Raw genomic sequence first — 57,671 nt, 5'->3', positions numbered from 1 at the left:
CATGTCCAAGCCATATCGTGATTTTGAACCCAAATGGTACCACGGCGAGGTACCACCCACATCCTACCGCTCCATTTTCAAATGGGGCGCGCCGGATCAGATCAAACCGCCCAAGGAATCGCTTTATAAACTCGTGAAGGAAAAATTTGGCCTGACGGACGCGGACTTTGGCCACTATACGGAAAATTTAGGCCTGGACGCAGTGCGGTTCGATCTGCCCTGCACCATGGAACAACGTCGCCTGGATGCGTTTCGGGACATCGTGGGTGCGGAATATGTGCGCACGGACGATTACGCGCGCCTTTCCGTTGCATACGGCAAGACCATGTACGACATCCTGCGCCTGCGCAATCAAGTGGTGGAAAACGTACCGGACGCCGTGCTTTATCCGGATACAAAGGAACAGATCGAGCGAATTGTGGCTTACTGCGCGCAGGAAAAGATACCGGTTTATGTCTATGGCGGCGGCTCGTCCGTCACACGGGGCGTGGAGTGCATGAAAGGCGGTATTTCGCTGGATATGCGCCTGCGCTTCAACAAAGTGGTCGCCTTCAATGAAGTGGACCAGACCATCACCGTAGAAGCGGGTATGAGCGGCCCGAAGCTGGAGGACACGCTCAACAACGCTCCCCGGACGCTGGGCGCAAAGCGGGCGTACACCTGCGGCCATTTTCCGCAGAGCTTTGAGCATTCCTCCGTGGGCGGCTGGGTCGTCACGCGGGGCGCGGGGCAGAACAGCACCTACTACGGCTGCATCAGCGATATTGTGATGGGACAGGAGTATGCCACGCCCATCGGACACGTCAAAACGGATACTTACCCGCGCAAGGCCACCGGGCCGGACCTGGGGCAGATCATGATGGGCGGCGAGGGCGCGTTCGGCGTGCTGACGCATGTGACACTTAAGGTGTTCCGCCATATGCCGGAGACGGTTAAGCGCTTTTCCTATATGTTCCGGGATTGGGAGACGGCCCAGGCGGCCGCGCGGGAGATCATGCAGAGCGAGGCGGGTTTTCCTTCGGTGTTCCGTCTGTCGGACCCGGAAGAGACGGAGATCATGATGCGCATGTACGGTGTGGACGAAAGCCCGCTGCGGCACCTGTTTGATATGAGGGGCTTCAAAACGGGTGAGATGTGCCTGTATCTGGGCTTCACCAACGGAGAGAAGGGGTTTTCCAAAAACTGCGCGCAGAACGTAGCGCGAGTGTGCCGCAAATTCGGCGGTATGAGCCTGACGGGCTTTGTGACGAAAAGCTGGGAGCACGGCCGTTTCAGCGACCCATACCTGCGGGACACGCTGCAGGATTTCGGCCTTGTCATCGAGACCATGGAATGCAGCGTCAACTGGAGCAATATGAGCAGCGTACATGCGGATGTGCGCGCCTATTGCCATTCTCGCCCCAACACGATCTGCATGACGCATATGTCCCATGTTTACCCCCAGGGAGCGAACCTGTATTTTATTTTTCTGGCAAAGATGAGCAGCCTGGAGGAATTTAAGGCCTACCATGCGGGAATTCTGGACGCCATTCAGAAGAGCGGCGCGGCTATGAGCCACCACCACGGCATCGGCAAAATGTTCGGTCCGTGGCTGGAAGGGGCAGTGGGGCGGAATGAATATGGAGTCATCCGCGCGCTCAAACAGTACTTTGACCCTGACAATATCATGAATCCGGGCGGCACACTGGGACTGGATGTGCCGCAGGAGGAAAAGCGTTTTCTGAAGGCGCTGTGAAAGTGGTCCGGCAACTGTTTTAAATGGTCAAAAAAGACAAGAAAGAGCCTCTCAAAATTACTTTTGAGAGGCTCTTTTCCCGGAAACAGTTGAATATTGTGAAGATGCGTTGTATACTGTTTTTTATATGAAAGAGGAGAAAAGCCCGGGCACCGGGATGGAAGAGGAGACGCATCAATGGGCCAGCAGGAAGAAACAAGAAGCATCGCGGCACATGATTCCCTGACCAAGATTTATAATTTTACCGCATTTTGCGAGTCGTCCCGCAAGTATCTTCTGAGCGCAGGTGCGGGCCGCAGCATGGGCGTGATCTATGCAAACATTATTGATTTCAAGTCTGTAAATGAACTGTATGGTCTGCCGGAGGGAGACCGTATGCTGGGCGCCTTTGCAGATTTTTTGAAGCATCTGCCGCGGACCCGTGTCTGCGGCCGTATTTTTTCGGATAATTTCCTGTGCCTGTTTGAGCGGACGCCCGGCGTGGACCTGTACGATGAAGCGTTGGGCTTCGCAGGAGCGGTAGAGCGGTTTCTTGTGGGCCAGCAGCCGTTCCATCCGCGTTCAAAGCCGCAGATCGTCAGTGGCATCAGTGCGCTGGAGGGCGGCGGAGAGGGGCTTTCCGCGGCCATTGACGGTGCGAATATCGCGCACAAGGAGGCAAAAAAGAAGTATCGCACTGCCTGCGCTGTGTTTGATGAAGCACTCAAAGACGAGATGGCGCGCGCCATCCGTTTGCAGGCGGACCTGCAGGCGGCGCTGGAACGGGAGCAGTTCACTTTTTATTTGCAGCCCAAGGTAAACCTGCGTACGGGGCGTGTAGCGGGGGCGGAGGCTCTGGCCCGCTGGAAAAAACCGGACGGCACTGTAGCAGGCCCAGCGGAGTTTGTGCCGCTTTTGGAGCGCACGGGAAATGTGGAACAGCTGGATTTCATGATTTACGAGCAGGTATGCCGTTATCTGTGCGGGAGGCAGGCGGGAGACAGCATCGTTGTCCCCGTGTCTGTAAATGTGTCCCGCGCCCATCTGAAGGACACGGATTTCGTCCAAAAGGTAAAACAGCTGCTGATACGGTATGGCGTGCATCCGTCCTTAATGGAATTCGAGCTGACAGAGACCATGCTGGCGGAATCCATGGAAGAGGCGGCGGCTGTAATCCGCGGCCTGCGCGCACTGGGCTGCAAGGTATCCATTGACGATTTCGGCACAGGCTATTCCGCGCTCAATCTGCTCAAGGAACTGGAGTTTGATATCTTGAAGCTGGACGGCAGCTTTGTTTCGGGCGCTGCAGCGGAAGGCTATAAAAGCGATGTAATCCTGCGCAATATCATCCGCATGGCGGATGAGCTGTACATGACGGTGCTCTGCGAAGGGCTGGAGACGGCCGGGCAGGTGGAACGGCTGAATACGTTCGGCTGTACGCTGGCACAGGGCTACTATTTTGCACAGCCGATGCCTGCGGAAGCGTTCGAAGCGTTCGTACAGCAGGCGGGCGGCTATTGTGCGCTGCCGTGGGGCGGCGCAGATGGCGCGCAGCGGCTGCCTGACTACTGTGAAGCGTCCGCCCTGACGGACAGCGCCGTGCGTTCCATCACTCATTCGCTGTTTGACGCAGTGCCCTGTGCCGTGGCCGGAGTGGACCCTTCCAGCAGGCAGCTGCTGTTTGCAAACGAGCAGCTGTTCTCGCTGTGCGGGTATCCGCGCGGACAGATGGCGGAAATGGAGAAAGCATTTTTTGTCCATATTGCCACAGAGCCGGAGAAGGCCCGCCTTTATGCGGAAATGCGCCGTCAGTTCGGTACGGCGGGCCGGTGCGACACCAAGCTCCCTGTTCGCCGGGCAGATGGCAGCGTGATATGGGTACGCATGACGGCAACATATGCGGGCAGTCCGGAATGGGGCCGCTATCTGCTGTGCTTTTTCTACGATATCACCCGGGAGCAGACGGGAACGGCCGCAAAGTCACGCGAGATCAAGCAGCTTTCTGAGGAGCGGGATTTTTATGCGGGGATGCTCAGCAGCATCCCGTGTGCCGTCGCACAGTTCCGGGCCGAGGCGGACGGACGGTACCATGCCATTCATACGAATCTGGCCGGGGCACGGATACTGGGATACGAAAGCCTGGAGGACTTCTGGAGCCAGCCGGACCCGAATGTCCTCTCGTGCGTTCATCCGGACGACAGGCGCGGTGCGTTGGGCAATCTGTCCCGGCTGCGCCGCCCGGGCGACGCGCGCAGCTTCGAGTGCCGGCTGGTGCGCCGCGATGGTTCGGTGTGCTGGGTATCCGGGACACTTCAGATGCTGTCCGGCCCGGAGGGGTCCGTTATTCAAGTCGTGTTTTTGAATTTTACCAACAGACATGCGCTTCAAACACGGTTCGTGCATCACTACAAGCGCTTGGCGCGTGTGCTGGGGCAGGTTCTGTTTGAATATGAATACGGTACGGACATGCTTACCTTTGCCGGCGCTTCAGAATCGGGCTTGGAACTGCCGGAGCGCGCGCCGGCTTTCCTCGCCGAGGTCCATGCCGGGCGCTTTTCCCAGCCGTTCGCATCTTATGCGGCCTGTATCGCACAGGCGCTGGAGGAGGACGGCGATGATGTGTGCGGTGCGGAACGCCGGATTGAACTGCCCGGCGGCGGGATATGGGTGCGCGTTTCACTGGTGGCAGTGCGCGGCAGCAGCGGCGCAAGAGAGAGTGCTGTGGGCTGTATCATGGATGTCACGCCTCAGCACGAGGATCGGGCACGCCTGCTGCGCCTGACGCAGACGGACAGCCTGACGGGCGTTTTGAACAAGCGCACGACAGAGCAGCGCTGCCGTACGCTTTTGGAGAACACCCCCGGTGAAAAACCATTTGCACTGCTTTTGCTGGATGTGGACAACTTTAAGCAGACGAACGACCGTTACGGCCATCCAAAGGGAGACGCGGTGCTGCGCTGTTTGGGCGAAAATCTGTCCGGGCTGTTTCGCCGGGATGATGTGGTGGGCCGCGTCGGCGGGGATGAATTTTTGATGATGATGCCGGGCGCGGGCGGCGAACAGGCAGTGGGACGCGCGCGGAAGATCGCGCAGGAAATGTGCCGCTCCGTAAGCGTGCAATGCGGCGTGGACGTCTCCGGCAGCATCGGTGTTGTTTTGTCGAAGCCGGGAGCCTGCGCTTATGAAGAACTGCTGCGAAGAGCAGATTCCGCGCTGTATGCCGCAAAGGCGGCGGGCAAGGGATGCTACCGCGTATACGGCGGCGCGTGATGCGTGCGCGTCAGTTTCCGCCGGCTATCAGCATATCGATATATGCGCCGATCTCCTGTGCGCTATACAGCCCAGCTGCACGCACCTTTTCCCGCAGCATGCCCGGCAGGCTCTCATAATAGGCCCGCACGGAAGAATCCTCACGCAGGGCTGCTTCAAACACAGAGTCATTGTCTCCAAGATAAATGAACATAAAAAATCACCTCGGCCTATTATAGGCCGGGGTGATTTCATTCATGCGTGTCCCGCGCGCCGGCGGGCGTTTTTTATTACGGGGCAAAGCAAACACGGGGGACACTGGTGAAAAATTTACAGCATTTCACAGATGGTACCGCCGCCGCGCACCAGTTCTCCGTCGTACAGTACGGCGGCCTGGCCAGGGGCGGGGGCACGCTGCGGCTCGTCAAAGCGCAGCGTCACGCTGCCGTTTTCTGCGGCTTCCACAGTGCAGGACGCCGCCGCTGCGCGGCTGCGCACCTTTACGCCGTAGCGCTCCCCAGGCAGGATGGGTCTGCCGTCCGCGCGTGCGGCGTCTGTCAGTACTATGCCGGAAAAAAATTCATCGCCGCCGCGGGCAAGCTCCACGTCGCCGTTCGGGCGGATGCGCCGCACGAACAGAGGAGTGCCGTAGGCGATATTCAGGCCCTTGCGCTGCCCTACGGTGTAATGCCACACGCCCTTATGGGGGCCGAGGTCTTCGCCGTCGGGACCGATGAAGCGGCCCTGCAGAGGAACGAGGCCGCGTGCGGCGATATAGGCGGCATAGTCGCCGTCCGGAATGAAGCAGATCTCCTGGCTGTCCGGCGCATCCGCGCTGGCAAGCTGCGCGGACGCGGCCATCTCGCGGATATCAGACTTTTCAAACTCGCCGACAGGCAGGCACAGGCGGGCCAGAATATTCTGGGGCAGCCCATACAGCATGTAACTCTGGTCGCGCTCCGGGCTGACGGCGGCGCGTACATAGTAAAGGCCGTTCTCCTCCGTTACGCGGGCGTAATGCCCTGTTGCGATATAGCGGATGCCCAGACGGTCGGCCACACGGGCCAGCGCTGCAAATTTGACGCGGGGATTGCACAGCACGCAGGGACTGGGCGTGCGCCCGGCGCAGTATTGCGCGCAGAACGGTTCCACCACCTGCTGTTCGAACTCTTCTGTACAGTCCTCCTCGATAAGCGGTACGCCCAGCTGGCGCGCCACTGTCTGAGCGGCACGCACAGCCGCATCGTGAGCAGGAGAAAAGCGGATGACCACCGCCTGCACGTCAAAGCCTTGGTCGCGCAGGATCTGGATGCATACCGAGGAATCCACGCCGCCAGAAAGCGCGACAAGGACCTTGTCCTGCTCTTCAAAGGTGCCGAAGCTGCTGCCGCAGCAGATTTCATCCGTCATGAGGAAAACTCCTTTTATGCTTTTTCAAAGATATCGAAAAAAACCGGCTGCCCGGCCGCGCGCGAAAGCGCACGGCCGGGCTGCGGTCCATTCGTTTTTACGGCGGGGAAAGGGGAACTATGCCTCACAGGCACAGGCGTGGCAATCCTCCTCCAGCTTGCCTACAATCGGCTCGGGGTCCACGCCCTGGCGGCGGTAGTAATCGGCCAGAGCGGCCTTCACCGCCTGCTCGGCCAGCACACTGCAATGCAGCTTCACGGGGGGCAGGCCGTCCAGCGCTTCCACAACGGCCTTGTTTGTCAGCTTCAGCGCCTCGTCGATGGTCTTGCCTTTGATCATCTCGGTGGCGATGCTGGAAGTGGCGATGGCTGCGCCGCAGCCGAACGTCTTGAATTTTACGTCGGTGATGACGTTGTTGTCGATCTTCAAAAACATCTTCATGATGTCGCCGCACTTGGGATTGCCGACTTCTCCCACGCCGTCCGCGTTCTCAATCTCGCCCACATTGCGCGGGTTCGCAAAATGGTCCATCACTTTTGCACTATACATAATCCTTTGTCCTTCTTTCCGGAAATTCACATCTTAAAATCATGCGCGCCACAGCGGGCTGCGCTGGCGCACGGCGGGCACGACCTCATCCAGCGCGTCGCACACGGCCTTCGCGTCGTCCATCGTGTTCTGCACGCCGAAGCTGATGCGCAGGCTGCAATGAGCGATCTCGTGGGGCAGGCCGATGGAAAGCAGCACGTGGCTGGGGTCCAAGCTGCCGGAGGCGCATGCCGAGCCGGAGGAGGCACAGACGCCGCGCATGTCCAGCATGAGCAGCAGGCTTTCGCCCTCGGCCGCGGTGAAGCTGGCGTTCACATTGTTGGGCAGGCGTTTGCTGCCGTCCAATGGGCCGTTCACTTTTACCTGGGGCATCTTCTGGATATGCTCCAGCACATAGTCGCGCATCCGGGCAAGCCGTGCGCGCTTTTCGTCAAGGCTGTTCACTGCGGCTTCCAGCGCTGTGGCCAAGCCGACGATGCCCGCGAGGTTTTCAGTACCCGCGCGGCGTCCGCGCTCCTGCGCGCCGCCGTCCAGAAAATTCAGCGGCATCACGCCGCGGCGGATATACAGCGCCCCCACGCCCTTCGGTCCGTTGAACTTGTGGGCTGAAAGGCTCAGCATATCGACAGGCAGCGCATGGCAGTCAATGGGCACAGCACCCACAGCCTGCACCGCGTCGGTGTGGAACCACACGCCGTGCTTGCGGCATACTGCGCCGATTTCCTCGATGGGCTCGATGGTGCCGATCTCGTTGTTTGCAAACATGATGGTCACAAGCGCTGTGTCCGGCCGGATGGCGGCTTCCACATCGGCGGGGGAGACAAAGCCCTCCGCGTCTACGGGCAGGTAAGTCACCTCAAAGCCTTCGCGTTCCAGCGCCTGCATGGAGTGCAGCACGGCGTGATGCTCGATACAGCTTGTGATCAGGTGCTTTTTGCCCTGCTTTGCAAATTTGTGCGCCGTGCCCTTGATGGCCCAGTTGTCGGCCTCGGAGCCGCAGCTCGTGAAAAATACCTCGCCGGTATCGCAGCCCAGCGCGCGGGCCACCTTTTCGCGCGCGGCGGCCAGTGCGTCGCCCGCCGCTGCGCCGACGGAATAAAAGATGCTGGACGGGTTGCCGTATTGTTCGCAGAAATAGGGCGCCATGGCGTCGAAAACAGGCTTCGACACAGGCGTGGTGGCGGCGTTGTCCACATAGATGATATTGCTCAAAGTTTTCACCTTGCCTTGTTTTTGAATGGCCGCTGCCCGCAGACGGTCAGGAGCAGTGTGTCCGGCCTTTCTATAATATATACTATTTTGGTGTGGTTTGCAACAGGCAATTGGAAAAAATTATATATTCCGGCAGCTTTTTTGCCGATATTACTTGTACTGGGCCGCCGCCTGCACGGCAAGCTCGTCGCACCGTTCATTTTCCGGGTGCCCGGCGTGGCCCTTTACCCAATTGTAATGAAAGGTGTGGCCTTCGCACAGGTCCAGCAGGTGCGCCCACAGGTCGCTGTTCAGCGCGGGCTTTTTGTCGCTTTTTACCCAGCCGCGGGCGCGCCAGCCCTTGGCCCAGCCTTTGGAAAGGCCGTCCATCACATATTTGGAATCACTGCAGAAGGTGATGTCGCAAGGCTCTTTGAGCTGTTCCAGCGCGCGGATGATACCCATCAGCTCCATGCGGTTATTGGTGGTCTCCGCCTCGCCGCCGGAGATCTCCTTGCGCACGCCTTTGTATTCCAGAATTGCGCCCCAGCCGCCCGGCCCCGGGTTACCGCTGCACGCGCCGTCGGTGTATATCGTGATCTTTTTCATAAAAACGCTCCGTATTCTCATAAACTCATAACAGACTCTATCATTATAGAGAAAACCAGGCGGCCATGCAAGTGGCAGCAGAGCGGCCCGTGCCGGAACGCTGGCGATAAAAACGAAGCACTCTGTGCGAATAATGCGGTATTTTTTATCCAATACTCACAAAGCACGATGGCAAAACTTGACAATACTACCCAAAAACGGTATTATTTAGAATAACAATAACCGCATTCAGGCGACGTTTTATAAAGCCGTCCGGCGGGCCGTTTTATGCATGGGGCATCCCATTGTCCGGCCGGGCCGTTTTATTTTTAAATATTTGCGGGGTATCCCGCTGATAAAAAACGAAAATAAAAAAGAATTCCCGCAGATGCGCGGCGAAAAGCGGCCTGCCCGTGAACAACGGCAGGGCTTCTTTGCAGCGCGCGGGAAATGGAGGAACGAATGGAAAATAATCAAAAAGCATCCCGGCCGCGCGCGCCCAGAGCGCCCAAGGCGGCAACCCCCGGCGTATCCGACACGCGCCAGAACACTGCGGCTCCGGCGGCGAAGCCGGCAGCTTCCCAGACGGGCGCGGTCCCTGCGGCTGCGCCGAAGCCCGCGCGCAGGCCGTACCACCCGCGCCGCCGCAGGCCCGCCGCTGCAAGCGCCGGCACCCCGGCTGTCCCGGTCAAGATCATGCCGTTGGGCGGTCTGGGCGAGGTTGGCAAGAACATCACTCTGTACGAGTGTCAGGGCGATATGATCCTCGTGGACTGCGGCATCGTGTTCCCGGACAGCGACATGTTCGGGGTGGACCTTGTCATTCCGGATTTCACCTATGTTGTCCAGAATAAGGACCGCATCAAGGGCGTTGTTATCACGCACGGCCATGAAGACCACATCGGCGGCCTGCCCTACCTGCTCAAAGAGGTCAATCTGCCCATTTATGCCACGCGCCTTACCATCGGGCTCATCACCAACAAGCTGGAAGAACACGGGCTGGTGCGCAGCACGAAAATGGTGGAGATCGCTCCGCACCAGAAGTTCAAGCTGGGCTGTTTCACCGTGGAGCCCATCCACGTGAACCACTCCATCCCCGACGCGGTGGCCCTGGCCATCACATGCCCTGCGGGAACCATCATCCAGACGGGCGATTTTAAAATCGACTACACGCCTATTTCCGGCGGCCCGACGGATCTTGTCACCATTGCCGAATACGGCGAGCACGGCGTTTTGGCCCTATTGTCGGATTCCACCAACGCCGAGCGTCCGGGCTTCACGGCCACCGAACAGAAGGTGGGCGCCAGCATGGAGGCCCTGTTCAGCCGCGCGGGCAAAAAGCGCATCATCATCGCCACGTTCGCCTCGAACCTGTACCGCGTGCAGCAGCTCATCGACCTTGCCGTAAAGGCAGGCCGAAAGGTGGCCGTGTCGGGCCGCAGCATGGTGAACAACACTCAGATGGCGCTGGAGCTGGGCTATCTGCACGCTCCGGAGACTGTTCTCATCGATATTGAGGACATCAACAAATATCCGCCGGAGAAGATCGTGCTCATCACCACAGGCAGCCAGGGGGAACCGCTCAGCGCGCTGTCCCGCATGGCTGCTGCCAGTCACCGCAACGTGCGTGTGGGCGAGGGCGATTTTATCATCATCTCGGCAAACCCTATTCCGGGCAACGAGAAAATGGTGACGAAGGTCGTCAACGGCCTTTTGAAGCTGGGGGCCGAGGTCATCTACGAATCCATGTATGACGTGCATGTTTCGGGCCACGCCTGCCAAGAGGAGCAGAAGCTGATGCTCACGCTGGCAAAGCCCCAGTTCTTCCTGCCTGTGCACGGCGAATACAAGCATCTGAAAAAGCACGCCCAGACGGCTGCTGCCGTCGGCATTCCGGAAAAGAATATTTATATCGGTGAGAACGGCGACTGTGTGGTACTCTCCGCCGACGGCCTTACCGTGGGCGAGCCGGTGCCCGCAGGTGCGGTGATGGTGGACGGCCTGGGCGTGGGCGACGTAGGCAACGTGGTCCTGCGGGACCGCCGCCACCTCTCTGAGGACGGCCTTGTTATCGTTGTGGCTACCATTGACGCCCGCACGGGCGAAGTATTGGCCGGACCGGACCTTGTGTCCCGCGGGTTCGTCTATGTGCGTGAGAGCGAAAAGCTGCTGGACGACGCCCGCGACCAGGTGCGCGATGTGCTGGGCCGCATGAGTGCGGCGGACAAGCGCGATTTCGGCAGCGTCAAAACGCGTATCCGCGAGACGGTGTCCGCCTTTTTGTACCGCAAGACAAAGCGCAGCCCCATGATTCTGCCCATTTTGATGGAGGTATGAGGCGCTCCGCAGCGGCGGCGCCTGAGAAAAGAGGAGGCACGGCATGAAAAAACGATTTGCGGCGCTTGACGCGACCGTCATCATCTTGTCCGCGGCCTGCATCGCGCTGTGCGTTGCGCTGGCGCTGGTGAAGCCCACTTACCTTGTTTTTGTCGTGGGCGTGCTGCTCGTTGTGGGCATCGTGGTCGGGCTGAACATCCGCTGGTTCCGGCACAGGCTGGCGCGTCTGCTGCACGGCGCTTCGGATGCATCCAGCGCGGCGCAGGGAAGTTTTGCCGCCATGAGCGTCCCGGTCGTTATCCTCACAGGCGGCAGCGTGGCGTGGTACAACGATGCGTTCCGTGACGATGTAATGGGCGGCAGGGACGTGTGCCTGCTGCCCATGTCGAAGGTGGTACCGGCGTTCATGCCGGCGCTGGCGAAAGAAAAGACGGGCCAGAACATCGAGTTCGGCGGCCAGCGTTATTCCGTGTACGGCAGCGGCGTGGAGGCGGGCGACGGCCTGTTCGTGGCCTATTTTGTCAACAATACCACGCTCAAGCGGCAGGCGGGAGAGTATCTTGCCACACGCCCCGCGGTGATGCTCATTGCCGTGGATACCTACGACGAGATCCTCAAGGAAATGAAAGAGAGCGACCGCGCCCGCGTAGCGGGTGAGATCGATCTGGCGCTGGAACAGTTCATCGGGGCCACCACAGGCTTTCTGCGGCGCATCAGCGCCTCGCGGTATATCGCTGTGGTGGAAGAGCGCCATATGCAGGAGATCGTTAAAAACCGCTTTTCCATCCTGGATAAAGTGCGCGAGATCGGCGAAGAGGCGGGCACCGTGACGCTCTCCATCGGCGTAGGGCGGCTGGCCGCCACACTGCGCGAGGGCGAGGCCATGGCTGTGCAGGCGCTGGATATGGCGCTGGGACGCGGCGGCGACCAGGCCGCTGTCAAAAGTGCCGAGGGCTTTGAGTTCTACGGCGGTGTGTCCCGCAGTGTGGAAAAGCGCAGCAAGGTGAAAAGCCGCATCATCGCCTCCGCCATCAAGGATCTGATGGCACAGAGCGAAAGCGTGCTGATCATGGGCCACCGCGCGTCCGATTTGGACGCTTTGGGTTCCGCCGTCGGTATGCTGCGCTTTGCGAAGCTGTGCAGCAAACCCGCCGCCGTGGTGGTCAACGAGCGCCAGAGCCTCGGGGCAAACCTCATTGAGGAATTCCGCCGCGCTGGCTGCGGGGATGATTTTATCGAACCGGACGAAGCGGAAAAATGCATTGATAAAAACACGCTGCTGGTGATCGTGGATACGCATCTGAAGGCCATTTTGGAAAGTCCGGAACTGTACAGGGCGGCAAAAACCGTAGTCGTTATCGACCACCACCGAAAATGTGTGGGCCACATTGACGACAGTGTAGTATTCTATCACGAACCTTATGCTTCCAGCGCATCCGAGCTGGTGAGCGAGCTGCTCCAGTACATCGACATGACCAAGGAGAACCGCCTTACACCGCTGGAAGCGCAGGCACTGCTGGCAGGCATCATGCTGGACACGCGCAATTTCTCGCTGCACACGGGCGTGCGCACGTTCGAGGCAGCCGCTTACTTACGGCGCATGGGCGCGCAGACGCAGGCAGTGAAGAAACTGTTCAATTCGTCGTTTGAAAGTTATGCCTACAAGGCGCAGCTTGTCACGGACGCGGAAATCTATATGGGCTGTGCCGTCGTGTTTTCCGACAGCGTGCCCGCGGAGCTCAGCGTCGTAGTGCCCCAGGCCGCCAACGACCTGCTTACCATCAACGGTGTGGAGGCCAGCTTTGTGGCGGTGGATAACGGCGCGCAGGTGTCGGTGTCCGCCCGTAGTATGGGCGATGTGAACGTGCAGGTCATTATGGAAAAGCTGGGCGGCGGAGGCCATTTGACAATGGCGGGCGCGCAGCTGCGAAATACATCGCTGGAAGAGGCAAAGCGCCGGCTGCTGGACGCAATCTCTGAATACCGCGAAAGCCAGCGGACGGAGAAGCAGAAGAACAGCTGAATGCAAAACGGTATGCCCGGCGCGCGGTTTCTCCGTGCGCCGGATGTATTTTCCGGGCAAACCGCTTGCCTTTCCCGCACAAAATTGGTATAGTTGTTTCGGTTGCAAAAATATCCGGCCCGCGTTTTCTCCGCCGTGAGCAGAGGGGGCGCGGGGCCTGCAATACACACAGGGAGGTCTGCACCATGAAGGTAGTGCTCAAACAGGACGTAAAGTCCATCGGCAAGAAAGATGAGCTGCACGAGGTATCGGACGGCTACGCCCGCAATTATCTGCTGCCCCGCGGCCTTGCCGTGGCCGCCGACGCGGCGGCCGTCAACGAGGTAAGGACAAAAGCGGCGGCCAGCGAGCATCATGCAGCGGAGGAGCTGGCCAACGCGCAGGCGCTGGCCAAAAAGCTGAATGGGCAAATCGTCGCCATCAAGGCCAAGGCGGGCCAGGGCGGGCGCCTGTTCGGCTCCGTCACCTCCAAGGACATCGCCGCCGCGCTCACACAGAAAGTGGGCGAGCCGGTGGATAAGCGCAAGATCGTATTGGACGGCGACATCAAAAACTTCGGTTCCTATGAGGTCGAGGTAAAGGTATATCCCAAGGTGACGGCGAAGCTGACCGTCAAGGTGGAGGAATAAGCGGCCGCGCGGCCGCAGGAGATTTTCGGAATACGGAAAGGAGGGCCCGCAATGCCCGCGAATAACCGCAGCGCTGTTTCCGGCGGGCTCAACCTGTCGCTGGAATCACTCGGCGTAAACCTGCCGTACAGCATGGAGGCCGAACAGGCTGTGCTGGGCGCGGCGATCCTGGACGCAGACATCATTCCCAAAATGGTGGAGACGCTGCGCCCGGAGATGTTTTATGCCCGCCAGAACGGCGAGATATTCTCCGAGATCGTGCGCCTGTTTACAGGCAGCGCGCCTGTGGATTTTGTCACGCTTCTGGCAGCGGTGCAGGATGCCGCTGTTTTTGAGACCGAGGACGCGGCCAAGGTCTACCTGACCCAGCTGGCTGAAACGGTGCCCTCGCTTTCGCATACGGACACCTATGTGAAGATCATCGCGGAAAAATACCGTGTGCGTCAGCTGATGAATGCGGCCAAGACCATTCTGGAGCAGACAGGAGAGGAAACAGACGCCGACCTGCTGCTGGAGAGCGCGGAACAGAAAATTTATGAAATTCGCTCGGGACGCGATTCCACGGCGCTCACGCCCATCAGCAGCGTCATCATCGACACCTATGCTCATCTGCAGGAGATCTCCGGTCCCAATAAAGATAAATATCTGGGCATTCCCACAGGCTTTAATTATCTGGACACCATGCTCACGGGCTTGGGCCGTTCGGACCTGATCATCCTCGCGGCCCGTCCCGGTATGGGCAAAACCTCTTTTGCTCTGAACATCGCGACCAACGTGGCGAAAAAGCAGAATGTGCCCGTGGCCGTGTTCAGCCTTGAAATGACAAAGGACCAGCTCGTCAGCCGCATCCTCTCCAGCGAGGCGGCCATCGACAGCCAGGCCTTCCGCACCGGCGGGCTTTCCACGGCGGACTGGGAGGACCTGGCCCGCGCGTCCGAGGTGCTGGCCAAGACCCATATTTATCTGGACGATACGTCGAACATCACCATCCCGGAGATGAAGGCGAAGATCCGCCGCATCAATCAGGACCCGGCGCGCCCGGACATCGGGCTGCTCATCATCGACTATCTGCAGCTTATGAGCACGGGCAAGCGCACGGAGAACCGCGTGCAGGAGATCAGTGAGATCACCCGTAACCTGAAAATCATGGCAAAAGAGCTGAATGTGCCGGTTATTGCACTGAGCCAGCTTTCCCGAAGCGCGGAGAAGAACCGCACAGACCACCGCCCGGTGCTGAGCGACCTTCGAGATTCCGGTTCCATCGAGCAGGACGCGGACGTGGTGCTGTTTTTGTACCGCGACGCCTATTACGACAACGGCGAGGAAGCCGACGCCACCACAGCCGAATGCATCGTAGCCAAAAACCGCCACGGCGAGGTGGGGAAGGTGGACCTAGGCTGGGACGGCGCGCACACCCGATTCACCAACGTGGACTATGCCCATGGATGAGTTTGAAGCCCGCGCCGGGGCCTATATTTCCCAACATCAAATGCTGCAAAAAGGGGATACTGTTATCGTGGCGCTCTCCGGCGGGGCGGATTCGATGGCATTATTCCATTTTTTGTTTTCCGTGCAGAATGTGTGGGGGCTGCGTCTGCGCGCGGCTCATGTGAACCACGGTCTGCGCGGCGCTGCTGCAGACGGGGACGCCGCCTTTGTGCGCGCCCAGTGTGCGGCGCGGGGTGTTCCGCTGGATGAGACGCTGCTCTCGCCGCCTGAAAACGCGGGCGAGGAGTGGGGCCGGCAGGAACGGTACGCTTTTTTTGCACGGTTGGCACAGGCGCACGGCGCGAAGGTCGCAACGGCGCACACCTGCTCCGACAATGCCGAAACGGTGCTGTTCAATCTGGCCCGCGGCAGCGCGGCCCGCGGAGCCGCGGGCATCCCGCCTGTGCGCGGGCCGTATGTGCGCCCGTTGCTGTGGGCGCAGCGGGCGGATGTCCTGGCTTATCTGGCGCGCTGCGGCGTGCCGCATGTGACGGACGCCACCAATGATACGGACGCATACGCCCGCAACCGCATCCGCCACGGCGTGCTGCCCGCTCTGGAGCGCGCGCACCCGGGCGCTGCGCGCAGCATAACGCGTTTTGCCGCCGAGATGTCCGCGGTGGCGGATTATCTGGAGGAACAGGCTGGAGCGCTGCTGGAACAGGCGTGCGTGCCCCGAGCTGTGTATTTGCCGGGAAATATCCCGGACGCTTACTGTGCGCAGACGCTGGCTGCGGCGCCCGCGGCCGTGCGGCATACGGCGCTGGCCCGGCTCATCGCGGCCGCAGCGCCGCAGCAGAAAATGAGCCTTGTTCCCAAGGCGGACGCGGTTTTGGCAAAAGGCGAGGGTGCGGTGCAGCTCTGTGAGGGCGTATGGCTTTCCATACGGCAGGGCCTGCTGGCCGTAGGTCCCCGGCCGGAACCGCCGCGCGGAGAGGCCGGAAGCTGGCGGCAGCCGTTTGCGCCGGGTGTTTTTGCCGCGCCGGGCGGGCTTTTGGTAGAGGTTCAGCTGGTCAATTATGAAAAAATGGTTAATTCTGAGAAAGATGTGAGAAACCTCTTAAAATTTTGCGCGGATTATGGTAAAATACAGGATAATCCGTGTTTCCGTACACGCCGCCCGGGCGATATGTTCCGCCCCGCGGGACGCGGTGTGACAAAACCGTTGAAAAAGCTGTTTTCGGAACAAAGGGTGCCTTCCGCGGCGCGTGACGCCCTGCCGGTGCTCGCCAGCGGAGGCACAGTCTTATGGGCGGCGGGCTTCGGTTTTGCCGAAGGCCTGGCCCCGGATGAATTTACAAAAACCGCTGTGACGGTCACGGCACGGCAGATGGAGGAAGTAACATGAACGATAATATGAAAGAGGACGTCCTGCGCGTCCTGCTCAGCGAGGATGAGATCCGCGAAAAGGTGCGGGAGCTGGGCGGTAAGATTACGGCGGATTACAAAAACAGCAACCTGATGCTGGTGACGGTGCTGAAGGGCGCCGTGGTGTTTCTGGCGGATCTGATGCGTCAGATCGACGTGCCTGCCGAGATCGATTTCATGGTTGTGTCCAGCTATGGCTCCGGGGTCAAATCCAGCGGCGTCGTGAAGATCGTAAAGGATCTGGACGTCCCCCTTGCAGGCAAGGATATTCTGATCGTTGAGGATATCCTGGACTCCGGCCTCACGCTCAGCTATATCAAGGAGCTGCTGGAGAGCAGGGGGCCGCGCTCCATCCGCATCGCCACGCTGCTGGATAAACCCAGCCGCCGCAAGGTTGACCTGCAGGCGGATTACATCGGCTTCTCGGTGCCGGACGAGTTCGTCATCGGCTACGGGCTGGATTACGATGAAAAATACCGCAATCTGCCGTACATCGGCATTCTGAAACCCGAGGTCTATTCCGTATAAGCGAACGGCCCGGCGCACCGCGGCGGTGCGAGCGTATTTAAGGCAGGCGCGCCGAAGAAGCCTCCTTCAGGAGTGAAACTGATTTGAATAAAAACCGGAAAAGCACAAGCGGGCTGATGATCATCGCCCTGCTGGGCCTCATCATCATGGCGTTCATCCTGTTCAGCACAGGCGGCGATACCCAGACGATGAAATATTCAGAGGTCATTGATTATTTTGAACAGGGCAAAGTGTCCGAGTTCGTGCTCAATATGAAAAACGGGGCCATGCAGCTTACGCTGACGGAGGAGGCCACGCAGGAGCTGCTGGAGCAGCAGCCGGGCATGACTCTCGGCGGCCAGCAAACGGGCGCTCTGGGCGGCCTGTGGGGCGGTTCGTCATCGGGCGCCGCTTCGGACACGGCAAAACAGGCTGTGCTCACCTATACGCTGCCGTATGCGGGCGAACTGCTGGACAAGGATAATTTGCAGCGCTACCGCGAGATCTATGCCGAAAAGAATGGCGGTGCGGAACTGAAGATGGACCTGCTGCCCGCCACGGAAACGCCGGTCTGGCTGACGATGCTGCCGATGCTGCTGATCTCCGTTCTGCTGATGGCAGGCTTCTACTATTTCATGTACAAGCAGTCCGGCGGGGGCGGCGCGATGAATGTAGGCCGGGCCAAGGTAAAGGACCAGGCCGAGCAGGGCCGTAAGGCCACATTTAAGGACGTGGCCGGTGCAGACGAGGAAAAAGAAGAGCTGCAGGAGATTGTCGAGTTCCTCAAAAATCAGACGAAATTCAACACGCTGGGCGCGCGCATCCCGCACGGCGTGCTGCTGGTGGGCCCTCCGGGCACTGGTAAAACACTTCTGGCCCGCGCCTGTGCGGGCGAGGCGGGCGTGCCGTTCTATTCCATCTCCGGCTCTGACTTTGTGGAGATGTATGTGGGCGTGGGCGCGTCCCGTGTGCGTGACCTTTTCGATAAGGCGAAAAAGACTGCGCCCTGTATCGTGTTCATTGATGAGATCGACGCAGTGGGCCGCCAGCGCGGCGCAGGGTTGGGCGGCGGACACGACGAGCGTGAGCAGACGCTGAACCAGCTGCTGGTGGAGATGGACGGCTTCGGTGCAAACGAGGGCGTTATCGTTATCGCGGCCACAAACCGCGCGGATATCCTGGATAAGGCGCTGCTGCGCCCGGGCCGGTTTGACCGCCAGGTATATGTGGGCCTGCCTGACATTAAAGGCCGTGAGGAGATCCTCAAGGTGCACACGCGCAACAAGCCGCTCGCGCCGGATGTGGTGCTCAAAACCATTGCGAAATCAACAGCCGGGTTCACAGGCGCAGACCTGGAGAACCTTGTCAACGAGGCGGCGCTGCTTGCAGCGAAGCGCGGGCGCAAAGCCATCACGGAGCAGGACATCGAGGAAGCCAGCATCAAGGTGGTGGCCGGCCCCGAAAAAAAGAGCCGCGTCGTTACCGAGCGGGAAAAGCGCCTGACATCCTACCACGAAGCAGGGCATGCCATCACGCATTATTACTGCGAGACGGCAGACCCCGTGCATGAAATTTCCATTATTCCCCGCGGTGCGGCGGGCGGCTATACCATGAGCCTGCCTGAAGAGGATAAGAACTACGTTACCAAAAAGCAGATGGAAGACAATATCGTTACGCTGCTGGGCGGACGCGTGGCCGAGAAGCTGGTTCTGGACGATATCTCCACAGGCGCGTCCAACGATTTGGAGCGCGCCACGGCCATTGCGCGCAGCATGGTGATGCGTTATGGCTTTTCAGAGCGGCTGGGACCCGTCGTATATGGGAACGAGCCGAGCGAGACGTTCCTGGGCCGAGACCTGAGTGCAGGCCGCGGTTATTCCGAAACAGTTGCTTCTGAGATAGACGCCGAGATCCGCGAGATGCTGGACGAGGCCTATGAGGCGGCGCGTGTGATGCTCAGCGAGCACATCGATAAGCTGCACACCGTGGCCAAAGCGCTGATGGAGCGTGAGAAGCTTTCCGGTGAGGAATTCCGCATACTGATGGAAGGCGGCACACTGCCGCCCTTGGACAAGGACGACGCGCCCCGCGCAGACGCCGAAAAGGCGGAGGACGAAAAAAGCTCCGCACCGCGCCGCAGGGTTTCTGTGCACGTGAAGGAACCGGCTGTGCAGGAGCCTGCCTCTGTGCAGAGCGAAACGCCTTCTGCCGAAGAAGCGCCGAAAGAATAAGTATCCGGTCTGTCCGGTGGAAAAGCAGAGAAAAGCCCGGCCCCGCTGAACACGGGGCCGGGCTTTTCTCTGCGGGGAAGGAACGGGCGAAAGCCGGGGCGCGCAATGAGGCTCACAGCGCTGCAAAGATTTTTATGATCTCAGGCTCCTCCAGTGCGATGGTTCGCCCGGCAAGGTAAGAGAGCGTATTTTCCGCAGGAATGTCGCGGAACGTCACGCTGGCCGCGCACAGCGCCTGGGTTTTAAAGCCGCAGCGGTCGTTCATCCTGCGGTTGCCGTATTTGACGTCGCCCAGAATGGGTGCGCCCAAAAAAGCGAGGTGTGCGCGGATCTGGTGCGTGCGCCCTGTCACGAGCCCGATGCGGCACAGCGCACACGGCCCTTTTGTCTGCAATATGGCGACGTCGGTAATGATCTCTTTGTAACCCGGCGCGGTTTCGGCACGCACGTCCACCTTATTGTTTTTTTCAAAGTGACGCAGATAAGCTGTGTGGCGGCCCTTGGGCGGCACGCCTGCGGTGATGCAGTAATATTCCTTTTGAAGGAGGTCGCGCCGGATGAGCTCGTTCATATCCCGCAGCGCGGCGTGGTTTTTGGCGGCCAGAACGAGGCCCTCGGTGCCGCGGTCGATGCGATTGCACAGCGCGGGAGAAAAGGCGGCTTCCGCCGCGGCGTCGTATTCACCTTTTTGCGCCAGATAGTCGGTGAACAGCTCCACAAGGCTCACGTCACCCGTGCGGTCGGAATGGCACAGCAGATGGGCGGGCTTGTAGAGCGCGGCGATGTTTTCGTCCTCGTACACCATGCGCAGCGGTGGGCGTTTTTTATAGGGAAGGGGCCTGGCCGTGGGCGGCGCTGCGGAAAAAAATTCATCGTTGATGTAAAGCTCCACCAAGTCGCCCGGACAAAGGCGCGTGTCCGGCGCGCCTTTTTTGCCGTTGACCTTGATGCGTTTGTTGCGGAACGCTTTGTAGAGCAGCGATTTCGGCATGCCGGAGGTGACGTTTTCGACAAACCGCGAGAGCCGTGCTCCGTCCTCGTTTTTTCCGGCTGTGAAACTTTTCATGCGCCTTTTCCTCCCGTGCTTTCAAAATTCGTCCTTTTAGTATATAATAATCTCAACCGTTCGTAAAGGAGGAACTGCTTTGGGCGTACATGACGACCACCGCCGGCGTGTATACGAGCGTTTCCTGCGGGAGGGACTGGCCGGGTTTGAGGAGCATAACGCCATGGAGTTTTTACTCTTTCTTGCGCGCCCCCGGGGCGATACGAATCCGTTGGCGCATGCGCTGATCGACCGGTTCGGCAGCCTTTCGGCTGTGTTGGACGCGCCCATCGAAGAACTGGAGCGTGTGCCCGGCGTGGGGCATTCCAGCGCCGTCGTGCTCAAATTTATCCCGCAGATGTGCGCATATTATCTGGAGAACAAGACGTCCCACAAAGTGCCGCTTACAAGCGTAGAAGAAGCCAGCGCATTTTTCATGCCGAAATTCTTCGCCCGCACGCAGGAAGCTTTTTATATGGCGGCTGTGGATGACCGCCGCGTGCTGCTGCGCTGCGTGCTCATCTCCGAGGGCAGCGCCAACGCCACGGCGGTTTCCGTGGCGAAAGTGGTCTCCGAAGCACTCAAATGCGGGGCGACGGGCGTGATGCTGGCTCACAACCATCCGCGCGGCATCACACTGCCTTCCAGCAGTGATATGGCTGTCACAAGGGAGATCTACCGTGCGCTCCGGCTGGTGAATATTCAGCTTTTGGAGCATCTGATCTTTGCGGACAATGAATTTCTTTCCTTCGTGCAGAGTAATTATATGGACAGTATCCGTCAGAGCGTGCAGGACTGAGCGCCTGTGCTCCGGTATTCGGATAAAAATGAACCGCGCCCCGGGTTTGCTGCCCGGGGCGCGGTTTTGGCATGCAGGGGGCGGACCGTCAGCGCGCAGGCAGACCGTCCAGAAAAGCGTCGATGTTGCGCACGGTGCGCACGTCTATGTAATGCTCGATGCGTTCGGTTTGTTCCAGCTCATCCGCGCTGCCGTTGATGCGGCGCAGCAGGCGGTTGAGCACGTCGTGCCGGTATAAAAGGTATGCGCCCGCCTGAGAGCCCTTTTCCGTCAGGCGCAGGCAGCCGTACCGCTCGTTGGTCAGATAGCCTCCGGAACGTAGCAGCGCGGCCATTTTGGAGGCCGACGAAGGCTGGACATGCAGCTCACGCGCCAGCGCGGAGATGCGCGTATAGCCGCCGGACCGCGTCAGACGGCAGATCATTTCAAGATAATCCTCCATGGCTGTCGTCAGCGGACCGGTGTCCGCGCGGTCATACCCGTTCTGCGTATAAAACAGCTGTTCTGTATCCATGCTACGCCCCCCTTGTAACGCCTTCGGAAGAAATGCCATATATTGTCAACAGGGAAACAAAGTTTCCCCGGCCTAACGGCTACAGTATATGTTTATGAAAAGAGGCGTCTGGATATGACACAGGAAGGAACGCTCACCGCGCTGCGGGAGGGCGAACGCGCGCGGGTGGCCGCGCTGCTGACAGAGGGCGGCATGCGCCGCCGTATGCAGGACATCGGCCTGATCGAGGGCACGGAGGTGGAATGCGTGCAAAAGAGCCCCGCAGGAGACCCGGTTGCCTACCGCATCCGCGGCGCGCTTATCGCGCTGCGGGCCGAGGACTCCGCACGCGTGCTGGTCACGGGCTGCTGAAGGGATGGTGGGAGAGAGGATGGGACTGACAAACCGTTCCACGGGCGCGCACGCGGCGGACGGCATGCTGGCCGTCGTCAAGCGGCGGGAGACGGATTCCGTCGTCGCGCTGGCAGGCAATCCGAATGTGGGCAAATCAACGGTGTTCAACGAGTTGACGGGTATGAACCAGCACACGGGCAACTGGCCCGGCAAAACGGTGGCCAGCGCGCAGGGATACTGCGAGAGGGGCGGTTGGGGCTGCGTGCTGGTGGATATCCCGGGCTGCTATTCTCTGATGGCGCATTCCGCGGAGGAAGCGGTGGCGCGGGATTTCATCTGCTTTGGCGGTGCAAACGCCGTTGTGGTGGTGTGCGACGCCTCCTGCCTGGAACGCAATTTGAATTTGGCGTTGCAGGCAATGGAAATTACGGATAATGTGGTACTGTGTGTGAACCTGATGGACGAGGCGCGGCGCAAAGGCGTGGAAGTGGATGCGGCCCTGCTGGAGCAAAGGCTGGGCGTACCGGTCGTCCCGGCGGCAGCCCGCAGCGGCGAAGGCCTGCCGGAGTTGATGTATGCCGTGGAGCGCGTGATTCGGGGAGAATGCGCGGCGCGCGTGTGCCGGGTGCGCTACGCACAGCCTTTGGAGGCTGCGCTGGCGTTGCTGACACCCGCCGTGGCCAACGCCGTGGGAACAGGCGGCCCGGCTCCGCGGTGGCTGACGCTGCGCCTTTTGGAAGGAGATACGGAGCTGAATGCCGGAATTGTGCGGTATCTGGGCTTTTCGCTTGCGCAGCATCCGGATGTGGCGGAAATACTGGCGCGGGCAAGGCGTCTTCTTGCGGAAGGGGGCGTCACGCAGCAGGCGCTGCACGATGAAGTCGTGCGCAGTCTTGTGCGCACAGCGGAGACCGTGTGCATCGGTGCGGTACGCCACACGCCCACGCCGCAGGAGCTGCGTGACCGGAAGCTGGACCGGATTCTAACGAGCCGCCGCACGGGTTTTCCGCTCATGCTCCTGCTGCTTCTGGGGGTGTTCTGGCTGACGATCACCGGCGCGAACGTGCCGTCCCAGCTTTTGGCGGACGGTTTGTTTTGGGTGGGAGACCGGCTGGGCGGAGCGATGGCTTGGGCCGGCGCGCCTGTGTGGGTGAAAGGCCTGCTGGTGGATGGCGTATACCGCGTGCTGGCGTGGGTGGTATCTGTAATGCTTCCGCCCATGGCTATCTTTTTTCCTCTGTTTACGCTGCTGGAGGATCTGGGATATCTGCCGCGGGTGGCATTCAACCTGGATCGCACCTTCAAAAAATGCCGGGCCTGCGGCAAGCAGGCTCTCACCATGGCAATGGGCTTCGGCTGCAACGCGGCAGGGGTGGTGGGCTGCCGCATCATTGATTCCCCGCGGGAACGGCTCATTGCTATGCTCACCAACAATTTTGTGCCCTGCAACGGTCGGTTCCCCACGCTGATCGCGATCCTGACGATGTTTTTTGTGGGCGCCTCCGGCGGATTCGGCGCTTCGCTGGCTTCGGCGGCGCTGCTCACGGGGCTGGTGCTGCTGGGCGTGGGGGCCACTTTTCTTGCATCACGGCTGTTGTCCGGCACGGTGCTCAAAGGTGTGCCGTCCTCATTTACACTGGAGCTGCCGCCCTACCGCAGGCCGCAGATAGGTAAGGTGATCGTGCGTTCCATTTTCGACCGCACGCTGTTTGTTCTGGGCCGCGCGGCAATGGTGGCCGCGCCCGCGGGCATGCTTATATGGGTCATGGCGAATCTCACGCTGGACGGCCAAACGCTCCTGACGCGCAGCGCGGCGTTTTTGGACCCGGCGGCCCGTTTTTTCGGCCTGGACGGCGTAATCCTGCTGGCGTTTATTCTGGGCTTCCCAGCCAACGAGATCGTCGTGCCCATCATCATCATGGCGTATCTTTCAACAGGCAGTCTGGTGGAGATGAACGATCTTTCGGCGCTGCATACGCTGTTGGTACAGAACGGCTGGACATGGGTGACGGCGGTGTGCACGATGCTGTTTTCGCTGATGCACTGGCCGTGTTCGACAACATGTCTCACCATTCGCAAGGAATCGCAGAGCTGGAAGTGGACGGCAGCCGCGTTTGCGCTTCCCACCGCCGCCGGTCTTGCGTCCTGTGCTCTGGTGGCGAACGGCGCGCGGCTGGTTGGGCGGCTGTTGGGCGGATAGCACGTCCGCGCAAGCATGCTCCGGCGTTTCGAAAGGCAGGGCGCCGGACGGGTATGACCTGCACGTGCGGGGCAAAATAACCAAAAGAGCGGATGGCGTACGAGGGAAAATAGGAGGGTATAAGATTGCAGTTTTCTACCAAAATTGGTATAATAGAACCTCTGGGAAGATTCTCTGGAGAATGACGTTTTACCCGCGGCTGCATTGTATTTTGAGGGATGGAAATGGAAGAAGAACACAAGGACAGATTTATTCTCAAGGCGCCTTACAAGCCCACGGGCGACCAGCCTGAGGCCATCGCACAGCTGACGGACGGGCTGCTGAAGGGCGATAAATGTCAGACACTCCTGGGTGTGACAGGCAGCGGCAAAACGTTTACGATGGCAAACGTCATTGCGAACCTCAACCGCCCCACGCTGGTGCTGGCGCACAACAAAACGCTGGCTGCGCAGCTTTGTACAGAGTTCAAGGAGTTTTTTCCGGACAACGCGGTGGAGTATTTCGTAAGCTACTACGATTACTACCAGCCGGAGGCGTATATACCAAGCACTGACACCTATATTGAGAAGGACAGCGCCATCAATGAGGAGATCGACCGTCTGCGCCATTCGGCCACAGCCGCGCTGTCGGAACGGCGCGACGTTATCATCGTGGCCAGCGTGTCGTGTATTTACTCTTTGGGCGACCCCATTGATTACCGCAGCATGGTCATCAGCGTGCGGCAGGGCATGCACATGAGCCGCGATGAGCTGATGCACCGCCTGGTGGCGCTGCAGTACGAGCGCAACGACCTCAACTTCGTGCGAAACAAATTCCGCGTGCGGGGCGACATTGTTGAGATCAACCTCGCCTATATGAACGATGTGGCCATCCGTATCGAATTTTTCGGCGACGAGGTCGACCGCATCAGCGAAGTGAACGCGCTGACGGGCGAGCGCCACGCGGTGATTCGGCATATTGCCATTTTCCCGGCCAGCCATTACATCGTTTCAGGTGATAAAATGCGCGCGGGCCTTGCAAATATCCGCGACGAGCTGGACCGGCAGGTGAAGGCTTTCACCGGGGAGGGGAAGCTGCTGGAGGCCCAGCGCATTGCCCAGCGCACCAATTACGACATTGAGATGCTTACCGAAGTGGGCACCTGCAAGGGCATCGAGAACTACTCCGCTGTTTTGTCGGGCCGTGCGCCCGGTTCCACGCCGACAACATTGCTGGATTATTTCCCCGAGGATTTCCTGTTGTTTGTGGACGAGAGCCATGTGATGCTGCCCCAGCTGCGCGCCATGTACGGCGGCGATTACGCCCGCAAAAAAAGCCTTGTGGACTTCGGCTTCCGCCTGCCGTCGGCATTTGACAACCGCCCGCTCAAATTCGAGGAGTTTGAGTCGAAGCTGAACCAAACGGTGTTCGTTTCGGCCACGCCCGGCGATTTTGAACGCGCACAGTCCACACAGATCGTGGAACAGGTCATCCGCCCCACGGGCCTGCTGGACCCGCGTGTCATCGTCAAGCCTGTGGAAGGGCAGATCGAGGACCTGCTGGGCGAGATCAACACCCGCAGTGGCCGGGGCGAGCGCGTGCTGGTCACAACGCTGACGAAGAAGATGGCCGAGGACCTGACGGATTATCTCTCCGACCATGGCGTTAAGGTAAAATATATGCATCACGAGGTGGATACCTTCGAGCGTGTGGAGCTGATGCGTGATCTGCGCAAGGGCACCATTGATGTGATCGTGGGCATCAACCTGCTGCGCGAAGGGCTGGATCTGCCCGAGGTATCCCTTGTCGCCATCCTGGACGCGGACAAAGAAGGCTTTCTGCGCAGTGAAACGAGCCTCGTGCAGACCATTGGACGTGCCGCGCGCAATGCGGACGGCGTCGTTATCATGTATGCGGATTCCATCACGCCCTCAATGGAGCGTGCTATTATGGAGACTGAGCGCCGCCGCGGCATCCAGGAGGCCTACAACGCCGCCAACGGCATCACACCCAAGACCATCGTCAAGGAAATCAGCGGTATGGGCGTGCTGGAGATATCCTCCAAAGACGACAGTGCGGACAAGCCCGCCAAACGCATGAGCCGCGCTGAGATCGAGCAGAAGATCAATCAGCTGACGCGGGAGATGCGGGAAGCGGCTAAAATACTGGAATTTGAACACGCGGCGTTTCTGCGCGACCGCATTGAAAAGCTGCGCAAGCAGGCGGAAAGGAAAACCAAGCTTTGAGTACAGACAAAATCGTGATAAAAGGCGCGCGGGAGCACAACCTCAAAAACGTGGACGTGACCATCCCCCGCGACAAACTCATCGTCATGACGGGCCTTTCGGGCAGCGGCAAATCTTCGCTGGCGTTTGATACCATCTACGCAGACGGACAGCGCCGGTACATGGAAAGCCTGTCCAGCTATGCCCGCCAGTTTTTGGGCCAGATGGAGAAGCCTGATGTGGACGAGATACAGGGCCTGTCGCCGGCCATATCCATCGACCAGAAAACGACCTCCCGCAACCCGCGCTCCACAGTGGGCACGGTGACGGAAATCTACGATTACCTGCGCCTGATGTATGCGCGTATCGGGATTCCGCACTGCCCGGTGTGCGGCCGCGTCATCAGCCAGCAGACGGTGGACCAGATGGTGGACGAGGTGCTGCGCCTGCCCGAGGGCACGCGGTTCCAGGTGCTGGCCCCCGTTGTGCGCGGGCGCAAGGGCACCCAGCAGAAGGAGTTCGAGGCCGCGCGCCGTTCCGGCTTTGCCCGTGTGCGCGTGGATGGCAATATGTATGAGCTGGACGAGGAGATCGCCCTTGAAAAGAACAAGAAGCACACGGTGGAGATCGTGGTGGACCGCCTCGTCGTCAATGATGAGGTGCGCAGCCGCCTGGCGGATTCCATCGAGACGGCCATCGGTTTGACGGGCGGCCTTGTGGGCATCGACGTCATCGGAGGCGATGAGATGCTGTTCAGCCAGAGCTATGCCTGCCCGGAGCACGGCATTTCCATCGACGAGCTTGCGCCGCGCATGTTCTCGTTCAACAATCCCTTCGGCGCGTGCGAGACATGCACGGGCCTCGGTACCTTTATGAAGGTGGACCCGGCGCTCGTTATTCCGAACCGCAGCCTTTCCATCCGCGAGGGCGCGATCAAGGCAAGCGGCTGGTATTATGCGGACGGTTCTGTGAGCGAGATGTACTACAAGGGCCTGGGCAAAAAATACGGTTTTACGCTGGACACCAAAATCAAGGACATGCCGCCTGAAGGCGTGCATGCGCTTTTGTACGGTACCGGCGGCGAAAAGCTGGAGATGACCCGCGAGACGGACCGGGGCACCGGGACATACAGCACCGAGTTTGAAGGCATCATCAACAATCTGGAGCGCCGCTTCCGCGAAACAAATTCCGAGTGGATGAAAGAGGAGATACAAGGCGTGATGACGGGTGTGGAATGCCCGGACTGCCACGGAGACCGCCTGAAGCCGACCAGCCTGGCTGTTACGGTGGGCGGCGTCAACATCAGTAAATTTACACAGATGAGCGTACGCGAGGAGCTGGATTTCATCAACGGCCTTCAGCTCACCGAGCGGGAGCATATGATCGCGGATGGGATTTTAAAAGAGATCCGCGAGCGGCTGGGCTTTTTGCAGAACGTGGGCTTGGACTACCTGACGCTGGCGCGCAACGCGGCCACGCTGTCCGGCGGCGAAAGCCAGCGCATCCGCCTCGCTACACAGATCGGTTCGGCGCTGACGGGTGTTTTGTATGTGCTGGACGAGCCGAGCATCGGTCTGCACCAGAGGGACAACTCAAAGCTCATCGCTACGCTCAAGCGCCTGCGCGACCTGGGCAATACGCTCATCGTGGTGGAGCACGACGAAGAGACCATGCGTGAGGCGGACTGGATCGTGGACATCGGCCCGGGCGCGGGCATACACGGCGGCGAGCTGGTGGCGGAAGGTACGGTGGAGGATATCTGCAAGGCGCCACGCAGCATTACGGGGAAGTATCTCTCCGGCCGAAAAAAATCGAGGTGCCGGAACACCGCCGCGAGGGCAACGGCCATTTCATCGAGATCAAAGGCGCCACGCAGAACAATCTGCGGGATGTGGACGTAAAAATACCGCTGGGCGTAATGACATGCATCACGGGTATCTCGGGCAGCGGAAAATCGTCGCTGATCAACGAAATTCTGTACAAACGCCTGGCGGCGGACCTGAACGGCGCGCGCATCAAGCCGGGCGCGCACAAAGACATGCTTGGCCTTGAATATGTGGATAAGGTCATCGGCATTGACCAGTCGCCCATCGGGCGCACACCGCGCTCGAACCCGGCCACCTACACAGGTGTATTCACGGATATCCGCACGGTGTTTTCACAGACGCAGGAGGCGAAGATGCGCGGCTACGGGCCGGGCCGCTTCAGCTTCAATGTCAAGGGCGGCCGCTGCGAGGCCTGCGAGGGCGACGGCATTATCCAGATCGCCATGCACTTTCTGCCGGACATCTATGTGCCCTGCGAGGTGTGCAAGGGCGCGCGCTACAACCGCGAAACGCTTGAGGTAAAGTATAAGGGGAAGACCATCACCGATGTTCTGAACATGACAGTGGAGGAGGCCTGCACCTTTTTCGAAAACATCCCCAAGATCCACCGTAAGATCAAGACGCTTGTGGATGTAGGCCTGGGCTACATCCAGATGGGCCAGAGCGCAACGACGCTTTCCGGCGGTGAAGCGCAGCGGGTGAAGCTGGCGCTGGAACTGGCCAAGCCCGGCACGGGCAAGACTGTCTATATTATGGACGAGCCTACCACAGGCCTGCATGTGGATGATGTGCATAAACTGGTAAAGGTCATCGACCGGTTGGTGGAGGCGGGCAACACTGTCATCATCATCGAGCATAACCTGGACGTCATCAAACGGGCGGACCACATCATCGACCTTGGGCCGGAGGGCGGCAATGCGGGCGGCATGATCGTAGCGCAAGGCACGCCGGAGGAGGTGGCGCTGTGCGAGGCCTCGTATACGGGTCAGTATCTGCGGCCCATGCTGCCAAGACCGGAAAGCGGCGCGGCGGCTCCTGTGGAAAAAAAACGGACACGGCGCAAAAAGACGGAATGACACGGCAGGCGTCCCCGATATAAAAATGCGGACAGGCCGCGCCCGGAAGGGCGCGGCCTGTTTTGCGTTTGAAAACGGATGTTATTCCTCGCAGCCGCAGTGGTGGCAGCCCGCTTCGATGAGGCAGGCGAGGAAGCAGTACAGGCTGAAGAAAGTATACGTGATCAGCGTGTAGAGGATGAACGTAAGGATGGGATAAGTTATAAATGTGGCGATGCAGAGCGTGAGGAAGATAAAGGCGATCATTGCGGCTGCAAGCAGCAGCAGAGCCGGGATCAACAGCCTTTTTCCGGTGGCGCAGATACAGTCGTTCAGACGTTTATCCTGGCGCAGCAGACTGGACGCGGTGATCGTCAGAAGGAACAGCGCGGCGATGCTGAGCAGGAACCCGAACAGGATACCCAGGAAAAACAGGGAGGGAAAGCAGAAAACGAGGATCGCAAAGATGACACCAAGCACAAGGCTGACGATGATCGAGATCGTGTCATAACATTTCGAGTTGCACATAATATAGCTCCTTTATCATGATGGGTGAATGCGCGCTTACAGCCCCGCGGTAGCGGAGTTGAAATCAATGTAATGCGCAACGACCCTGGCGGTGAAATGGCGGCGGTTGCCGCAGGAATCGGACGTTCCGCTCACGCTGATATCCTCCGGAAGGATAAAACGCATGGCTTCCACGGGAATATCCGCGCAGTAGCTGTGATGGTGGGCGGGTACGGTGAAGGTTTTCATGCCGCGGGGATATTCGTTGCCGCGGGGGTCCAGCTCGCTCAGTGCGATGCCGACAGCCACGCGCTTGCCGGGACAAACATTCTTCAGGCACATGGTAAGGTCCAGAATGCGGCCCTGTCCCTCCATGACGGTGTCTCCAATGTGACAGACCTTGTGGTCCTCGCATTTTTCGAAATAGATGTCGTCGTTGCAGGGACGGGAAGCGCCGCATTCTTCGCAGTATTCTTCGGTAGGGCGGGTGCGGGGCGTTTCCCGGGAAACCGGTTCGCGGGCAGTCGGCGCAGAACAGGCGGGTTCACGTACAGCGGGCTCGCGGATGACTGGCGCGGGCGGTGCGACGGGGGCGGCGGGACGCGATGCCTCCCGCGTGGGGAACGGGGAACGGGGAGCCTGCGTGGGTTCCGGGCGTTTGGGCGCCCCCAGATCTTCCCCGCCGATGGAAATGGTTCCAAGATCGATGGTCTGCATAATATGCCTCCTAAACTTCGGGAGCGCGGGCCATTCCCCGCACGATACCCGGTGCCATATGATGAGAAGGATCCTTCGCGTGCACACTCCATTCTATGTGATGAGCGGCTGTTGTGACACCGGGTGGGAAAATTTGTTTTTTACAAAATGTAAAAACAGTTGACAACCGCTTGGCGGGGCGTGTATTATAGTATTAACGACATGTTGTAAAAAATGATTTGGAAAGGACTTTCTGCAATGAAGCTTTCTGCTGCCGAATATGAGATCATGGAGTGTGTGTGGGCGCTGGGACGTACCGTTTCCGGCATGGACATTATGCGGGCGCTGGGACAGGAAAAAGGCTGGAAACAACCCACAGTGCTCACATTTTTGTCACGCCTGGTGGAAAAAGGCCTGCTGGAGACCGAAAAGCGCGGCAAGCTGCGCAGCTATACTGCCGCAATGACGCGGGAGGCATACAAAAACAGCGAGACACGGGATTTTCTGGCACAGCTCTACGGCGGCAGCATACAAAATATGGTTGCGTGCATGGCGGACGGCGGCGGTATCTCGCCTGAAGAACTGGAGGCCCTGCGCGCGTGGCTGAAAGAGAGGGACCCCCAATGATGCGTTTTTTCTGGATGACCTTTTTGCCTTTGAGCGCGGCGGGCGGGGCGGCAGCTTTGCTGCTGTGGCTGGCACGTCCGGCGCTGCGGCGCTTTGCTCATATTCAATGGAGCGTGCCCGTTTTAACGGCGGCACTGTGTCTGTTTGTGCTGCCGCTTCCCGTGTTTGCGATGCCCGGCGCGTGGAATGCTCCCGCGCAGGCGGTGCAAAGCTCTGTGGGGACGGTTCTGCCCGCCGAGGCGGCTGCATCGGAACCGCTGTTCGTTATGACGGAACTGCCCACGGCGGCGGACAAGCTGCTTCGCGCTGCGCCGCAGGAACATATATCCATGCTGTGGGGGCTGGTCCCGGCGTTTTGGCTGGCAGGAGTATTGTGTGTGACGCTGGCTTTGTGGGCGGAATACAGGCGTTTCACACGTCATCTGGCGCGTGAAGCGCGCCCGGTGGAGGACGCCGCAGTGCGGCGGTGCATGGCACATGCCGCAAAGGCGGGTGGCTTTTCCCGGCGCGTGGGGCTGTATGTATGCGGCGCGTTGGCAACGCCTGTTGCGGTGGGAGTGCTGCGCCCGCGCATTTACCTGCCCGAGGACTGGGCAGCGGACGAAACGCTGGAGTATGCTCTGCGACATGAATGCATGCATCTGCGCCGGGGGCATCTTGTGTACAAGCTGGCGGCGCAGGCTGTGTGTGTTGTACATTGGTTCAATCCGGCCGCGTGGCTGCTGCGGCGTATGATGAGCGAGGCCTGCGAGTTCGGCTGTGACCGTGCGGTGGCGCGGATGCTGGACGGCGCACAGCGCAAGGAATATTGCGCTGCAATGCTGTGCGCCGCCGCCGATGTGCGCGCCGCCGGGTTGGCCAGTGCTTTTGCAAGCCCGGCCGGGCTGCTGCGCAGCCGGATGGAAGCGGTGCTGGCGCCGCAGAAGCGCACGGCGCGGCAATTTACGGCTGTGGCGCTGTGCACGGCGGCGGCTGTTTTGGCGGCGGGCCTGACGGCATGCGCGGCAGATGAAGCGGCGGAGCGAGTGAGCGGCAGCTTGCCGAAGCCGCAAACGGCGGAGCCAGCCGGAACAGGTGAGGAAGCTTTAAAAATGCGGAATGCGCTGCCTGAAAACAGCGCGCCGGGATTGTCCGAAAGCGTATTGACGCTTGAGACGTCGCGGCCGCCGGTCTGGCCCGTGCCGGAGTATGAATACATCGGCACACAGTTCGGTGCGGGCCACCGCGGAACAGACATTGCTGCGCGGGAGGGCGCGGAGATTCTGGCCGTTTGGGACGGCACGGTGTTGGAAGCGGAGTATCATGAAAATTGGGGCGACTATGTGCTGTTGGATCACGGCGGCGGCATCATCACGCGCTATGCCCATTGCAGCGAGCTTTTGGTGCAGCCCGGCGACACGGTGAAAGCAGGTGAAGCGGTTGCCCGGGTAGGAAACACCGGCGTTGCCAGCGGCAACCACTGCCATTTGGAGCTGGAGCGAAACGGCGTGCTGCTGGACCCCATGCAGAAGCTTTCTGCCCCGCGCGATGAAACGCCCCGGACACAGGCCCGGCAGCCTGAGCCGCAAAACACGGAAACCTGGCTTCCGCCGGACAACGAATTGATAAAAGAGCGGCTGGCGGGTACAACAGGCGTGTGGCCCGTGCCGGAGTATACATTTGTTTCCCGTTCGGTGGGCAGATATCACCGGGGAGTGGATATTGCGGCCAAGAAAGGTGCGGATATTGTCGCTCCGTTCAGCGGCACGGTAACACGCGCGGAGGACGGCGAGGAAACGCAGTACTGGGTATATGGGAAATATGTGGAGATCGCGCTGGACGGCGACCCCGGCGTGCGCGTGCGCCTGACGCATTGCAGCGAGCTGCTGGTGCAGCCGGGCGATACGGTGCGGGCAGGGCAGCTTGTGGCGCGTGTGGGCAGCACAGGCAATTCCACCGGGAACCACTGTCATCTGGAGCTGCTGGCAGATGAATATTACACCGATCCGGAGCTGATTCTGACGCGTCCGGAGCCGTGATTAAAACGGAAAAAACACACAGCAGAGGGCCGTCCCGGAAGGGGCGGCCCTCTGCTGTGTGTTCCAGAGAATTTTTCTCTCCGGCGGGGATGCTTTTGTTATTGTAATAATGTATAAAAAGTAGTATACTAAATTAGTATGTTAGCATAAAGCCGCCCGGCGGGGCGCGCGGGCGGTTTGCCGCTCCGGGTGCTTTTACCGCGGCTAAAATAATATTTGAGGTGACTCATGGAGACCATCCGCTTTACCAAAAACGAGGCGGCGGCGCGCACGATCGCGGCGTATTACGATACGCCCCCCATGCTGTATGTACATTCGTTCGGATGTCAGCAAAATGTGAACGACGGCGAAAAAATCAAGGGCGTTTTAACGGATATCGGCTTCGGCCTGGCCGCACGGCCCGAGGACGCGGACCTGATCGTGTTCAACACCTGCGCGGTGCGCGAGCACGCCGAGCAGCGCGTTTTCGGCAACGTCGGCGCGCTTAAGGGCCTGAAAGAGGCGAACCCCAAGCTGTTGATCGCGGTATCCGGATGCATGGCCCAGCAGAAGGAGATCGTGGAAAAATTCAAAAAGCACTATCCGTTCGTGGACATTGTGTTCGGCGTCAACGGCATCGATACGCTGCCCGACATCCTGTGTGAAAAGCTGGCCACGCGCAAACGCGTGCTGCGCATGCCGGCCGAGCGCGGCGAGATCATAGAGGATATGCCCATCCGGCGGGATTCCACGTTCCGCGCCTGGCTTCCCATCATGTACGGCTGCGATAATTTCTGTTCTTACTGTATTGTGCCATATGTGCGCGGACGAGAGCGCAGCCGTGCCAGCGCGGATATTTTGCGGGAGTTCCGGCAGCTTGTGGCCGAGGGCTACAAGGACATCACTCTGCTGGGCCAGAATGTGAACTCCTACGGCAAGGGCCTGCCGGAAGACATCACCTTTGCCGCGCTGCTGCGCATGCTGGACGCTGTTCCCGGCGATTACCGCATCCGGTTTATGACGAGCCATCCCAAGGACGCTACGCGCGAGCTCATCGACACCATTGCAAACAGCGCGCACATCAGCCGCCATTTGCATTTGCCGGTGCAATCCGGCTCGAACAGCATTTTGGCGCAGATGAACCGCAAATACACAGTGGAGGACTACCTCTCGCTTATCGCTTACGCCAAACGCCGCATGCCGGAGATGACGTATTCCAGCGATATCATCGTCGGCTTTCCCGGCGAGACGGAAGAGGACTTCTGCGCCACAGAGACGCTCATCCGCGAGGTCGAGTACATGCAGCTGTTTACGTTCATCTACTCCAAACGCACGGGTACGGCAGCGGCAAGCATGCCGGACCCCACACCCCACAAGGAAAAAACGCAGCGCATTGCCCGGGTGCTTGCCATTCAGGAACAGGTGGTGGCAAAACTGGGCGGCGCAATGGTGGGCAAGACCGTCCGCGCCCTGGTGGAAGGCCCGGGCAGGGAGGAGGGAACTCTTACCGCCCGTCTGGACAACAATATGACTGTGGATTTTGCAGGCGGCGCGCCTGTGGGCGAGTTCGCCGATGTCCGCGTGACAGGCGTGCGCGGCGCGATGCTGAAAGGCGAGCTTGCATGAACCCGCCCGCCGCAGGGCAAAATAATGCGACCCCATCGGAAATGCTTCAAAAATAAAGGGAATAAAAGGAGAATTTTATCATGGCGAAAGACGCGATCACGATGTTTAAGGAGGCTGCCGCACAGCTGCAGCGGGAAGAGGCTTATCTGGCGCTGGAGGGCACCCGCAAAAAAAATGACGAGGATGAGGCGCTTCAGCAGCTGATCGGAGACTTTAATCTTGCCCGCATCGACCTGAACAGCGAGCTTTCCAAAAGCGCGGACAAGGACCAGGATAAGGTCAACGAACTGAATGTGAAGGTGAACCAGCTGTACAACGACATCATGGCAAACCAGAGCATGGCCGCCTACAACGAGGCAAAGGCTGAACTGGAGTCTGTGATGAATTATGTGAACGCCATCATCAACACGGCTGTCAACGGCGGCGACCCGATGACGGTGGAGGAGCCGCAGCAGGGCGGATGCTCGGGCAGCTGCGCTTCTTGTTCGGGCTGCCACTGATGGCGGCCCCGCGCTCCGCGCGTTTTGAATCTTAATAGGACGGTGCAGAATATGGCAGCGCTTTCCCCCATGATGCAGCAGTATTTCGACATCAAAAAACAGCATCCCGACAAGATATTGTTTTTCCGTCTTGGGGATTTTTACGAGATGTTTTACGACGACGCCATTCTTGCGTCAAAGGAGCTGGAGCTCACCCTGACGGGCCGGGACTGCGGCCAGGAGGAGCGCGCGCCCATGTGCGGTGTGCCGTTCCATTCCTATGAAAACTATGTGGCAAGGCTCATTGCCAAAGGTTATAAGGTCGCCATCTGTGAACAGATGGAGGACCCCGCTCTGGCGAAAGGCCTCGTCAAGCGGGATATCATCCGTGTGGTGACACCCGGCACTGTGATCGAAAGCAGTATGCTGCAGGATGATAAAAACAACTACATCGCCAGCATTTATATCACGGAGAAAAAAGCGGGCGTATGCTTTGCAGACGTCTCCACAGGCACGGCTCACGCCACGGTGCTCACGGGCGAAAAGCTGGGGCCGGAGATCATCTCCGAATTGTGCCGCTATTCTCCCAGCGAGGTGCTGTTCAACGCAGCTATTCTGGACTACAAGGAAGTAACGGCGTATATCAAGCAGCAGCTTGCCTGCAGTGTGGAGCTGCTGGATGAAGCGGCTTTCGCGCCCGACGCCTGCATGGAAGAGATGCGCGCCCAGTTTGGGGATGCCCCGGAAAAAACGGCCGGCCTTGCGCCGGAAAGTCCGGCGTTCACGGCCCTGGCCGTGCTGCTGGGATACTTAAAGGAAACACAGAAAAAGGGCGTGGAGCGGTTAAAGACCGTACACAATTACGCCGAAGCGCAGTATATGCAGCTTTCGCCCGTCACGCGCGCCAACCTGGAGCTGACGGAAACGATGCGCGGGCGCGAGAAAAAAGGTACGCTGCTGTGGGTGCTGGATAAAACGCAGACGGCTATGGGAAAGCGGCTGATGCGCGCGTGGATCGAGCAGCCTCTGGTGAACGTGGCGGCCATCAATGCGCGTCTGGACGGCGTGGAGGAGCTGGTGGGCGATTCCGTAGCCCGCGCCGATATCGCGGCCGCGCTCTCAAAGATATTTGACATCGAGCGCCTGATGACGCGCACGGTGTACGGTTCGGCCTCTCCGCGGGAAATCTACGCGCTTGCCGCCACCTGTGAGCAGCTGCCCCGCTTGAAGGCGCTGGCCCGGCCCTTCGGCAGCGCCGAGATCACCGCGCTGCTGGCTGATATCGACGAATTGTCCGATATCAAGGAGCTGATCTTCGCAGCGGTCGACGAGAATGCGCCTGCCATGCTCAAGGACGGAGGCGTCATTCACCCGGGCTACAACACCGAGGTGGACGAGCTGCGGGACATCGTCCACGGCGGCAAAGGTTACCTTGCCACGCTGGAGGCAAAGCTCAAGGAGGAAACGGGCATCCGCACGCTGAAGATCGGCTACAACCGGGTGTTCGGTTATTACATCGAGGTGAGCCGTTCCTTTTCGAACCAGGTGCCTGCAAATTTTGTCCGCAAGCAGACGCTGGCCAACGCGGAGCGGTACATCACCGAGGACCTGAAGGTACTGGAGAACAAGATCCTGGGCGCAAACGAGCGTCTGGCTGTCCTGGAACGCCAGCTCTTTGACGATCTGCTGCATAAAATTTCGGCCGAACTGCCGCGTTTCCAGAAAACCGCGTCCGGCGTGGCCCGTCTGGACGTCCTGACGGCGCTGGCGGAGGTGGCTGTGAAAAACGGCTATACAAAGCCGGTTGTGGATGAAGGCGACGAGCTCATCATCGAGGAGGGCCGCCATCCTGTCATCGAGCAGATGCTCAAGGGTGCGCTGTTCGTGCCCAACGACACTGTGCTGGACTGCGGCGATAACCGTATGCTCATCATCACCGGCCCGAATATGGCCGGCAAATCCACCTATATGCGCCAGACGGCGCTCATTGCGCTGATGGCGCAGATCGGCAGCTTCGTGCCGGCCCGGGCGTGCCGCATGGGCGTTGTGGATGCTATTTTCACCCGCGTGGGCGCTTCAGACGATTTGGCTGCGGGGCAATCCACCTTTATGGTGGAGATGACCGAGGTGGCCGAAATCCTCCAGTACGCAACGGCAAAAAGCCTTGTGATTTTAGATGAAATCGGCCGGGGGACTTCCACGTTCGACGGCATGAGCATCGCCCGCGCCGTAGTGGAACACATTGCGGACAAGGATGGCGGCATGGGCTGCAAAACGCTGTTTGCCACCCATTATCACGAGCTGACGGATTTGGAAAACGCCATTGACGGCGTGAAGAATTATAACATCGCTGTAAAAAAGCGCGGCGACGACATTACGTTTCTGCGGCGCATCGTGCGCGGCCCGGCGGACGACAGCTACGGCATTGAGGTTGCAAAGCTGGCGGGTCTGCCCGGCGAGGTGACAAAGCGCGCGAAGGAAGTGCTCAAGGTGCTGGAGGCCACCGCGCCCAACGCCGATAAGGTGACGCAGCTGGACTTCGGCAATTTTGAAAAATTCGCGGCAGCGCCCGTGCCCAGCGAGCTGGTGGACAAGCTGACAGCGGTGGATGTGGAAACGCTCACGCCGCTGGAAGCGTTGAATTTTTTGTATGAACTGAAACAGACACTGGTAAAATAAGCGCGCCCGGCGCGCAGGAAAGGGCGGTGCTGCGCATTGGCAGTTATTCATGTGTTGGACAAGCATACCGCGGAACTCATCGCGGCAGGCGAGGTGGTGGAGCGCCCCGCCTCGGTTGTAAAGGAGCTGACGGAGAACGCCATTGACGCGGGCGCCACCGCGGTTTCCGTTTCCGTTGAACGCGGCGGCATCGCAATGATCCAAATCGCGGACAATGGCTGCGGCATCGAGGCCGAGTACATCCCGACGGCGTTTATCCGCCACGCAACGAGCAAGCTCGAGAAAGAGGAAGACCTGGAGAGCATTCATACCCTGGGCTTCCGCGGCGAAGCGTTGGCCTCCGTGGCCAGTGTGTCCCGCATTGAGCTTCTCACAAAGACGGATGCGGACGAGTATGCGTATCTGTACCGCATCAGCGGGGGAGAAGAACAGGGCATTGAGCCGGCCGCACGTCCTGTCGGAACAACGATCACTGTGCGGGACCTGTTTTACAACACGCCCGCACGTATGAAGTTTTTGAAAAAGGATACCAGTGAAGGCAACTATGTGGCAGATGTTGTCACACAGCTTGCGCTCTCCCACCCGGAGGTTTCGTTCAAGTTCGTGCGGGACGGAAAACCGCAGTTCCAGACGCCCGGCGACGGAAAACTGCTGGGGGCGGCGTATGCCGTGCTTTCCCGTGACTTTGCAAAGGACCTTGTGCCTGTGGAGCACACGGCGGGCAGCTACACGGTGCGCGGCCTTGTTACGCCGCCGAAAAGCGCCCGTGCAAGCCGCGCCATGCAGTATTTTTTTATCAATGGACGCTTTGTCAAGAACCGCACGATGATGGCGGCGCTGGAGGCCGCCTATAAAGGCGTGATGATGCAGGGAAAATTCCCGGGCTGCGTGCTTTCCATCGAGATGCCGCCGCAGCTGGTGGATGTGAACGTCCACCCGGCCAAAACAGAGGTGCGTTTCGCCCGGGAAAAAGATGTGTTCGATGCGGTATATCAAAGCGTTAAATGCGTACTCATCACGCCGCAGAGCACGGAAAAGGTGTTTTCTTTCGGCGGTGCGGAAAGGGCGTTCCCGGCGGATGAAAAGGCGCCGGATGCAGCTGCGAAGAAGGAGCCGTCCGAGAGCGCCCCGGCCGAAGAGCCCGCGCGCGGCCCGGCCGCATTGCGTCCGGCGTCCCGTGCCGTTCCGGACGCACCGGTGAGGCCGGTCCCGGCACGTCCGGAGCCGGCCGCCGTACCGCTGCCCGGCCAGGTGAAAGCGTACAGTGAAATGATCACTGCTCTCTCAAGTGAATCTGCTGTTCCGTACCGTTCGGCAAAGGCGCCGGATATATGGGCTGATGAGGACGCGGCGGAGGATGTCGGCTTTATGCCGCACACTGTCTGCCGGCGGCAGGAGGGAACGCCGGGCGTGCAGACCCTGCCGGAGGACCGGGCCCTGAACAGCTTTGCGGCGGGAGAAACAGCCGGGACGGAAAATACCGCCGCGCCGCAGATGGAGGCTGAAACGCCCCATCAGACTGCTTTTGCGCCTGTGGAAGAAGAACAGCGGCGCGATTCGCTTCGTTTTGTGGGCGAGGTGTTTGACACGTACATTGTCACCCAACGGGGAAACGACATGTGCCTTTTGGATAAGCACGCCGCCCACGAGCGCATTATCTATGAATCTTTGGCGGCATCGTATGGGAAGGTGAGCAGCCAGATGCTGCTGGTGCCCGTAACGGTGCAGCTTTCCGCGGAAGAAAAGGATGCACTGGTGCAAAGTGAAATGCTTTTACAGGACAGTGGTCTGGAAGTGGAGGACTTCGGCGGCAATTCTGTCGTGGTGCGCGCCGTCCCGGCAGACGTCGTGCTCGAGGATGTGGAGGACCTTGTGGTGGAGCTGGCCAGCAGGCTGGTCTCCAACCCGCGGTATACCACCAGCGAAAAAACAGAATGGGTGCTGCACTCCATCGCGTGCCGCGCGGCCATCAAGGCGGGAGATAAAACGCACGCTGCACAGCTGCTGCGCTTGGCGGAGGATGTGCTGGACGGCAGAGTGCCTCCGTTCTGTCCCCACGGACGGCCCATCGTGCTGAAGATCACCAAAAAGGAGCTGGAAAAGCAGTTTGGCAGACAAGGCTGATATCATCGTGATCTGCGGTCCCACGGCTACGGGGAAAACAGCGCTCTCTGTTGCGCTGGCAAAGCTGCTGGACGGCGAGGTCGTTTCGGCGGATTCGATGCAGATCTATAAAGGGCTTCGTGTGGGAACTGCACAGGCGACGCCGGAGGAGATGAAAGGTGTGCCGCACCATCTGGTGGGATTTCTTCCGCCGGAAGAACGGTTCTCTGTTGCGGACTATGTCAGGCACGCAGGCGAGTGTATCGCGCAGATCACGGCGCGCGGACGCGTTCCAATCGTGGCCGGCGGCACCGGATTGTATATTTCCAGTCTTGTAAATGGAATAGACTTTACACCGGATAAGGCGGACCCGGCCGTGCGGGCACGGCTGGAAACCGAGCTGATAGAGCAGGGCATCGGCCCGCTTTATGCGCGGCTGCAGCAGGTGGACCCGGAGTGTGCGGCGAAGCTGCACCCCAACAACCATGGGCGTGTGCTGCGTGCGCTGGAGCTGTATGAGCAAACGGGCGAGACGATGTCCTGCCGGCTCGCGCGCTCCCGTCCGGCGCAGCAGCCGTACCGCGCTTTGCTGATAGGGCTGAATATGCCGGAGCGTGCACAGCTTTATGCACGCATTGATGCGCGAGTAGACGCGATGCTTGCACATGGGCTGCTGGAAGAGGCGCGCCTGGTGTATGCCAACAGAGATGCCTACCATACCGCGGCGCAGGCCATTGGCTACAAAGAATTTTTTCCTTATTTTGAAGGAAAGGAACCGTTGGAAGTATGCACGGCGGCGCTCAAGCAGGCGTCCCGTAATTACGCCAAACGGCAGCTTACCTGGTTCCGGCGGATGGACGGCCTGGTTTGGCTGCCCGCAGGGGAGCCGGAAGCGGCGGAGGCGGCCGCCCGGCTTTGGGCGGGGCATGTGAAGAAAAATTGCGGCGATCAAATATAAGGAATAACGGATATATGGAAAACTGGCCGGTAAGAAAAAGAAAAACGGTACAGAGGACTGATTTTGGCTCTGCTGATGCTCGTGCCCGCCGGATATATCGGCGTTCAGATGGTACAGGTGCTGCGTACAAATTATCAAACGCAGACCGCGGTGGCATATTCAATGTCCGACGTCGTCCGCTGCGACGGGATGCTCGCCATGGATGAGACGGTCATTCCTTATGAGGGAGCGGGCGTCCTGGGCTATCAGGTGAACAACGGCGAGCGTGTCTCGGCAGGCACGCAGGTAGCGCGATTGTTCGCCGACGAAGCGAGCGCACAGAACCGGACGCTCTCCGAAAAGCTGACGGAGGAGCTTTCGGTGCTGGAAAAGTCCCAGGCGGGCGCGGCTGCCGACGTTGAGGCGCTGATGAATCAGAACCAGCAGGGTATCTATTCGGCGCTGGATCTGCTGGAGAGCGGCAATTACACAGGATTATCGGATGCGCGGGCTTCCATCCAGCTTGCGCAGAATAAGATGCAGCTCACGATGGGGGTCGTATCGGATTTCAGCGCCCGCATTGCGGACCTGACGGCGCGGCGCGACGCGGCGGATGCCGCCAGCGTATACACACCGATAACAGCTCCGGCGGCCGGATATTTTGTCTCCGCGCAGGACAGCGAGAAGCAGATGTATACGCCTGAGGCGCTGGCGGCCATGTCTCCGGCAGAATTGAAGGATGCGCTGGCACAGCCTTCCCAAACGAACGACGCAAACGTAGCGGGCAAGCTGATTTTGGACTACCGCTGGCGTTATTATGGCCTTGTGACGCAGAAACAGGCGGAAAAGTTCGTGGAGGGAACGCGCGTCGAGATCTCGTTCCCAAACGTATCGGCCGAATCGGTGCCCGCCACCGTGGTGAATGTTACGGTGGACGAGGAGAACGGTACTGCCAAGGTGGAATTGATTTGTGATTACATCAACGAGACAGTTGTGACGCTGGAGCATGAAAAAGCAGATATAACGTTCGCCACCTATGAGGGAATCCGTATCGACCGACAGGCACTGCACATCGTTGAAGGGCAAAACTGCGTGTTTGTCAAATACGGAAACCTGGTGTACCAGAAAAATATTACGATCCTGTTTGAAAACGAGGATTACATTCTGGTGCCGTCGAAAACAACGACGGGCGAAAATGAGGTAAAACTGTTCGATGAGATTGTTGTGCGCGGTACAGATCTGTACGACGGAAAAATATTGTAGCTTTTTTGTGTGCCTTTTTACACAAATTTGCAACTGTTTATTGACATCCGCCACAAAAACAAGGATAATAACGATGATAGTATCCAATTTGTTGTGCCGGTGCGGATACAAAACCGTTACAATCGTGGCGCGGCGGCGCATGCGTCTGCGCGCGGCCAGCTTGCCATAAAAAGGAGATTTCAGAGATGAGTATGTTCGATAAGATCAAAGGTATGATGGGCGTGCCCGACGACGACGATTACGATGACGACGATATGGATTTCGTGAATGAGAATACAGGCTATGCGGCGCAGGACGATTATGTCCCCGAAGAACAGGATGTTACGCCCAAACGCAATAAGGTCGTGAATATCAACTCCACCATGCAGCTGCAGGTAGTGCTTGTGAAGCCTGAGCGTTTTGATGATGCCAGCGCCATCGCGGACCATCTGAACGCCAAGCGCACCGTGGTTTTGAACCTGGAATCCACAAATAAGGAGGTCTCCCGCCGTCTGGTGGATTTTCTCTCCGGCGTGGCGTATGCAAACAACGGCCAGATCAAGCGCGTTGCCAACAGCACTTTTATCATCACCCCGTATAATGTGGATATCATGGGGGATCTGCTGGACGAGCTTGAAAGCAACGGCGTGTTCTTCTGATTTTGAGAGGCTACATACCGCCCGCGGACGACGATGAGCGCTTGTTCGTCCGCCGCCTGGGGGACCTTGTGCAGGTCGTGCGCCAGCGAGGGACGTCCCGCAGCACCCCGTTTTTAAGCGATCGCCAGCAGGAACTGGCCCGCGCCGCTCTTGCGGGGTTGGGCTTTGAGGGATATGCTTTCGACGGCGGCTATCCGGATGCCGAACGGCGGATTCTGCGCCTTTTCGGTGAATATGGGGCGCAGGAGCCGCTGCCCGCCGTATGTCTGTTTGCGCAGACCCTGCGGGCTGACAGAGCACTCACTCACCGGGATTATCTGGGCGCACTGATGTCGCTGGGAATCAGGCGCGAATGCATCGGCGATATCCTTTTGTCGGAAGACGGAGCATATCTGTTCGTTCTGGATACGGTCGCGCCGCTGGTGTGCGACGAGCTTTCCAGCGTGGGGCGCTGCAGCGTATGTGTGCGCGCGGGCCGGGCGGAGGAACTGCCCGGCCGGGAAGAGCGCCCGGCACAGACGGCGACGGTGGCCTCGCTGAGGCTGGACGCTGTGCTGGCCGCCATGCTGCATATCAGCCGTGGGGATGCGGTGCAGCTTGTGAAAAGCGGCATGGTGGAAGTGAACCACGTTTCCACGGTGTCCGCGCATTATGAAGTGTTTGAAAACGACGTGTTCAGCATCCGCGGACGCGGCAAGTACAAGCTGTGCGGCGTGGGTGCCAAAAGCCGGAAGGGCCGCACCTTCGTGTCCTATATTGAATATTAACAGGGGGAACAATCTCTATGAACGCTGAAGATATCCGCAACGTTACCTTTGACAAGGTCATGCGCGGCTACCGGCCCGAGGAAGTGGACGCTTATCTGGACCAGGTGGCGGCAGAACTGGAACGCCTGCAGACGGAAAAAGCGGATGCGGAGAAAAAAATGTACATCCTTGCGGAAAAGGTGGACCAGTACCGCAATGATGAAGAAACGCTGAAGACAGCGCTCCTCAATGCCCAGCGTATGGGTGAGAGCGTCATCCATGAGGCGCGCCAGAAGGCTGAGACCATCATTTACGATGCAACGAGCAAGGCAAGCCAGGCGCGGGAAGAAGCCGTGGAAAAGGTAGCTGAAGAGGAGATGCTGCTGGCCCGCCTGAAAGCGGAGGTGGCGCATTTCAAGGGCGAAGTGCTGAACCTGTATAAGCAGCATATCGAATCGCTGAGCATGATCCCGGGCGCGGAAGAAAAAAAGAAAAAGGCGCCGGAGGCGCCCAAGGCTGAAGAACAGCCCGAGCCTGCCCCGGAGGAAGCGCCGAAGGAAGAGCCTGCGGCGGAGGCGCAGCCTGCCGCAGCCCCGGCCGAACCGGGACAGGAGGCTTCGTTCGAGGAGTATCAGGACATTACTTTTGAGGACTAACTGAACATGTGTGGCATAGCGGCGTTTGTTTTAAGCGCCGCTATGTTATGGTTTACGGCATTTTTGCATTTTTCGGCATTTGCAGACCATTTTCTGTGGATTTGCCTGCAAAAATGGAGAGAGTCTGGCTTTTCAACGTGCCAATCAAAGAAAGGAACGTACCATTGCTGATATCTGTAATCATTATCATTGCACTGACAGGGCTGGATCAGCTCACAAAGCATCTTGCCACGGTTTATCTTGCGCCGGTAGGGTCGATGCCGTTCATTCCCGGTGTCATGGAGCTGCGCTATGTGCTGAACGACGGCGCAGCCTTCAGCATGCTGGCAGACGCCGAGTGGGGGCGCGTGTTCCTCATCGTCGTAACGGGCCTTGCGCTGGCGGCGCTGGCGGTGTATTTTTTCTGGAAGAAGCCGTCTTCCTGGTTGGAGCGCTGGGTGTTTATCCTGATTTTTTCCGGCGGTTTGGGCAATCTGATCGACCGTGTGCTCAACGGGTATGTGGTCGATTTCTTTGCTACCACATTCATGAATTTCGCTGTATTCAATGTGGCGGATTGCTTTGTGTGCGTCGGCGCCGCGTTGTTTGTCATCGCCGTGCTGCGTCAGGAGCTGAACGCCAAAAAGGAGCAGAAGGCCGGGACGGATGAAAACGCTTGAATATACCGCCGGTGCCGAAGATACGGGCCGCCGCATCGATGCCGCGTTGGCAGCGGCGTTCCCGGAACTGACGCGAAGCTTCGCACAGCAGCTTCTGGCAGAGGGCCGTGTACTGTGCAACGGACGTTCCGTCGCCAAAAGTGCGCGCCTTACACAAGGAGATGCGTTGTGTGTTTCGCTGCCGGACGCCCAGCCGGTGGAAATCATTCCGCAGGATATCCCGCTGGATATCGTTTACGAAGACAGCTCGCTGCTGGTTGTCAATAAGCCCAAGGGAATGGTGGTCCACCCGGCGGCGGGAAACCCGGACGGCACACTGGTGAACGCACTGCTGTACCACTGCGCGGGCAGGCTCTCCGGCATCAACGGCGAAGTGCGTCCCGGCATCGTGCACCGCATTGACAAGGACACCAGCGGCCTGCTTGTAGTGGCAAAAGACAATGAGACGCATCTTTCGTTGTCGCAGCAGTTCGCCGTGCACAGCATCGCCCGGGTATACCATACTGTGGTATACGGCGGTTTTGCTGCGGACGACGGATTTGTGGAGGGGAACATCGGTCGTCATCCTGTGGACCGAAAGCGTATGGCCGTCGTGCCAAAGGGCGGCAAAGCCGCTTATACGGCCTACCATGTGGAGGAGCGCTTTCCCGCCTTTACACATCTTTCCGTAAGGCTCCGGACTGGGCGAACCCATCAGATCCGCGTACATCTTGCGAGCATCGGCCATCCGGTTGCCGGGGATGCGGTTTACGGCCCGCGTAAGGTGATCACCCAGCTGGAGGGCCAGTGCCTGCATGCAAAAACGCTCGGCTTCATTCATCCCGCAACAGGCGCGTACGTCGAGTTCGACAGCCCGCTGCCCGAATATTTCACGGCCTTTACCGGCCGTCTGCAAAAGGAAATGTAACGCTATGATCCGCTCCCTCAAGGATATCCTCGTCGTTTCGGACATGGACAACACGCTGCTCACACCAGAGGACGGCGTGCCCTTTGTGAACCAGGTGACCATGCGGCTGTTCTGCGCGCTGGGCGGCCATTTTACCGTGGCCACGGGCCGCACGATGGAATCAGCCGGACGGCATCTGGACTCGATGACGCTTTCTGCACCCGCTATCCTGTATGGCGGGGGCGTTATTTACGATTTCGAACACGATATCCGCATCCGAAATACACTGCTGTCCAAGCCGTCGGCGCGCCGGGCGGTGTGCGATGTATTGGCGCGTTTTCCGGGAGTGGGCGTGGAGATTATGACCGAGGACGGCGGCATCTGCGTGGTGCGGGCCAATGAATATACCTACCGCCACACGGTCCATGAAGGGCTCACTTACCGCATGGCGCCGCTGGAGGAGCTGGATGGCGGTTGGAATAAGGTGCTGTTTGCCTGCTCCCATGAAATGCTGATGCAGATCCAGGATTTTCTGGACGCACGCAAATATCCCGGCGTCTACTTCATTGCGACCAACCGCAACTATTTTGAGATCATGCCGGAGGGCGCGGCCAAGGGGGCGGCGCTGGGAGAACTTTGCACCTATATGGGCATCCCGATAGAAAACACGGTGGCCATCGGAGATTATTTCAATGACATTGAGCTGATGCGCGCGGCCGGGCATTCCGTGGCGATGGGGAACGCGCCCAAGGAGGTGCAGCTCGCGGCGGACACCGTAACAGGCAGATGCCTGGACGGCGGCGTGGCCGAGGTGCTTTACGGGTTGATTCGTAAATACGGATGATTGTAAAAAGCGTGTAAAATGGAGCGTGCCTTGGGCGGGATATGGTATAATAACCTCAAGTCCGCCGCTTGCGCGGCCGCGCGCTCTTCGTGCGCTGATGCGCTTCCGCACATGGGCTTTGAGAACATTGAACCATGCAAAAACGCAGGAGGTGCGGTTTGTTGTGGCTGCTGCGCGGCGTCATGGTATAATATGTCCGGTTGGTGAATGCGAGCCGCAGGCGAAGCATGAACTTATCGGCATAGATACCGTGTTTCTTAGTGAACACGAGCGGTACGCGAGGTGTGAGCTTAGAAATATGGTATAATAACCTCAAAGCCGCCGCTTGCGCGGCTGCGCGCACTTTATGCGCTGATGCGCTTCCGCACATGGGCTTTGAGAACATTGAACCATGCAAAACCGCGGCAGGCGCGGTTTTGTTGGGGCCGCAGCACGGCGCCACGGTATAATGACCTTGATATTGCCGCCTGCGCGTTGTCCCGGATGAATGCTTCAGAACAGGGGATGATAGAATGGGACGCCGCTTTGCCGCGGCTTGGTGGGCGGCGTTGTGTGCCGTCCTCGTGTGCCTTTGCGCAACGGCGCCGCCCGTGCGGCAGGCTGAATATCCGCCTTGGGACGGAGCGCCGTATTTTGACGCGGGGCCGGACAGGGTGGATGTCAATACTGCGCCCGCCGCGGAACTGGAGACGCTGCCCGGCATCGGGGAGAAAAAGGCGCTGGCAATCGTGGAATACCGCGAGGCGAACGGACCGTTCCGCGCGGTGGAAGAACTGGAACGGGTAAAAGGCATCTCGGAGCGCACCGTAGACGGCATGCGGGCGTATGTCCGGGTTTCCTGAGCCGTGGGAGCACGGCGGCGCGGTGCCGGCTGAAAGGACCGTGCGTTTATTTAAAGGGGAGTTTTTTATGGAACAGCCGCATACGAGGGAGATATTCATCAACCGGGAGCTGAGCTGGCTTGAATTCAACCGGCGCGTCCTGGACCTTGCGAAGGACAAGACGGTCCCGGTTGGCGAGCAGCTGAAGTTTGCCGCCATTTACGCGAGCAATCTGGATGAATTTTTCATGGTACGCGTGGGGTCGTTGTACGACCGTACGCTGGTGGGCGGCGATGAAAAAGAGAACAAGACGGGCATGACGCCCGCTCAACAGCTGGACGCCATTATGCCTAAGGTCGCGGAGCTGCAGCAGCACTGCGATAAAATTGTGGCGAAGCTGTATGAGAATGTGGGTGTGTTGGGCTACCGCAGGGTGGATTTTGCGCACCTGAGCAAAGAAGCGGAGCATTTCTGGCGCAAATATTTCATGCAGGAGATATTTCCCGTCCTTTCTCCGCAGATCATCGACCGGCGGCATCCCTTTCCGTTTCTGCGCAACAATGAGGTGTATGTCGGCACCATTCTGAAGGGAAAGGGAGACGCGCAGTCTTCCTTTGGTTTGGTACCCATCAGCACGCAGTTCCAGCGTATCATATTTGTGCCGTCGGGCGGCTCTGTCGCCTTTGCACTGGTGGAAGAGATGGTGGAACATTTCGCGGGCCTGATCTTCGGCAAGAACACCGTGCAGAGCCGGTGCATTTTCCGCGTGACGCGCAATGCGGATATCACAGTGGATGAAGGCATGTTCGACCACGACGTGGACTATCGCGAGATCATGAGCGATCTTTTGAAAAAGCGCCGCAAGCTGGCGGCCGTTCGCTTGCAGACAACGCCGCGTGCTCCGGCGGAGATCGTCGGGTTCCTGCGCGAAAAGCTGATGCTGCCCGCAAAACAGGTGTTTGAGCAGACGACGCCGCTGGATATGTCCATTGGCTTCAAGATATCCGCGCGCATCGCGCAGGACGGCCATACCGAGCTGTTTTACCCGGTGAAGCGTCCCATGCTGCCGCCGCCGGATTTTAATCTTGCCCGTGTGGTGGAAACGCAGGACGTACTGCTTTCTTATCCGTACCAGAGCATCCGGCCCTTCATCCGCATGCTCAACGAGGCTGCGCAGGACCCGGACGTGCTTTCCATCAAAATGACGCTGTACCGCGTGGCACATGAATCCAAGATCATCGAGGCGCTTATCTCCGCGGCCGAAAACGGCAAGGAGGTCGTTGCCATTGTGGAGCTGCGCGCGCGCTTCGACGAACAGAACAACATCGACTTTTCCAAGCAGCTGGAGGAGGCGGGCTGCACGGTCATCTACGGCTTTGAGGCATACAAGATCCATTCAAAGTTGACGCTCATCACAAAGAAAAAGGGCAATCAGCTGCACTATATTGCCCAGATCGGCACAGGCAATTACAATGAAAAGACCTCCGAGCAGTATACGGACCTTTCGTTTATCACGACCGATCTTGGCATCGGCTCCGAGCTGGCAACCGTGTTCAATAATCTTGCGATCGAACGCCTGACAGAGCACGCAGGCAACCTTCTGGTCGCGCCGCTGTGCTTCAAAAGCGTGCTGATGCAGGAGATGGACGCGGAGATCGAGGCGAAACGCATGGGGAAGGACGCACGCATCATTCTTAAGTGTAATTCCATCAGCGATAAGGATATCATTGAAAAAATATCCGAAGCGTCCTGCGCGGGGGTATCTGTGCAGATGATCGTGCGCGGCATCTGCTGCATCAAAGCCGGGGTACCCGGCCTGACGGAAAATGTCACGGTGCGCAGCATCGTGGGCCGCTATCTGGAGCACGAGCGTGTGTATGCTTTTGGCTGCGGGCAGGATACACGGGTGTATATCGCGTCGGGCGATTTTCTTACCCGCAACACCGAACGACGTGTCGAGGTGGGCGTGCGTATTCAGGACAGACGCATTGCGGGTGAGCTGCTGCAGATGCTGGATCTGCAGCTGCGCGACAATGTGAATGCCCGGGAAATGCAGCCGGACGGCACCTATCCCAAGGTGAAGCCTGCGCCGGACGCGTCCCGCGTTGACAGCCAGCTCGGCATGTATGATATGCTGGCCGGCACTTGGCCCGCCATGCCTGCGCCGCGCCCGGCGGGGGAGCCGGTACGTCGTGCGCCGACAGCACGCCGCCATGCTGCCGCTTTGCAGCAGCCTCAGCGCCGCCCGGCAGCGCCGCGCCCGCAAACGCTGCTGGGCAGGCTCAGGAACCTGCTGGGACGCTGACCCTTCCCAAATTACCGGCCCGGACAATCTGTTGTACACAGGCTGTCCGGGTTCTTTTTTTGGCGTTCGCCGCATAGCCTTTTTAAAGGAATGAGCGTTCCGAAAAACCGGGATAAAAAGGTGCGTGACGTTGATGTGGGAAAAGGACAGCGGGCGGCAGGAGGAATGGATGCGGCTGAATGAGGACCCTCCGGAGGAAATTGGCACACCAGAAGCGGGATGGGACGGAAAGGCGCGCCGGACACAGCGGCCGCAGGGGGAACGGGCCGAGCGGTTTGAGCTGCCCGAGCCGGTTCCGGGAACATTTTCAGCGGCTGCGGGAGACCGGGAGGACATGCCGGAGGGGCAGCGGGACGCGGGAACAGCGCCGGTGGAACAGCTCTACCCCACAGCAAAGATGAAGCCGGAGCCGTTCACGGTGCCTCAGGTAAACTCGGGCGAAGAGCATGTCCTGTTCGTGCAGGTTCTGCTGTGCGCGCTGTTGGTGGCGTTTGTGTTTTTTGCGCGAAGCGCCGGCGCGCCTTTTCTGGAGGACATGAGGGCTGAGTATCGCGAGATGATGACAGCGGGCGTAGAGTTTTCCACGGATAATGCATTTGCGCGGTTTGCGAACGGCGTGGTGGAGGATCTGCGTATGGGCGCGGAGCGGCTGGTTCGGCAGTTGGAAGATCCGGAGGCGTTGGACGGGCAGGGCGGCTTTTGGCCCGGTATCGAAAAACGTGAGGTGCCTGACGGCGCTTCCATGGACGATTATACGCTGCCGCAGGAGCTTCTGCTGCCGGTGGCGGGGCCGGTCACTTCGGGGTACGGTTTCCGGGATAACCCGGTGAACGGTGCGGATGATTTCCATGCGGGTGTCGACATCGCGGCGGCAGAGGGCACGCCTGTGGCAGCGGCACAGTCCGGCCAGGTGGTGCGCACGGGCTACAACCGTCTGCGGGGCTATTATATCATTATCCGCCATGAGGGCAGTGTCCAGACGCTGTACCAGCATCTCTCTTACATCTTTGTGCGCGGAGGGGAGACGGTTACGCAGGGGCAGACTGTTGCAGTGGTGGGAAGCACAGGCCTTGTGACCGGCCCGCACCTGCATCTGGAGATCATTCTCGACGGCGTGCGGGTGGACCCGATGCCCAGTTTTCCGCAGCTGGCCGCATGAGCGGGCCGTCGGTGCAGCCTGTACTGCTGTGCGCCTGCCTGGCGGCGGGGCTTTTGTTCGACCCTATGGGCTTTCTTCGCATGACACTGGTGTGCGCTTTCGTTCATGAAAGCGGGCATGTGCTGGCATATATGCTGTGTGCGCATAAATTGCCCGGTCTCCATTTCAGCGCGGGAGGCATCGGGCTTTCGGGAGCGGAGCAGTTGCCCCGCACACAAGAGCTATGGGTGCTGGCTGCGGGGCCGCTGGCGAATTTTATCATGGCGGCGCTGCTTTTTTTGCAGCTTCACCGGCAGGCGAGCTACGCACTGTATTTTCTCGCCGCCGTCAGTTTGTGTACGGGCGTTTACAACCTGATGCCGTTCGGCGTGTTAGACGGCGCGCGCCTGCTGCAGAATTTGCTGCCTGTGGAAAAGCAGGATGCGCTGCGCCGTGCCCAGCGGCTGCTGTTGTGCCTGTTCTGCGCGGCGGCGCTCGGCTTTGCGCTGTTGGGCGGGATGCCGCGCGGCGCTCGTGCGGCGGCTTTCCTGGGGCCGGGTTATCTGCTGGCAAAGGAGTTCAGGCAAAAATAAAGAAGAAAGGCCTGCGCAGCGCGTGAATGGCACCGTGCACAGGCCTTTTCTGTTTGCATTCTGCGCGCAAATACGGTATAATGACCCCAAAACTGCCGCTTGCGCGGCCGGGCGTGTGCGCGGCACACGCCCTGTGCTGGAGCACAGAGCTTTGAGAACATTGAACCATGCAAAACCGCAGCAGATGCGGTTTTGTTGAGGCCGCTTCGCGGCGTCATGGTATAATATGCCCGCTTAGTGAATGCGGGCCGCGGGCGGGGCGTGAGTTTGGCGGCATAGATGTCATGTTTTTTAAGTGAATGCCAAGCGGAACGTGAAGTGTGAGCTTGGGGTATGGTGAAACAACGCGGGGGTATAAGCCCGAAAAAGGGAAAGGATGTTTGAACGCTTGGATGAAAAGCTGAAAGCTGCGCTTGCCGCAGTGCAGAAACCGGGCCGCTATACCGGCGGCGAACCGGGCTGCGTATATAAGGAGAAGGAGAAGCTGGACCTTCGGTTCGCTTTCTGCTTTCCGGATACCTACGAGGTGGGCATGTCCTTTCTGGGCATGAAAATATTGTATGAGATCCTCAACAAACGGGATAACATCTGGTGTGAACGTGTGTTCATGCCTTGGGTGGACATGAAGGAGCAGATGCAGCAGCGGGATATTCCGCTGTATGCGCTGGAGAGCAAAGACCCGCTGGGGATGTTCGACGTAGTGGGCTTTACACTCCAGTATGAACTTTCCTACACCAATATTCTTGCTATGCTCGACCTGGCGCACATTCCGTTTTATGCAAAGGACAGAGGGGAGGATGCGCCGTTCATTGTGGCGGGCGGCCCGTGCGTGTGCAACGCTGAGCCGCTGGCGGATTTTTTTGACCTGATGATGCTGGGCGAGGGCGAGGTACAGCTGCCTGATGTGTGCGACACCATCATTCAGGGGCGCAGAGAGGGGCTCACCAAACGGGAGATATTAAAGCGCCTGTGCCATATCGAAGGCGTTTACGTGCCCGCGTTTTACGATGTGTCCTATCGGCCCGACGGCCGCGTGGAAGCCATCACGGCGAAAGAAGGCGCGCCGGCCGTGGTGCGCAAGGCCATCATTCAGGATATGAACAGCCAGCCGCTGCCGGAGAATTTTGTGGTGCCGATGATCGGTGCGGTGCACGACCGCGCGCAGATCGAAGTGCTGCGCGGCTGCGTGCGGGGCTGCCGTTTTTGTCAGGCGGGCTTCATCTATCGTCCCATGCGTGAGCGGGATGCGGATATGCTCTCCAAGGCGGGGCGCAGCCTGTGCGGGAATACAGGTTACGATGAGATCTCTCTGACGTCGCTTTCCACCAGTGATCACAGCCAACTGGAAACACTGCTGGACGATATGCTGGAATGGACGCCCAAAGAGCATGTGAGTATGTCGCTGCCGTCGCTGCGCATCGACAACTTTTCGGAGTCTCTGGTTCGCAAAACCACCAAGGTGCGGAAAAGCGGCCTTACCTTTGCGCCTGAAGCCGGAACACAGCGTCTGCGGGACGTCATCAATAAAAACGTTACCGAGGAAGAAATCGAGCGCACCTGCAACCTTGCCTTCAGCGCCGGCTACACCTCCGTGAAGCTCTACTTCATGCTGGGCCTGCCCACAGAGACGATGGAGGACGTTGAGGGAATTGCCGACACGGCGCAGCGCATTGTGGACCTCTATTATAAAAACGAAAACAAACCCAAGGGCCGCGGCGTGCAGGTCTCCATCAGCGTGGCGTGTTTTGTGCCGAAGCCTATGACGCCGTTCCAGTTCGTGGGCCAGAATACCGAGGATGAGCTGCGTGAAAAACAGCAGCATCTGCTGCGCAGCGTCAAAAGCCGCAAGATCAGTGTGAGCTACCACGACAGTCATACCAGTTTTCTGGAGGCGGTCTTTGCGAAGGGCGACCGGCGGCTCTCCCGGGTTCTGGTGGAGGCTTACCGCCGGGGCTGCTGCTTTGATGGCTGGGACGAGCAGTTTCGTTACGATACATGGCTGGAGGTGTTTCGCGACCTTGGTTTTGATACTGCTTTTTACGCGAACCGCACCATCGGTCTGGACGAGGTTACGCCCTGGAGCCACCTGGACTATGGCGTGAGCAGGGAGTACCTGGTGCGGGAATACCAAAAGGCGCTGGGCGCGCAGACCACGCCGCCATGCAACCGCGCGTGCAGCGGCTGCGGCGCAAATAAGCTGCTGGGAGGTGCCTGTTTTGACTACGATTAGAGTCTGGTTCACCAAAACGGGCGAGGCGTCTTATATTTCGCTGCTGGACCTGCAGCGGGTGATGCAGCGCGCGCTCAAGCGTTCGGGCTTGCCTGTCTGGTATACGCTGGGGTTCAACCCTCACATTTATATGACGTTTGCCGCGCCGCTGTCTCTGGGGCAGGAGAGCCTGGCCGAGACGGTGGACTTCAAGTCCGAGGCGGAGGGGTACGACTGGGACGCCGCGGCTCCGGCGCTTTCTGCGTGCCTGCCCCGGGGCATTAAGGTGACGCGCATTGCGCCCGCCGTGCTGGATGCGGGCGATATTGCGTGCGCCGCTTATGAGGTGCGCTACGCGGAAAAAGACGCGCAGGCGGCATGCGCAGCATGGGAGGCCTATAACGCGGCGCCCGCGGCCGAGGTAGTGAAGGAGGGCAAGCGCGGAAAGAAAAAAACAGTGGATCTGAAAGCGCATTTGCCGGAGGTACAGCTTATGCGGAAAAACGGCGGCCTTGTGGTGTGTATGCGTTTGCCTGCGGGCAGTGTGCTGAATGTAAACCCGGTTCTGGTGCTGGGGTGGCTGGAGCAGCAGCACGGCCTGCCCGCCGCATCGGGAGATATCCTGCGCACCGGGATCTACACCCGAAACGGCGAAAAATTTTCCTGAAATGCTTGCATTCGGAATTGCCATGTGGTATTATATTTAGGCGTTATATCCACTGTGCCAACAGCGGGGTTAATGTCACACATTAAACGGACAGTCCTCTGCCGGCGCTCCGTCGGGTATGAATGTCTAAATAAACATGGAGGATTGTACAACAATGGACGCAATGAAAATCATTACCGAAGGCATGATTAAAGAGGATCGTCCCGAGTTCAACGTGGGCGATACCGTGCGTGTTTCCGTTCGTATCAAGGAAGGCGAGCGTGAGCGTATCCAGGCGTTTGAGGGCACTGTCATCGCGAAGAAGCACGGCGGTGTTGCCGAGACCTTTACTGTGCGCCGCACTGCTTACGGCGTGGGCATCGAGCGTGTGTTCCCCGTGAACTCTCCGTTCGTTGAAAAAGTGGAAGTTGTGCGCAAGGGCCGTGTACGCCGCGCGAAGCTCTTCTATCTGCGTGAACGCACCGGCAAGGCCGCCAAGGTCAAAGAACAGCTTCGATAAGTTCACAAAAAGGGACAATGTACATTGTCCCTTTTTTGTTATATTATTGATGAAAAGAAGGTGTGTGCATGGAACCGAAACAGTCTAAGGAAAACGCGCTGTTCGAGTGGTATGATTCACTGGTGTTCGCGCTGGCGGTGATCGTACTGTTTTTTGTGTTTGCCGTGCGCATCATCACCGTTTCCGGCGTTTCCATGCAGCCTACGCTTTACGGCGGGGACCGCGTGGCGGTACAGAGCATGCTGTATACGCCCCAGCGCGGCGATGTGGTGGTGGTGGACGGCTACATCAATTACGGAGACCCGTTGGTCAAGCGCATCATCGCTCTGGGCGGCGATACTGTTGATATCAATTTCGAGACAGGCGCTGTGACGCTGAACGGCGCGGTGCTGGAAGAACCTTATATTTCTGCGCCGACGACAACCGGGTACGATGTAGAGTTTCCCGTCACGGTTCCGGAGGGCTGCGTGTTTGTGATGGGCGATAACCGCCCGCGCTCGCTGGACGGCCGCAGCACGGAAGTGGGTTTCATCGACGAACGGGATATTTTGGGAAAGGTGCTGCTGCGGGTGTTCCCGCTGAGCAGCTTTGGGAAAATCGCATGAAAGAGAGTCTGAGCGCACGCCCCATCCAGTGGTTTCCGGGGCATATGACAAAAACGCTGCGCCTGATGGAAAAGGATATCCGCAATGTGGACGCCGTGCTCCAGCTTTTGGACGCACGCATCCCGCGCAGCAGCCTGAACCCGGAGATCGCGCGCATCACGGCGGGCAAGCCCCACCTGTATGTACTGAACAAAGCAGACCTGGCCGACCCGGACGTGACCGCCCGCTGGGTGGCGTATTTTCGCCGCGGCGGCGACGGCTGCCTTGCCATTACCAGCAAAAACCGCGGCGGCGTACAGGGCGTAAAAAATGCGATCGAGACGGAATTGGCGGAGCTTCTGGAGCGCCGTGCCGTCAAGGGCATGGCGGGTGCGAAGATCCGCGTGATGGTCGTGGGCATCCCCAATGTGGGGAAATCAACGTTTATCAACAGCTTCGCGGGCGCGGCGCGCGCGAAGGCTGCCGACAGGCCCGGCGTTACGCGGGGCAAGCAGTGGGTGACCGTGGGCAATTATGACCTTCTGGATATGCCCGGCGTGCTATGGAAAAAATTCGACTCCATGGAGGTGGCGGGCAACCTGGCCTTCATCGGTTCCATCAAGGACGATGTGCTGGACATCGAGGCGCTGGCAACGGCGCTGCTGGGTGAAATGCAGCGGATGTATCCGGAGCGTTTGGCGGAGCGTTACCGACTGACAGCGGAGGAGCTGGGGCAGGACGCCTACGACCTGCTGGAGACTGTGGGCCGCAAGCGGGGCATGCTGATGTCCGGCGGTGTGGTGAATACCGAGCGCGCGGCCATTACGCTGGTGGATGAATTCCGAGGCGCAAAGCTGGGCCGCGTTTCGCTGGAAAGGCCGGAGGAAGCATGACGGAGGAACTGTATGCATTCGACGCAGAATACCGCGCCCGTGCGGGTGTCGTGTGCGGCGTGGACGAGGCGGGCCGCGGCCCGTTGTGCGGCCCGGTGTGCGTGGCTGCTGTTATTCTGGACCCCGCAGCTCCGGTGGACGGCGTAAACGATTCCAAAAAGCTTTCGGAAAAAAAGAGGGAGCTGCTGTATCCGCAGATCATTGAAAAGGCGCTTGCCTACAAGGTCGTGATGGTGGGGCCGCAGACCATCGACGAGCTGAATATACTGAACGCTACGCTTCTGGGCATGCGGCAGGCTGTGGAGGGCCTTGCGGTGCGTCCGGGGCTGGCGCTCATCGATGGCAACCGGTGCCCGGAGATGGAGATTCCCGCGCAAAGCGTCGTCAAGGGAGACGCCCGTTCGGCAAGTATTTCGGCCGCCTCTATTTTGGCCAAAGTCTCGCGGGACCGGTACATGGAGCAGCTCGCGAAGGAATATCCTCAATACCAGCTGGAAAAGCACAAGGGATATCCGACCAAGCTGCATTACGCGCTGCTGGACGAATACGGCATTCAGCCGTTTTACCGCAGGTCCTTTTTAAAAAAACGCGGTTATGTGTGAGCGGAAGAGCGCCCGCAGGGGGGCCATGGGCGAAAGGCTGGCCGCCGTGTATTACCGGCGCAGAGGATGCCGGGTGCTGGAGATGAATTTTCGCACGCGCCGGGGTGAGATCGACGTCATTGCACAAAAAGGAGACATGCTGATCTTTGCCGAGGTGAAGACGCGGGACGAGGCTGCCGCCGCGCAGCCCGCAGAGGCTGTAACAGCGCAAAAGCGGCGGCGGATCGTTTTGGCGGCACAGGGATATCTGCTGCTTCACCCGGAGCTGGCGGAGAATTTTATGCGCTTCGACGTGGTGGAGGTCACGGTGCCCCGCTTGGGGACGCCGCGGCTGAATTGTATTGAAAATGCGTTTACCTTGTAGAAAAGAAGGCTGTGAAGTTGGACTTTTTTGATTTGCACTGTGACACGGTGTCCCGCCTGACGGAGGGCGGCGGCATCGCGGATGCGGATGCGCACGTCAATCTGGAAAAGGCGCGGGCACTGGGTCGATGGGCGCAGGTGTTCGCCGTATTCGTGCAGGACAACGCGCCGGGCGCGGACACGGCTTATGCTTCGTACCGCCGTCAGACCGCCTGTTTTCGGGCGCAGCTCGCCGCGAACAGAGAGCGGATCGTTCAGTGCCGCACAGCGCAGGAGACGGAAGACGCATTTGAAGAGGGCAGGCGCGCGGCCATTCTTTCCGTGGAAAACGGTGCGGCGCTGGGTGGGAGCCTTGAGCGTTTGGCCGAATTCCAGCGCGACGGCGTGCGCTTTC

Annotated in this window: 48 protein-coding genes and 1 pseudogene (1 of these 49 only partly in view); 40 read left to right on the top strand and 9 right to left on the bottom strand. The window is 59.2% G+C overall.

Going from position 1 to position 57,671, the window contains the following annotated elements; genetic code table 11:
• Position 1: 1 nt before the first annotated feature.
• Together TQ39_RS01925 and TQ39_RS01920 are read left to right on the top strand one after the other, a co-directional pair.
• On the top strand, positions 2-1,735 hold the full coding sequence (locus tag TQ39_RS01925; protein WP_050004348.1) for an FAD-binding oxidoreductase: 1,734 nt from the start codon (positions 2-4) through the stop codon (positions 1,733-1,735).
• A 177-nt stretch (positions 1,736-1,912) separates the two neighbouring features.
• Entirely contained in the window at positions 1,913-4,984 is a 3,072-nt protein-coding gene (locus TQ39_RS01920; RefSeq protein ID WP_050004347.1) for an EAL domain-containing protein, read from the top strand.
• Between the two features lie 10 nt (positions 4,985-4,994).
• Here the strand turns inward: TQ39_RS01920 and TQ39_RS01915 are convergent, their stop codons facing one another.
• From TQ39_RS01915 to rnhA, 5 genes are all read right to left on the bottom strand, one after another.
• Positions 4,995-5,177 carry a hypothetical protein gene (locus TQ39_RS01915; protein ID WP_050004346.1) on the bottom strand — a complete coding sequence of 61 codons (183 nt, stop codon included), beginning with the start codon at positions 5,175-5,177 and terminating at the stop codon, positions 4,995-4,997.
• 116 nt (positions 5,178-5,293) lie between these two features.
• The gene (mnmA, locus tag TQ39_RS01910) at positions 5,294-6,373 is read right to left on the bottom strand and encodes a tRNA 2-thiouridine(34) synthase MnmA (RefSeq protein WP_050004345.1); all 1,080 of its coding nucleotides are present in this window, start codon (positions 6,371-6,373) and stop codon (positions 5,294-5,296) included.
• 117 nt (positions 6,374-6,490) lie between these two features.
• Positions 6,491-6,925 (bottom strand): Fe-S cluster assembly scaffold protein NifU, encoded by a 435-nt coding sequence (gene nifU, locus TQ39_RS01905; protein WP_050004377.1) that lies wholly within the window; start codon positions 6,923-6,925, stop codon positions 6,491-6,493.
• Between the two features lie 36 nt (positions 6,926-6,961).
• Positions 6,962-8,143 (bottom strand): cysteine desulfurase family protein, encoded by a 1,182-nt coding sequence (locus TQ39_RS01900; RefSeq protein WP_050004344.1) that lies wholly within the window; start codon positions 8,141-8,143, stop codon positions 6,962-6,964.
• 141 nt (positions 8,144-8,284) lie between these two features.
• Positions 8,285-8,722: a ribonuclease HI gene (gene rnhA, locus TQ39_RS01895; protein ID WP_009325903.1), complete on the bottom strand. Its 438-nt coding sequence runs from the start codon at positions 8,720-8,722 to the stop codon at positions 8,285-8,287.
• A gap of 441 nt (positions 8,723-9,163) precedes the next feature.
• Here rnhA and TQ39_RS01890 point away from each other — a divergent pair, with 441 nt between their 5' ends.
• From TQ39_RS01890 to ftsH, 7 genes are all read left to right on the top strand, one after another.
• Positions 9,164-11,038, top strand: coding sequence for a ribonuclease J (locus TQ39_RS01890; RefSeq protein WP_009325902.1), 1,875 nt, complete (start codon positions 9,164-9,166; stop codon positions 11,036-11,038).
• A 43-nt stretch (positions 11,039-11,081) separates the two neighbouring features.
• Positions 11,082-13,061 carry a DHH family phosphoesterase gene (locus tag TQ39_RS01885; protein WP_050004343.1) on the top strand — a complete coding sequence of 660 codons (1,980 nt, stop codon included), beginning with the start codon at positions 11,082-11,084 and terminating at the stop codon, positions 13,059-13,061.
• Between the two features lie 185 nt (positions 13,062-13,246).
• Positions 13,247-13,690 carry a 50S ribosomal protein L9 gene (gene rplI / locus TQ39_RS01880; RefSeq protein ID WP_009325900.1) on the top strand — a complete coding sequence of 148 codons (444 nt, stop codon included), beginning with the start codon at positions 13,247-13,249 and terminating at the stop codon, positions 13,688-13,690.
• Between the two features lie 51 nt (positions 13,691-13,741).
• Positions 13,742-15,139 (top strand): replicative DNA helicase, encoded by a 1,398-nt coding sequence (gene dnaB, locus TQ39_RS01875; protein WP_050004342.1) that lies wholly within the window; start codon positions 13,742-13,744, stop codon positions 15,137-15,139.
• On the top strand, positions 15,132-16,526 hold the full coding sequence (gene tilS, locus TQ39_RS01870; RefSeq protein WP_069955678.1) for a tRNA lysidine(34) synthetase TilS: 1,395 nt from the start codon (positions 15,132-15,134) through the stop codon (positions 16,524-16,526). Before dnaB ends, tilS begins: the two co-directional genes overlap by 8 nt.
• Positions 16,523-17,074 carry a hypoxanthine phosphoribosyltransferase gene (gene hpt / locus TQ39_RS01865; RefSeq protein WP_009325897.1) on the top strand — a complete coding sequence of 184 codons (552 nt, stop codon included), beginning with the start codon at positions 16,523-16,525 and terminating at the stop codon, positions 17,072-17,074. Before tilS ends, hpt begins: the two co-directional genes overlap by 4 nt.
• Before the next feature lie 83 nt (positions 17,075-17,157).
• Positions 17,158-19,284 (top strand): ATP-dependent zinc metalloprotease FtsH, encoded by a 2,127-nt coding sequence (ftsH, locus tag TQ39_RS01860; protein ID WP_069955673.1) that lies wholly within the window; start codon positions 17,158-17,160, stop codon positions 19,282-19,284.
• Between the two features lie 112 nt (positions 19,285-19,396).
• Here the strand turns inward: ftsH and TQ39_RS01855 are convergent, their stop codons facing one another.
• Positions 19,397-20,350, bottom strand: a complete 954-nt coding sequence (locus TQ39_RS01855; RefSeq protein WP_050004340.1) for an RluA family pseudouridine synthase — start codon at positions 20,348-20,350, stop codon at positions 19,397-19,399.
• A 79-nt stretch (positions 20,351-20,429) separates the two neighbouring features.
• Here TQ39_RS01855 and TQ39_RS01850 point away from each other — a divergent pair, with 79 nt between their 5' ends.
• On the top strand, positions 20,430-21,128 hold the full coding sequence (locus TQ39_RS01850; protein WP_050004339.1) for a JAB domain-containing protein: 699 nt from the start codon (positions 20,430-20,432) through the stop codon (positions 21,126-21,128).
• Positions 21,129-21,216: 88 nt separating this feature from the next.
• On the opposite strand, the gene TQ39_RS01845 is transcribed toward TQ39_RS01850, so the two are convergent.
• Entirely contained in the window at positions 21,217-21,642 is a 426-nt protein-coding gene (locus TQ39_RS01845) for a metal-dependent transcriptional regulator (protein WP_050004338.1), read from the bottom strand.
• Positions 21,643-21,756: 114 nt separating this feature from the next.
• On the opposite strand from TQ39_RS01845, the gene TQ39_RS01840 reads away from it, so the two are divergent.
• The 4 genes and pseudogenes from TQ39_RS01840 to uvrA all read left to right on the top strand — a co-directional run bounded on the left by TQ39_RS01840 (position 21,757) and on the right by uvrA (position 29,281).
• Complete coding sequence (locus TQ39_RS01840) at positions 21,757-21,993, top strand: FeoA family protein (protein WP_050004337.1); 237 nt, start codon at positions 21,757-21,759, stop codon at positions 21,991-21,993.
• 19 nt (positions 21,994-22,012) lie between these two features.
• Positions 22,013-24,175: a ferrous iron transport protein B gene (gene feoB / locus TQ39_RS01835; protein WP_050004336.1), complete on the top strand. Its 2,163-nt coding sequence runs from the start codon at positions 22,013-22,015 to the stop codon at positions 24,173-24,175.
• A 224-nt stretch (positions 24,176-24,399) separates the two neighbouring features.
• Complete coding sequence (gene uvrB / locus TQ39_RS01830) at positions 24,400-26,400, top strand: excinuclease ABC subunit UvrB (protein WP_050004335.1); 2,001 nt, start codon at positions 24,400-24,402, stop codon at positions 26,398-26,400.
• A pseudogene (gene uvrA, locus TQ39_RS01825) lies at positions 26,397-29,281 on the top strand (excinuclease ABC subunit UvrA). Before uvrB ends, uvrA begins: the two are co-directional and overlap by 4 nt.
• An 81-nt stretch (positions 29,282-29,362) precedes the next feature.
• Here the strand turns inward: uvrA and TQ39_RS01820 are convergent.
• Entirely contained in the window at positions 29,363-29,788 is a 426-nt protein-coding gene (locus tag TQ39_RS01820; RefSeq protein WP_050004334.1) for a hypothetical protein, read from the bottom strand.
• A 36-nt stretch (positions 29,789-29,824) separates the two neighbouring features.
• Complete coding sequence (locus tag TQ39_RS01815; RefSeq protein WP_050004333.1) at positions 29,825-30,484, bottom strand: hypothetical protein; 660 nt, start codon at positions 30,482-30,484, stop codon at positions 29,825-29,827.
• Positions 30,485-30,721: 237 nt separating this feature from the next.
• On the opposite strand from TQ39_RS01815, the gene TQ39_RS01810 reads away from it, so the two are divergent.
• From TQ39_RS01810 to TQ39_RS01685, 26 genes are all read left to right on the top strand, one after another.
• A complete protein-coding gene (locus TQ39_RS01810; protein ID WP_050004332.1) occupies positions 30,722-31,090 on the top strand; it encodes a BlaI/MecI/CopY family transcriptional regulator in 369 nt (122 codons plus the stop codon).
• Positions 31,087-33,108 carry a M23/M56 family metallopeptidase gene (locus tag TQ39_RS01805; protein WP_050004331.1) on the top strand — a complete coding sequence of 674 codons (2,022 nt, stop codon included), beginning with the start codon at positions 31,087-31,089 and terminating at the stop codon, positions 33,106-33,108. The genes TQ39_RS01810 and TQ39_RS01805 overlap by 4 nt, the downstream gene beginning before the upstream one ends.
• Positions 33,109-33,336: 228 nt before the next feature.
• A complete protein-coding gene (gene miaB, locus TQ39_RS01800) occupies positions 33,337-34,713 on the top strand; it encodes a tRNA (N6-isopentenyl adenosine(37)-C2)-methylthiotransferase MiaB (protein ID WP_050004330.1) in 1,377 nt (458 codons plus the stop codon).
• Positions 34,714-34,793: 80 nt separating this feature from the next.
• Positions 34,794-35,213: a YlbF/YmcA family competence regulator gene (locus TQ39_RS01795; protein WP_050004329.1), complete on the top strand. Its 420-nt coding sequence runs from the start codon at positions 34,794-34,796 to the stop codon at positions 35,211-35,213.
• A gap of 51 nt (positions 35,214-35,264) precedes the next feature.
• Positions 35,265-37,871, top strand: coding sequence for a DNA mismatch repair protein MutS (gene mutS, locus TQ39_RS01790; protein ID WP_050004328.1), 2,607 nt, complete (start codon positions 35,265-35,267; stop codon positions 37,869-37,871).
• Positions 37,872-37,907: 36 nt separating this feature from the next.
• Entirely contained in the window at positions 37,908-39,995 is a 2,088-nt protein-coding gene (mutL, locus tag TQ39_RS01785; protein WP_050004327.1) for a DNA mismatch repair endonuclease MutL, read from the top strand.
• Complete coding sequence (gene miaA / locus TQ39_RS01780; RefSeq protein WP_082052077.1) at positions 39,979-40,932, top strand: tRNA (adenosine(37)-N6)-dimethylallyltransferase MiaA; 954 nt, start codon at positions 39,979-39,981, stop codon at positions 40,930-40,932. Before mutL ends, miaA begins: the two co-directional genes overlap by 17 nt.
• 63 nt (positions 40,933-40,995) lie before the next feature.
• Positions 40,996-42,174: a biotin/lipoyl attachment domain-containing protein gene (locus tag TQ39_RS01775; RefSeq protein WP_050004326.1), complete on the top strand. Its 1,179-nt coding sequence runs from the start codon at positions 40,996-40,998 to the stop codon at positions 42,172-42,174.
• A 185-nt stretch (positions 42,175-42,359) separates the two neighbouring features.
• Positions 42,360-42,812: a cell division protein SepF gene (locus TQ39_RS01770; protein ID WP_009325878.1), complete on the top strand. Its 453-nt coding sequence runs from the start codon at positions 42,360-42,362 to the stop codon at positions 42,810-42,812.
• A gap of 2 nt (positions 42,813-42,814) precedes the next feature.
• Positions 42,815-43,579: a YlmH family RNA-binding protein gene (locus tag TQ39_RS01765; protein ID WP_009325877.1), complete on the top strand. Its 765-nt coding sequence runs from the start codon at positions 42,815-42,817 to the stop codon at positions 43,577-43,579.
• A gap of 17 nt (positions 43,580-43,596) precedes the next feature.
• On the top strand, positions 43,597-44,214 hold the full coding sequence (locus TQ39_RS01760) for a DivIVA domain-containing protein (protein WP_009325876.1): 618 nt from the start codon (positions 43,597-43,599) through the stop codon (positions 44,212-44,214).
• Positions 44,215-44,378: 164 nt separating this feature from the next.
• A complete protein-coding gene (lspA, locus tag TQ39_RS01755) occupies positions 44,379-44,873 on the top strand; it encodes a signal peptidase II (RefSeq protein ID WP_167541516.1) in 495 nt (164 codons plus the stop codon).
• Complete coding sequence (locus TQ39_RS01750; RefSeq protein WP_009325874.1) at positions 44,860-45,780, top strand: RluA family pseudouridine synthase; 921 nt, start codon at positions 44,860-44,862, stop codon at positions 45,778-45,780. Before lspA ends, TQ39_RS01750 begins: the two co-directional genes overlap by 14 nt.
• A gap of 4 nt (positions 45,781-45,784) precedes the next feature.
• Entirely contained in the window at positions 45,785-46,603 is an 819-nt protein-coding gene (locus TQ39_RS01745) for a Cof-type HAD-IIB family hydrolase (protein WP_009325873.1), read from the top strand.
• A 512-nt stretch (positions 46,604-47,115) separates the two neighbouring features.
• Positions 47,116-47,445, top strand: a complete 330-nt coding sequence (locus TQ39_RS20055) for a ComEA family DNA-binding protein (protein ID WP_082052075.1) — start codon at positions 47,116-47,118, stop codon at positions 47,443-47,445.
• A 67-nt stretch (positions 47,446-47,512) separates the two neighbouring features.
• A complete protein-coding gene (gene ppk1, locus TQ39_RS01735; protein ID WP_050004373.1) occupies positions 47,513-49,729 on the top strand; it encodes a polyphosphate kinase 1 in 2,217 nt (738 codons plus the stop codon).
• Positions 49,730-49,862: 133 nt separating this feature from the next.
• Positions 49,863-50,888, top strand: coding sequence for a M23 family metallopeptidase (locus TQ39_RS01730; protein ID WP_050004324.1), 1,026 nt, complete (start codon positions 49,863-49,865; stop codon positions 50,886-50,888).
• A complete protein-coding gene (locus tag TQ39_RS01725; RefSeq protein WP_055080900.1) occupies positions 50,885-51,460 on the top strand; it encodes a M50 family metallopeptidase in 576 nt (191 codons plus the stop codon). Before TQ39_RS01730 ends, TQ39_RS01725 begins: the two co-directional genes overlap by 4 nt.
• Positions 51,461-51,836: 376 nt before the next feature.
• The gene (locus TQ39_RS01720; RefSeq protein ID WP_009325868.1) at positions 51,837-53,690 is read left to right on the top strand and encodes a TIGR03960 family B12-binding radical SAM protein; all 1,854 of its coding nucleotides are present in this window, start codon (positions 51,837-51,839) and stop codon (positions 53,688-53,690) included.
• Entirely contained in the window at positions 53,677-54,336 is a 660-nt protein-coding gene (locus tag TQ39_RS01715; protein ID WP_009325867.1) for a TIGR03936 family radical SAM-associated protein, read from the top strand. The genes TQ39_RS01720 and TQ39_RS01715 overlap by 14 nt, the downstream gene beginning before the upstream one ends.
• A gap of 154 nt (positions 54,337-54,490) precedes the next feature.
• Positions 54,491-54,835 carry a 50S ribosomal protein L19 gene (gene rplS / locus TQ39_RS01710; protein WP_009325866.1) on the top strand — a complete coding sequence of 115 codons (345 nt, stop codon included), beginning with the start codon at positions 54,491-54,493 and terminating at the stop codon, positions 54,833-54,835.
• A gap of 68 nt (positions 54,836-54,903) precedes the next feature.
• Positions 54,904-55,440: a signal peptidase I gene (lepB, locus tag TQ39_RS01705; RefSeq protein ID WP_009325865.1), complete on the top strand. Its 537-nt coding sequence runs from the start codon at positions 54,904-54,906 to the stop codon at positions 55,438-55,440.
• Positions 55,437-56,312 carry a ribosome biogenesis GTPase YlqF gene (gene ylqF / locus TQ39_RS01700; RefSeq protein ID WP_050004322.1) on the top strand — a complete coding sequence of 292 codons (876 nt, stop codon included), beginning with the start codon at positions 55,437-55,439 and terminating at the stop codon, positions 56,310-56,312. The genes lepB and ylqF overlap by 4 nt, the downstream gene beginning before the upstream one ends.
• Positions 56,309-56,914 (top strand): ribonuclease HII, encoded by a 606-nt coding sequence (gene rnhB / locus TQ39_RS01695; RefSeq protein WP_050004321.1) that lies wholly within the window; start codon positions 56,309-56,311, stop codon positions 56,912-56,914. Before ylqF ends, rnhB begins: the two co-directional genes overlap by 4 nt.
• A gap of 25 nt (positions 56,915-56,939) precedes the next feature.
• Positions 56,940-57,278: a YraN family protein gene (locus TQ39_RS01690; protein WP_242853441.1), complete on the top strand. Its 339-nt coding sequence runs from the start codon at positions 56,940-56,942 to the stop codon at positions 57,276-57,278.
• A gap of 17 nt (positions 57,279-57,295) precedes the next feature.
• Positions 57,296-57,671 carry the 5' end (the start) of a dipeptidase gene (locus TQ39_RS01685; RefSeq protein ID WP_050004319.1) on the top strand. The gene runs 551 nt beyond the window's last position, so 376 of the gene's 927 nt are visible here — the first part of the coding sequence; its start codon is at positions 57,296-57,298; the stop codon falls past the right edge of the window.

It is taken from the genome of Ruthenibacterium lactatiformans, assembly GCF_000949455.1.
In the GTDB taxonomy this organism is placed as follows: domain Bacteria; phylum Bacillota; class Clostridia; order Oscillospirales; family Ruminococcaceae; genus Ruthenibacterium; species Ruthenibacterium lactatiformans.
This window is presented reverse-complemented; position numbering and strand designations above follow the sequence as displayed.

Bases quoted from the DNA above. Each gene is read 5' to 3' on its own strand.
- TQ39_RS01925 (WP_050004348.1), top strand. From the start codon at position 2: ATGTCCAAGCCATATCGTGATTTTGAACCCAAATGGTACCACGGCGAG.
- TQ39_RS01920 (WP_050004347.1), top strand. From the start codon at position 1,913: ATGGGCCAGCAGGAAGAAACAAGAAGCATCGCGGCACATGATTCCCTG.
- TQ39_RS01915 (WP_050004346.1), bottom strand. From the start codon at position 5,177: ATGTTCATTTATCTTGGAGACAATGACTCTGTGTTTGAAGCAGCCCTG.
- mnmA (WP_050004345.1), bottom strand. From the start codon at position 6,373: ATGACGGATGAAATCTGCTGCGGCAGCAGCTTCGGCACCTTTGAAGAG.
- rnhA (WP_009325903.1), bottom strand. From the start codon at position 8,722: ATGAAAAAGATCACGATATACACCGACGGCGCGTGCAGCGGTAACCCG.
- TQ39_RS01890 (WP_009325902.1), top strand. From the start codon at position 9,164: ATGGAAAATAATCAAAAAGCATCCCGGCCGCGCGCGCCCAGAGCGCCC.
- TQ39_RS01885 (WP_050004343.1), top strand. From the start codon at position 11,082: ATGAAAAAACGATTTGCGGCGCTTGACGCGACCGTCATCATCTTGTCC.
- rplI (WP_009325900.1), top strand. From the start codon at position 13,247: ATGAAGGTAGTGCTCAAACAGGACGTAAAGTCCATCGGCAAGAAAGAT.
- dnaB (WP_050004342.1), top strand. From the start codon at position 13,742: ATGCCCGCGAATAACCGCAGCGCTGTTTCCGGCGGGCTCAACCTGTCG.
- tilS (WP_069955678.1), top strand. From the start codon at position 15,132: ATGGATGAGTTTGAAGCCCGCGCCGGGGCCTATATTTCCCAACATCAA.
- hpt (WP_009325897.1), top strand. From the start codon at position 16,523: ATGAACGATAATATGAAAGAGGACGTCCTGCGCGTCCTGCTCAGCGAG.
- TQ39_RS01855 (WP_050004340.1), bottom strand. From the start codon at position 20,350: ATGAAAAGTTTCACAGCCGGAAAAAACGAGGACGGAGCACGGCTCTCG.
- TQ39_RS01845 (WP_050004338.1), bottom strand. From the start codon at position 21,642: ATGGATACAGAACAGCTGTTTTATACGCAGAACGGGTATGACCGCGCG.
- TQ39_RS01840 (WP_050004337.1), top strand. From the start codon at position 21,757: ATGACACAGGAAGGAACGCTCACCGCGCTGCGGGAGGGCGAACGCGCG.
- feoB (WP_050004336.1), top strand. From the start codon at position 22,013: ATGGGACTGACAAACCGTTCCACGGGCGCGCACGCGGCGGACGGCATG.
- uvrB (WP_050004335.1), top strand. From the start codon at position 24,400: ATGGAAGAAGAACACAAGGACAGATTTATTCTCAAGGCGCCTTACAAG.
- TQ39_RS01820 (WP_050004334.1), bottom strand. From the start codon at position 29,788: ATGTGCAACTCGAAATGTTATGACACGATCTCGATCATCGTCAGCCTT.
- TQ39_RS01815 (WP_050004333.1), bottom strand. From the start codon at position 30,484: ATGCAGACCATCGATCTTGGAACCATTTCCATCGGCGGGGAAGATCTG.
- TQ39_RS01810 (WP_050004332.1), top strand. From the start codon at position 30,722: ATGAAGCTTTCTGCTGCCGAATATGAGATCATGGAGTGTGTGTGGGCG.
- TQ39_RS01805 (WP_050004331.1), top strand. From the start codon at position 31,087: ATGATGCGTTTTTTCTGGATGACCTTTTTGCCTTTGAGCGCGGCGGGC.
- miaB (WP_050004330.1), top strand. From the start codon at position 33,337: ATGGAGACCATCCGCTTTACCAAAAACGAGGCGGCGGCGCGCACGATC.
- TQ39_RS01795 (WP_050004329.1), top strand. From the start codon at position 34,794: ATGGCGAAAGACGCGATCACGATGTTTAAGGAGGCTGCCGCACAGCTG.
- mutS (WP_050004328.1), top strand. From the start codon at position 35,265: ATGGCAGCGCTTTCCCCCATGATGCAGCAGTATTTCGACATCAAAAAA.
- TQ39_RS01770 (WP_009325878.1), top strand. From the start codon at position 42,360: ATGAGTATGTTCGATAAGATCAAAGGTATGATGGGCGTGCCCGACGAC.
- TQ39_RS01760 (WP_009325876.1), top strand. From the start codon at position 43,597: ATGAACGCTGAAGATATCCGCAACGTTACCTTTGACAAGGTCATGCGC.
- TQ39_RS01750 (WP_009325874.1), top strand. From the start codon at position 44,860: ATGAAAACGCTTGAATATACCGCCGGTGCCGAAGATACGGGCCGCCGC.
- TQ39_RS01745 (WP_009325873.1), top strand. From the start codon at position 45,785: ATGATCCGCTCCCTCAAGGATATCCTCGTCGTTTCGGACATGGACAAC.
- TQ39_RS20055 (WP_082052075.1), top strand. From the start codon at position 47,116: ATGGGACGCCGCTTTGCCGCGGCTTGGTGGGCGGCGTTGTGTGCCGTC.
- ppk1 (WP_050004373.1), top strand. From the start codon at position 47,513: ATGGAACAGCCGCATACGAGGGAGATATTCATCAACCGGGAGCTGAGC.
- TQ39_RS01730 (WP_050004324.1), top strand. From the start codon at position 49,863: ATGTGGGAAAAGGACAGCGGGCGGCAGGAGGAATGGATGCGGCTGAAT.
- TQ39_RS01725 (WP_055080900.1), top strand. From the start codon at position 50,885: ATGAGCGGGCCGTCGGTGCAGCCTGTACTGCTGTGCGCCTGCCTGGCG.
- TQ39_RS01720 (WP_009325868.1), top strand. From the start codon at position 51,837: ATGTTTGAACGCTTGGATGAAAAGCTGAAAGCTGCGCTTGCCGCAGTG.
- rplS (WP_009325866.1), top strand. From the start codon at position 54,491: ATGGACGCAATGAAAATCATTACCGAAGGCATGATTAAAGAGGATCGT.
- lepB (WP_009325865.1), top strand. From the start codon at position 54,904: ATGGAACCGAAACAGTCTAAGGAAAACGCGCTGTTCGAGTGGTATGAT.
- ylqF (WP_050004322.1), top strand. From the start codon at position 55,437: ATGAAAGAGAGTCTGAGCGCACGCCCCATCCAGTGGTTTCCGGGGCAT.
- rnhB (WP_050004321.1), top strand. From the start codon at position 56,309: ATGACGGAGGAACTGTATGCATTCGACGCAGAATACCGCGCCCGTGCG.
- TQ39_RS01690 (WP_242853441.1), top strand. From the start codon at position 56,940: ATGGGCGAAAGGCTGGCCGCCGTGTATTACCGGCGCAGAGGATGCCGG.